The 45,387-nt window shown below is 70.7% G+C and carries 42 protein-coding genes and 2 tRNA genes; 23 read left to right on the top strand and 21 right to left on the bottom strand.

Annotated elements, in window-relative coordinates; genetic code table 11:
- Positions 1 to 30: 30 nt before the first annotated feature.
- Entirely contained in the window at positions 31 to 1,731 is a 1,701-nt protein-coding gene (locus ABD747_RS21645; protein WP_344808543.1) for a S9 family peptidase, read from the bottom strand.
- Positions 1,732 to 3,106: 1,375 nt separating this feature from the next.
- Positions 3,107 to 3,445, bottom strand: coding sequence for a winged helix-turn-helix domain-containing protein (locus ABD747_RS21650; protein ID WP_344808545.1), 339 nt, complete (start codon positions 3,443 to 3,445; stop codon positions 3,107 to 3,109).
- 91 nt (positions 3,446 to 3,536) lie between these two features.
- On the opposite strand from ABD747_RS21650, the gene ABD747_RS21655 reads away from it, so the two are divergent.
- The 9 genes from ABD747_RS21655 (at position 3,537) to ABD747_RS21695 (ending at position 10,971) form a co-directional block, all read left to right on the top strand.
- Complete coding sequence (locus ABD747_RS21655; RefSeq protein ID WP_344808547.1) at positions 3,537 to 3,740, top strand: hypothetical protein; 204 nt, start codon at positions 3,537 to 3,539, stop codon at positions 3,738 to 3,740.
- Positions 3,740 to 4,234 (top strand): hypothetical protein, encoded by a 495-nt coding sequence (locus ABD747_RS21660; protein WP_344808549.1) that lies wholly within the window; start codon positions 3,740 to 3,742, stop codon positions 4,232 to 4,234. Before ABD747_RS21655 ends, ABD747_RS21660 begins: the two co-directional genes overlap by 1 nt.
- Positions 4,231 to 5,373: a hypothetical protein gene (locus tag ABD747_RS21665; protein ID WP_344808551.1), complete on the top strand. Its 1,143-nt coding sequence runs from the start codon at positions 4,231 to 4,233 to the stop codon at positions 5,371 to 5,373. The genes ABD747_RS21660 and ABD747_RS21665 overlap by 4 nt, the downstream gene beginning before the upstream one ends.
- Positions 5,361 to 6,512, top strand: coding sequence for a hypothetical protein (locus ABD747_RS21670; RefSeq protein ID WP_344808553.1), 1,152 nt, complete (start codon positions 5,361 to 5,363; stop codon positions 6,510 to 6,512). Before ABD747_RS21665 ends, ABD747_RS21670 begins: the two co-directional genes overlap by 13 nt.
- A gap of 173 nt (positions 6,513 to 6,685) precedes the next feature.
- Positions 6,686 to 7,087: a hypothetical protein gene (locus ABD747_RS21675; protein ID WP_344808555.1), complete on the top strand. Its 402-nt coding sequence runs from the start codon at positions 6,686 to 6,688 to the stop codon at positions 7,085 to 7,087.
- Positions 7,084 to 8,082 (top strand): bifunctional DNA primase/polymerase, encoded by a 999-nt coding sequence (locus ABD747_RS21680; RefSeq protein ID WP_344808557.1) that lies wholly within the window; start codon positions 7,084 to 7,086, stop codon positions 8,080 to 8,082. Before ABD747_RS21675 ends, ABD747_RS21680 begins: the two co-directional genes overlap by 4 nt.
- A gap of 66 nt (positions 8,083 to 8,148) precedes the next feature.
- Complete coding sequence (locus ABD747_RS21685; RefSeq protein WP_344808559.1) at positions 8,149 to 9,507, top strand: DUF3631 domain-containing protein; 1,359 nt, start codon at positions 8,149 to 8,151, stop codon at positions 9,505 to 9,507.
- Position 9,508: 1 nt separating this feature from the next.
- Positions 9,509 to 9,757: an excisionase family DNA-binding protein gene (locus tag ABD747_RS21690; RefSeq protein ID WP_344808561.1), complete on the top strand. Its 249-nt coding sequence runs from the start codon at positions 9,509 to 9,511 to the stop codon at positions 9,755 to 9,757.
- Positions 9,754 to 10,971: a tyrosine-type recombinase/integrase gene (locus tag ABD747_RS21695; RefSeq protein WP_344808563.1), complete on the top strand. Its 1,218-nt coding sequence runs from the start codon at positions 9,754 to 9,756 to the stop codon at positions 10,969 to 10,971. The genes ABD747_RS21690 and ABD747_RS21695 overlap by 4 nt, the downstream gene beginning before the upstream one ends.
- Before the next feature lie 83 nt (positions 10,972 to 11,054).
- On the opposite strand, the gene ABD747_RS21700 is transcribed toward ABD747_RS21695, so the two are convergent.
- Positions 11,055 to 11,148 (bottom strand) — tRNA-Ser (locus ABD747_RS21700).
- A gap of 234 nt (positions 11,149 to 11,382) precedes the next feature.
- Here ABD747_RS21700 and ABD747_RS21705 point away from each other — a divergent pair.
- Positions 11,383 to 13,041, top strand: a complete 1,659-nt coding sequence (locus ABD747_RS21705) for an LCP family glycopolymer transferase (RefSeq protein WP_344808565.1) — start codon at positions 11,383 to 11,385, stop codon at positions 13,039 to 13,041.
- Between the two features lie 3 nt (positions 13,042 to 13,044).
- Here ABD747_RS21705 and ABD747_RS21710 read toward each other — a convergent pair whose 3' ends face one another.
- A complete protein-coding gene (locus ABD747_RS21710; RefSeq protein WP_344808567.1) occupies positions 13,045 to 13,578 on the bottom strand; it encodes a hypothetical protein in 534 nt (177 codons plus the stop codon).
- A 41-nt stretch (positions 13,579 to 13,619) separates the two neighbouring features.
- Positions 13,620 to 13,708 (bottom strand) — tRNA-Ser (locus tag ABD747_RS21715).
- An 83-nt stretch (positions 13,709 to 13,791) separates the two neighbouring features.
- On the opposite strand from ABD747_RS21715, the gene ABD747_RS21720 reads away from it, so the two are divergent.
- On the top strand, positions 13,792 to 14,763 hold the full coding sequence (locus ABD747_RS21720) for an NAD(P)H-quinone oxidoreductase (RefSeq protein WP_344808569.1): 972 nt from the start codon (positions 13,792 to 13,794) through the stop codon (positions 14,761 to 14,763).
- A gap of 62 nt (positions 14,764 to 14,825) precedes the next feature.
- Here ABD747_RS21720 and ABD747_RS21725 read toward each other — a convergent pair whose 3' ends face one another.
- Genes ABD747_RS21725 through ABD747_RS21735 form a run of 3 tightly spaced genes read right to left on the bottom strand, consistent with a single transcriptional unit; the run spans position 14,826 to position 19,125 of the window.
- Positions 14,826 to 15,329, bottom strand: coding sequence for a GNAT family N-acetyltransferase (locus tag ABD747_RS21725; RefSeq protein ID WP_344808571.1), 504 nt, complete (start codon positions 15,327 to 15,329; stop codon positions 14,826 to 14,828).
- On the bottom strand, positions 15,317 to 17,245 hold the full coding sequence (locus ABD747_RS21730; RefSeq protein ID WP_344808573.1) for an ABC transporter ATP-binding protein: 1,929 nt from the start codon (positions 17,243 to 17,245) through the stop codon (positions 15,317 to 15,319). Before ABD747_RS21730 ends, ABD747_RS21725 begins: the two co-directional genes overlap by 13 nt.
- A complete protein-coding gene (locus ABD747_RS21735) occupies positions 17,242 to 19,125 on the bottom strand; it encodes an ABC transporter ATP-binding protein (protein WP_344808575.1) in 1,884 nt (627 codons plus the stop codon). The genes ABD747_RS21730 and ABD747_RS21735 overlap by 4 nt, the downstream gene beginning before the upstream one ends.
- 177 nt (positions 19,126 to 19,302) lie before the next feature.
- Here ABD747_RS21735 and ABD747_RS21740 point away from each other — a divergent pair, with 177 nt between their 5' ends.
- Positions 19,303 to 19,881 (top strand): bacterial proteasome activator family protein, encoded by a 579-nt coding sequence (locus ABD747_RS21740; protein ID WP_344808577.1) that lies wholly within the window; start codon positions 19,303 to 19,305, stop codon positions 19,879 to 19,881.
- A 114-nt stretch (positions 19,882 to 19,995) separates the two neighbouring features.
- Positions 19,996 to 20,589 carry a WhiB family transcriptional regulator gene (locus ABD747_RS21745; protein ID WP_344808579.1) on the top strand — a complete coding sequence of 198 codons (594 nt, stop codon included), beginning with the start codon at positions 19,996 to 19,998 and terminating at the stop codon, positions 20,587 to 20,589.
- Positions 20,590 to 20,736: 147 nt separating this feature from the next.
- On the opposite strand, the gene ABD747_RS21750 is transcribed toward ABD747_RS21745, so the two are convergent.
- Both ABD747_RS21750 and serS read right to left on the bottom strand, forming a co-directional pair.
- The gene (locus tag ABD747_RS21750; protein ID WP_344808581.1) at positions 20,737 to 21,543 is read right to left on the bottom strand and encodes an HAD family hydrolase; all 807 of its coding nucleotides are present in this window, start codon (positions 21,541 to 21,543) and stop codon (positions 20,737 to 20,739) included.
- Complete coding sequence (gene serS, locus ABD747_RS21755; RefSeq protein WP_344808583.1) at positions 21,540 to 22,814, bottom strand: serine--tRNA ligase; 1,275 nt, start codon at positions 22,812 to 22,814, stop codon at positions 21,540 to 21,542. The genes ABD747_RS21750 and serS overlap by 4 nt, the downstream gene beginning before the upstream one ends.
- 542 nt (positions 22,815 to 23,356) lie before the next feature.
- Between serS and ABD747_RS21760 the strand changes: the two genes are divergently transcribed.
- Positions 23,357 to 24,979 carry a bifunctional phosphatase PAP2/diacylglycerol kinase family protein gene (locus ABD747_RS21760; RefSeq protein WP_344808585.1) on the top strand — a complete coding sequence of 541 codons (1,623 nt, stop codon included), beginning with the start codon at positions 23,357 to 23,359 and terminating at the stop codon, positions 24,977 to 24,979.
- 6 nt (positions 24,980 to 24,985) lie between these two features.
- On the opposite strand, the gene ABD747_RS21765 is transcribed toward ABD747_RS21760, so the two are convergent.
- On the bottom strand, positions 24,986 to 25,759 hold the full coding sequence (locus tag ABD747_RS21765) for a hypothetical protein (protein WP_344808587.1): 774 nt from the start codon (positions 25,757 to 25,759) through the stop codon (positions 24,986 to 24,988).
- An 80-nt stretch (positions 25,760 to 25,839) separates the two neighbouring features.
- Positions 25,840 to 26,349, bottom strand: coding sequence for a DUF4188 domain-containing protein (locus ABD747_RS21770; RefSeq protein WP_344808589.1), 510 nt, complete (start codon positions 26,347 to 26,349; stop codon positions 25,840 to 25,842).
- A 102-nt stretch (positions 26,350 to 26,451) separates the two neighbouring features.
- On the opposite strand from ABD747_RS21770, the gene ABD747_RS21775 reads away from it, so the two are divergent.
- The 3 genes from ABD747_RS21775 (at position 26,452) to ABD747_RS21785 (ending at position 29,148) form a co-directional block, all read left to right on the top strand.
- Positions 26,452 to 27,102 (top strand): MerR family transcriptional regulator, encoded by a 651-nt coding sequence (locus ABD747_RS21775; protein WP_344808591.1) that lies wholly within the window; start codon positions 26,452 to 26,454, stop codon positions 27,100 to 27,102.
- 260 nt (positions 27,103 to 27,362) lie between these two features.
- The gene (locus tag ABD747_RS21780; RefSeq protein ID WP_344808625.1) at positions 27,363 to 28,109 is read left to right on the top strand and encodes a glycerophosphodiester phosphodiesterase family protein; all 747 of its coding nucleotides are present in this window, start codon (positions 27,363 to 27,365) and stop codon (positions 28,107 to 28,109) included.
- Positions 28,110 to 28,119: 10 nt separating this feature from the next.
- Positions 28,120 to 29,148, top strand: a complete 1,029-nt coding sequence (locus ABD747_RS21785) for an adenosine deaminase (RefSeq protein WP_344808593.1) — start codon at positions 28,120 to 28,122, stop codon at positions 29,146 to 29,148.
- Between the two features lie 60 nt (positions 29,149 to 29,208).
- Here ABD747_RS21785 and mptB read toward each other — a convergent pair whose 3' ends face one another.
- Together mptB and ABD747_RS21795 are read right to left on the bottom strand one after the other, a co-directional pair.
- A complete protein-coding gene (gene mptB / locus ABD747_RS21790) occupies positions 29,209 to 30,822 on the bottom strand; it encodes a polyprenol phosphomannose-dependent alpha 1,6 mannosyltransferase MptB (RefSeq protein ID WP_344808595.1) in 1,614 nt (537 codons plus the stop codon).
- 10 nt (positions 30,823 to 30,832) lie between these two features.
- Positions 30,833 to 31,624 carry a glycosyltransferase family 2 protein gene (locus tag ABD747_RS21795; protein ID WP_344808597.1) on the bottom strand — a complete coding sequence of 264 codons (792 nt, stop codon included), beginning with the start codon at positions 31,622 to 31,624 and terminating at the stop codon, positions 30,833 to 30,835.
- A 172-nt stretch (positions 31,625 to 31,796) separates the two neighbouring features.
- Here ABD747_RS21795 and ABD747_RS21800 point away from each other — a divergent pair, with 172 nt between their 5' ends.
- Positions 31,797 to 32,993: an arginine deiminase gene (locus ABD747_RS21800; protein ID WP_344808599.1), complete on the top strand. Its 1,197-nt coding sequence runs from the start codon at positions 31,797 to 31,799 to the stop codon at positions 32,991 to 32,993.
- 81 nt (positions 32,994 to 33,074) lie between these two features.
- Here ABD747_RS21800 and ABD747_RS21805 read toward each other — a convergent pair whose 3' ends face one another.
- Positions 33,075 to 33,854: a glycerophosphodiester phosphodiesterase gene (locus ABD747_RS21805; RefSeq protein WP_344808601.1), complete on the bottom strand. Its 780-nt coding sequence runs from the start codon at positions 33,852 to 33,854 to the stop codon at positions 33,075 to 33,077.
- Between the two features lie 10 nt (positions 33,855 to 33,864).
- Entirely contained in the window at positions 33,865 to 35,223 is a 1,359-nt protein-coding gene (locus ABD747_RS21810; protein WP_344808603.1) for a purine-cytosine permease family protein, read from the bottom strand.
- Between the two features lie 232 nt (positions 35,224 to 35,455).
- Between ABD747_RS21810 and ABD747_RS21815 the strand changes: the two genes are divergently transcribed.
- A complete protein-coding gene (locus tag ABD747_RS21815; RefSeq protein ID WP_344808605.1) occupies positions 35,456 to 36,211 on the top strand; it encodes a L,D-transpeptidase family protein in 756 nt (251 codons plus the stop codon).
- Between the two features lie 220 nt (positions 36,212 to 36,431).
- On the opposite strand, the gene ABD747_RS21820 is transcribed toward ABD747_RS21815, so the two are convergent.
- Together ABD747_RS21820 and aat are read right to left on the bottom strand one after the other, a co-directional pair.
- Positions 36,432 to 37,295, bottom strand: a complete 864-nt coding sequence (locus tag ABD747_RS21820; protein ID WP_344808607.1) for an Fpg/Nei family DNA glycosylase — start codon at positions 37,293 to 37,295, stop codon at positions 36,432 to 36,434.
- 120 nt (positions 37,296 to 37,415) lie between these two features.
- Positions 37,416 to 38,081: a leucyl/phenylalanyl-tRNA--protein transferase gene (gene aat, locus ABD747_RS21825; RefSeq protein ID WP_344808609.1), complete on the bottom strand. Its 666-nt coding sequence runs from the start codon at positions 38,079 to 38,081 to the stop codon at positions 37,416 to 37,418.
- A gap of 152 nt (positions 38,082 to 38,233) precedes the next feature.
- Here aat and ABD747_RS21830 point away from each other — a divergent pair, with 152 nt between their 5' ends.
- Positions 38,234 to 38,935 carry a hypothetical protein gene (locus ABD747_RS21830; RefSeq protein WP_344808611.1) on the top strand — a complete coding sequence of 234 codons (702 nt, stop codon included), beginning with the start codon at positions 38,234 to 38,236 and terminating at the stop codon, positions 38,933 to 38,935.
- On the opposite strand, the gene ABD747_RS21835 is transcribed toward ABD747_RS21830, so the two are convergent.
- A complete protein-coding gene (locus ABD747_RS21835; protein ID WP_344808613.1) occupies positions 38,926 to 39,633 on the bottom strand; it encodes a DUF3592 domain-containing protein in 708 nt (235 codons plus the stop codon). The two genes, ABD747_RS21830 and ABD747_RS21835, sit on opposite strands and share 10 nt — an antisense overlap.
- 174 nt (positions 39,634 to 39,807) lie before the next feature.
- Between ABD747_RS21835 and ABD747_RS21840 the strand changes: the two genes are divergently transcribed.
- The 3 genes from ABD747_RS21840 to ABD747_RS21850 all read left to right on the top strand — a co-directional run bounded on the left by ABD747_RS21840 (position 39,808) and on the right by ABD747_RS21850 (position 43,173).
- Complete coding sequence (locus ABD747_RS21840; protein WP_344808615.1) at positions 39,808 to 41,811, top strand: glycoside hydrolase family 15 protein; 2,004 nt, start codon at positions 39,808 to 39,810, stop codon at positions 41,809 to 41,811.
- A 112-nt stretch (positions 41,812 to 41,923) separates the two neighbouring features.
- Complete coding sequence (locus tag ABD747_RS21845; protein ID WP_344808617.1) at positions 41,924 to 42,568, top strand: ClpP family protease; 645 nt, start codon at positions 41,924 to 41,926, stop codon at positions 42,566 to 42,568.
- 2 nt (positions 42,569 to 42,570) lie between these two features.
- A complete protein-coding gene (locus tag ABD747_RS21850; RefSeq protein ID WP_344808619.1) occupies positions 42,571 to 43,173 on the top strand; it encodes a ClpP family protease in 603 nt (200 codons plus the stop codon).
- Positions 43,174 to 43,523: 350 nt separating this feature from the next.
- Here the strand turns inward: ABD747_RS21850 and ABD747_RS21855 are convergent, their stop codons facing one another.
- Together ABD747_RS21855 and ABD747_RS21860 are read right to left on the bottom strand one after the other, a co-directional pair.
- Positions 43,524 to 43,907, bottom strand: a complete 384-nt coding sequence (locus tag ABD747_RS21855) for a helix-turn-helix domain-containing protein (RefSeq protein ID WP_344808621.1) — start codon at positions 43,905 to 43,907, stop codon at positions 43,524 to 43,526.
- A gap of 210 nt (positions 43,908 to 44,117) precedes the next feature.
- Positions 44,118 to 45,140, bottom strand: coding sequence for an NAD(P)-dependent oxidoreductase (locus ABD747_RS21860; RefSeq protein WP_344808623.1), 1,023 nt, complete (start codon positions 45,138 to 45,140; stop codon positions 44,118 to 44,120).
- Positions 45,141 to 45,387 lie beyond the last annotated feature (247 nt).

Consider the following 45,387-nt stretch of genomic DNA (forward strand, 5'->3'; position numbering starts at 1 on the left):
ACCATCAACAACCAAATCCCGGAACCAAGATCAACAACGGCCTCGACGAAACATCGAGGCTAGGCCGTGGGCCAGGAACACGGGCCGGTCGACGTATTCGACAAGATTGAGAGGGGAGCGACTCTCGTAGCTCGACAGACTCTCGGGGAGAGGACCGACAAGGCGGTCGAGTTCATGGCGCTGGAACTTGTGGGTGCACCGGCGGAATTCTAGAAGGTCAACGATGCCGGACACGCAACTGCCAGCTACGAAGGCGTCGCTGAGGATCAAGGCTCTTAGCGCTGTGAAGCCGCCAGCGCTGGCGCCGGAGATGACCGTACGCGCGGGGTCGGCGTGCCCTGTGCCAGCGAGCCAACGGGCAACGCTGATGCAGTCCTCGGCGTCGGCGATCCCCCATAGCTCGGTCAACGCTTCTCGGTATACCCGGCCATAGCCAGTGCTGCCGCGGTAATCGACGTCGGCGACAGCGAACCCGCGGGAGATGAAGAACTGGGTCTCCGGGTCGGGACGCGGCCGGGTTTGGCTGGTTGGACCTGCATGAGGGCGCACGATGAAAGGCGGCGGGCTCTCGGGCGGCACCGGTGGCAGGTGAAGCCAGATTGGCACTGGAAACCGTCGCTCGGCGGGCACCCAGTGTCGCTCTGGCCCGCGTCCGTTCCCCGGCCGTGGGACGCTCGGGACGTCTGAAACTCGCCGTTCGTTGGCGCCGGCCGCATAGCGGAGAACGACAGCCGGAAGCCGACTCGGAGTGCTGGCAATGTAGGCAATGTGGCCGTCATCGGCTGCGAGGTAAGCCTTGATCGAGGTTGCTTCCGTCGGAAGCTGCTCTGGGCGGCCGCTAGAGACATCGACCAAGACGAGCCTGTCGTCGCCGCGATCGCGGCATAGGACGAGGATCCGGCTGCGGTCCAGAAAGGCGTACGTGGAGTACCCGAACTCCCATTGGGGCTCACCACACTCCGCGTCAATCGGGAAAATTGGCTGGAACTCGTCGTCGTCTTGGAGTCGGTAGAGGTTCCACCAGCCAGTTCGATCAGCCATCACGTACAGCTGACCGTCCGGGCTCCACTCGGGCTGGAACAGGGATTCGTCCGGCCCGCCCGCTACCCGGCGTGCCGCGTTGAGTGAGCCATCGGCGTCAAGGTCGGCAAGCCAAAGTTCCGTCCCGTCCCACGGCATTTGAGGGGCATCCCAGCAGGTGAAAGCAAGCCGATTGCCCGACGGGTCGGGTCGCGGAAACGAGTAGAAGTCTCGTCCTGACGCCACGACTACCGCCACCGTCGAGCCGTCGGCCGGTAGCACGACGAGTTCGTTGACGACCTCGCCGTCGGCTTCGTGCCGCTCCCGGACGCAAATCAGCCGGCCACCGGGCAGTGTGCGCAGGTCCGCGTGCCGGTGGGTGGGAGGTGATCCGGACGATGGCGTGATGGGCCGTGGGCCATCCTCGTCAAGCCGATAGATGCGCTGGTCGGGATCGTTGACGACGAAGACGGCATCGTCCTCGGCGACCCAGTACGCGCCGCCGCCGTACTCGTGCACCCGCGAACCAACGTCGATCTTGTCCGTTGTCACGGGCTGTGGAATGTGCCGGCCCGTAGTTGGCACCCGGACGAGGACGGTCCGACCTGTCGCTGGTCGCTTCTCAAGCCAATACACATACCCGTTGCGAATCGACACGGCGTCGACTGCGACGTGGGCCGCAGCGGCCTGCTCGGCGGTCAACTTCTCCATGACAACTTGGCTACGCGAGTGCCAGGCGCCTGTCGAGCGCGGCCACTGCGTCCGAGTCGTGCCAGCGGTCGAGTTCCCGGCGGAGTTGCCGGACTCGACCGAAGCCAAGCTCCGAGCCTGAGGCCGCGACGTCGAGCGATTGCATACCCAGACGACATGCCTCCTCGACCTCTCCCTGTCGAGCTGTCGCCCTGGCGAGCCCGGTGAGCAGCTCGACCTCGAACCGCCCGCCCTGTGCGTGATCTCGCTGAGCGCCGCCTTGAAAGCATTCTCGGCGTGCTGGGGCCGGTCGAGCCGGAGCATGCAGTCACCCCGTACAGCAGTCAGCCGTGTGGTCGAACTCGTACATCCACGCCGGTTCGTCCGCAGTGCCGCGGTTGAGAGCCGTCTCGGCCGCGGCGAGCGCGAGCACGGTTCCGCGCTCGTCCTTAACCTCCGCAAGCGCGACGGCTGAAGACTCCTCAGAAGCGCAGGCACGCCGCCCACCCGGCCGGCGCCGGCCGTATCGACGGCTTGCTCGGCCAACGCCAGAGCGGCGCGCGGCCGCCCTTCGAACTGCCGAACCTGACTGCGGAATCCCCGCACGTACGCGTCCAGCGCCGGGTCGCCGCCTTCGGCAGTCAGCGACAGTGCGATGTCATGCGACCTCTCGCGGCCGCGCTCGTCGCCCAGATCGAGAGCAAGCCATGCCAACAGTCCAGCAGCCTCGCCTCCAAGCGCGGCGAGTTGCCGGCGAACCTGCTCGGCCTGGGGCGCTCGGATCAGATCGACGAGCATCCGCAGATGCCCCGCTACCGAAGCCCACATCGAGCGAGCGGGCACCAAGTGGTACAGCCGGCGCTGCACCTCAGTAACCGCCTCCAGCTCGTGGACGTTAGCCACGCTTAGTGCAGGTGTCCGTCTGGAGCTGGCGAGTCCAGGCAATGCGACCGCCGTCAGGGCCGCGGCTGAACTGCGCAAGAACTGCCGTCGGAGCATGTCCTCATCGTCGCCCAGGTGGTCACCCAAGTCTGTGAGGTGGGGTATTGGAGGGTCTGGGGGAGTCGCTTGATCCTCTGCGAGCAATCGAACAAACCGTTCCTGAACATCGCTTGTGGCGTTGCGCAGCACCGTGTCCAGCATGCCGCTGGTGAAATGCCGCAGCTCTACGTCAGGGTTTTCTTGCCATCTCGCAACCGTGCGCACGTTGACGCTGAGCTGGCGCGCGAACCACTCCTGCGATCCCCGGCAAGCCTTCCGCAGGGCGGCCGCCTTCGCCCCCGTCCACGTTGAGACGACCGGCTCAACGGCTGGGCTATGCCGGTGCTGTGCCGGTGCTGTGCCATGGTCCACGGGACCTTGGCTCGGTTGACTTCCTGACATGAGAATCAGCCGCTCAGTACGTCGACTCGGAGCGGCTCGCCGCTTCCAGGCTGGCGAGCCGGCGGTCGATATCGCCAAGCCGATCATTGATCTGGCGAAGCGTCTGTCGCAGCTCACCCCCGCTCAGCTCGGAGCGTTGGATCACTTGTGCGCCGGCGCCGGCGACGAACTGGACCAGGCCGAGGTCGGCGAGGGACTGGACGGCAGCGCGCGCCGTCGAGCGTCCCACAGCATGCGTCTCGGCCAGTTGGCGCTCGGAAGGCAGCCACGAGCCGGCGGGCAGATCTCCGGACTCGATCTGTGCGGTCAGCTGCGCCGCGAGTTCCTGCGCTCGCACCGGTGGTTTGCTCATTGGTCCTTGACGGTCCTGTCTTGGTCGGCTTATGGTCCGTTTATGGCCGGTTCTCGGTTCCTCACACTAACCCTCACCCAAGGAGAAGACGATGGTCACGTTGCCACTCGTGTTGGTGCTCGGTTTGCTGGCCTTAGGGCTGGTGAAGTGGGGCAAGCAGAAGGTTTCGGGGGTGCTGGTCGGGATCGTGTTCGGTCTCGCGCTGGCGACGACGGCGGTGGGTCCGCCGATCCTGCACGCGGTCACGGCCGCGTCGAAGACCGTGGTCTCGGCGATCAGTTCGGCGGTGCCGTAATGGGCCCCGCACGCGACGCCTGGCTGAGCGAGAAGCGGATGATCTGCGCTGGCCTCCGCGAAGGGCTGGCCGTGGTGGAGGGTCCGGAGGCGGATCTGACCGCGGCCGCGGTGGAGTTGGTAATCGCCGCGTTCGACGGCAGCCTTGCTGATCCGGGCTGGCCGTGGGTCCGTGAGGGCGACGAGCTGGGCGTGTTCTGGCTCGACCCGGAACCGATGCGTGAGTTCGACGGCTGCCCCGGCCAGCTCACCCTCTTGCCGGTCGTCGAGGCCCTGTTGGGTGGTCGCCGGGTGCCGGATCTGGTCCAACTGATGCAGCGCCTCGACCGCGCCACGGTCGAGCTGGTCCTGGCAGCCTTCACCCGAGCCTCCCGCTGGCATCGTGACGTCGCCCTATACGCGTTCAACGGCGACCCGTGGGCCGTGTCCGGTTGGATCGCCGCCCAGCGCTCCCGCTACACCGCGACCTTCGTGCCGGATCGGTGGGTGTCGTGACCGGCCGAGACGACGACGGCAACGACGAGCGGCGAGACGAGCCGGACTTGGTCGACTCGGTCGAGGTCGAGCCCTCAGCGGTGATCGTGCCGCTGGACCAGCGCAGGGCAGCCCGTCAGCGCGAACAGTCAGCCAGCGACCAGCTCAACGCCGAAGAACAGGCCGACGACGACCGGCCAGCGAGGCTGGCACTAGTCGACGGTCAGGTCGACGCGTCGCCGGCTCCGAGGCCACCGGCCGCACCGCGGCCGGTACTCCCAAGCTGGGTGAAGTCCTGGCCGACGTTCCTGGACGCCGCGTCGTGGTGGGCGCGGCATGCGTGGCATGTGACCGCGTTCCACGGGATCCGGCTCCCGCTGTACTGGCTCCGCCTGGTCGGCCGTTCACCGTTCGGGGTGGCCCGGCTGTTGGGGGTCGTGTGGCGGTGGTCGACTGACCCGGACGGGCGGCAGATGCGGTCGGCGATGAACACCGCCGGCGCCGACCCCGCCGTGTTCGTCCGGCTGACCGAGCAGCACCGGACCATGGTGCGGGGCCGCCTCCTCGTCACCGCCATCGTCGCCACGCTCGCCACGTTCGTGGGCTGGTCGGTGATCACGTCGACTTCCCCCGGCGTGATCACCGGAACCACCATCGCTCTCCTCGGGATCTTGGGCGGGATCGGACGGTCAGCGGACCGTCCGGTCACGTCACGGTCGGTCGACTCCGAAGCCGTCCCGAGGCTGACCGCGGACCTGATCGTGACCGCCCTCCGATCGCTCGGCATCGCGGAGCTCAACAAGTCACTCAAACCCGGCGTCGAGCTGGGCGTGCGGTTCCCGTCACCGATCATGCGCGACGGGCCCGGGTTCCGCGCCGAGGTCGACCTCCCCCCAGGTGTGACCGCTGGCGACGTGATCGAACGCCGCGACCGCCTCGCCTCCGGACTCCGACGGCCCCTCTCCAGCGTCTGGCCGTCCGCCGATCACGACACCCACGCCGGCCGGCTGCACATCTGGTGCGGCGACAAGCCCATGAGCAAGGCGAAGCCAGTCGCGTGGCCGCTGGCCAAGACAGGCAAGGTCGACCTGTTCGAGGCGTTCCCGATCGGCACCGACCCCAGGGCCGGCCCGTCACCGTCACCCTCATGTTCGCGCTGATGATCATCGGCGCCCTCCCCCGGATGGGTAAGACGTTCCTGCTCCGCCTCCTCGCGTTGGCCGCGGCGTTGGATCCGTCGGCGGAGCTGCACGTGTACGACCTCCGCGGCGGCGCCGACCTGCTCCCGCTGGAACCCGTCGCCCACCGGTTCCGCACCGGCGACGACACAGACGACCTCGCCTACCTCAAGGCCGACATCCGCGCCCTCAAGGCGGAGATGGCCCGCCGCTACAAGACGATCCGCAGCCTGCCCCGCGACGTCTGCCCCGAAGGAAAGGTCACCCGCGAACTCGCCGACAAACGCTCGCTCGGCTTGTGGCCGATCGTGGTGGTGATCGACGAGGTCCAGGTCGCGTTCGACAACGACCCGGAACTCGTCGAGATCGTCACCGACCTCGGCAAACGTGGCCCCGCCGCCGGGATCATGTTCCTGCTCGCCACCCAACGCGTCGACGCCAAGTCCCTGCCCACCGGCTTCTCCTCGAACCCGGTCCTCCGGTTCTGTTTGAAAGTGACCGGGCAGACCGAGAACGACATGGTGCTCGGTACCTCGATGTACAAGGTCGGCATCCGGGCCACCATGTTCGCCCGCACCGACCGCGGTGTCGGGTATCTCGCCGGCGAAGGCGACGAACCGGTCATCGTCCGCACCGCCTACCTCGACGCACCCGCGGCCGAAGCCGTCGCCGCCCGAGCGAGAGCGGCGAGGCTGGCGGCCGGTCTGTTGACCGGGCACGCGGCCGGAATCGACCCCGACCCCGACACCAGCTCGGCGAGCATTCTGGACCACCTCGCCGCCGTCTGGCCGGTCGGTGAGGAGAAGGTCTGGTGGGACGACCTCGCCGAACGCCTCGCCGCCAGCTACCCCGGCCTCTACGGCGCCTGGTCCGGTGAGCAGGTCACCGCCGCCGTCCGACCCCACGGCCTGCGCTCGATCCAGATCAAACGCACCGTCGACGGCCGACAGCTCAACCGCCGCGGCCTCGCCCGCACCGCCCTCGCCGCCGTCCTCGACGACCGCACCAGCGACGGTGACTACGCCTGGCCCACCTACACCCCACCCCCAGCAGCACCGCCGGCCCACGATGCCAGCCCGAGTTCGCCCGCTACTCCCGACCCGGATCCGGGCTACCAGTAGCAGGACCGCTACCGGCCCGACTACCAGCCCCACCAGGGCGGTAGCCCGGTAGCACCCCCAGCCGGCGCCGACGGCGCCGCGCTCACCCCATCCCCCACCCGTGCAGGTTCTCGACCGCCGCTACCGAGCCGCGGCCGCCGATCGGCACACCCTCCGAAAGGTCATCCCCCGCCATGAACGCCCACACCGCCGGCCCCGGACCGGCCACTCCGAACCAGGTCGCCCGCCTCCTCATCCAGGCCACCGCAGCCGCCGACAACATGCGCGGCATCGTCCACGACACCCACGCCAGGAATGCCATCCCCGCCGCCGAGCTAGACCCGATCCTGGTCCCACTCGAGGACCTGGCCAACGGCCTGGACCAAGCGCTACGCCAGCTCGCCGGCTCCCTCACCAACTCCCTCGCCATCTGGGACCTCCGCGACGACGCCTGGGACACCCACCCCGCCACCTCCGTCTCCCAGGCGTGCGACCAGCTCGACGACGCCGCCACCCACGCCTGGCACGCCAGCCGCAACCTCGCCGCCGCCCGCGCCATCACCGCCGGCACAGCCGGGGCGGAGGCTGGCCGATGATCACCGCACTGGCCTACCTCGACGAGCTACTCACCGCCGCCCTGGACTACGCCGACCGGGGCTGGCCCGTGTTCCCGCTCGTCCCCTACACCAAGCAGCCGGCCTGCCCCGCCCACAACGCCGCCAGCTGCAACCGATCAGACCCCCACTGCCGGGGCGGGCACACCACCTGGGAACAACGCGCCACCCGCGACCCGGGCCGGATCCGCCGGGCCTGGTCGACCCGCCCGTACGGGATCGGCATCGCCTGCGGACCGGCGGGCCTACTCGTTGTCGACACCGACCACCGCAAGCCCGGCCGGCCGGTCCCGGCACCCTGGGACAAGACCAGCGTCCGCACCGGTGACACCGTCCTCGTCCGCCTGGCGGCCGGCCGGCCGCTACCTCCCACCTGGACCGTCGCCACCCCGTCCGGCGGGTTCCACCGCTACTACCAAGCCCCGGCCGGCGTGCAGCTCAGCAACAGCGCCGGCAAGCTCGGCTGGCTGATCGACACCCGCGGCCACGGCGGCTACGTCGTCGCCCCACCCACCAGGCTCACCCAACACCGCTACACCCTGCTCGACGGCTACCCCGACCCCGCCCCGCTACCCGACTGGATCACCGCCCAGCTGTCCGGCAACACCCCGGCGACCGCTAGGGGGCAGGCGCCCGACGCCGGCTCCGACGACGCCCGGCGGCCGGCGGCCTACCGGGTTCGTCGGCCAGCCCGGTACGTGATCGCCGCCATCTCCGGCGAGTGCGGCCACGTCCGCGCCGCCCCACGAGGGCAGCGGAACCACACCCTGTTCTGCGCCGCCGTCGCACTCGGCCAACTCGTCGGCGCCGACCTGGTCGACGAGCACACCGTCAAAGACCTGCTGCTGGCCGCCTGCACGGGCCACCTCGGCGTCGACGGCTTCACCATCGCCGAAGCCACCACAACAATCACCAGCGACCTCGCCCGTGGCAAGAACCAACCTCGAAACCACCGCTCCGGAAGGAACGTCGAATGACCACCACCACGATGCCCCGAGCCACCCGACGACGACCCGGCCGACCCGCCTGTCGAAGGTGCCGAGTTGCTGGCCGAGCTGCTGGACCAGATCGAGGCCGCCCTGTGCTCCTACGTCGTCCTCCCGACCGACCACGCCGCGGCCGCGGTCGTGCTCTGGATCGCCGCCACCCACGCCATGCCGGCCTGGAACACCGCCCCGAGGCTCGTGATCAAAGCCCCCGAGAAGCGGTGCGGCAAGTCCAGGCTCCTGGACCTGATCGAAGCCATGAGCCACCGCCCGATCCTCACCGCCAACGCCTCACCGTCCGCGGTGTACCGGTGCATCGGGGAAGACGCCACCGACCCACCCACACTGCTGATCGACGAGTCCGACACCATCTTCGGACCCCGCGCCGGCGACGCCAACGAAGACCTCCGCGGCCTCCTCAACGCCGGCCACCAACTCGGCCGGCCCGCCCTCCGCTGGGATGCCGGCAGCCGCCGGCTCGACCGGATCGCCACCTTCGCCATGGCCGCCCTCGCCGGCATCGGGAACATGCCCGACACCATCGAAGACCGGGCCGTCATCATCGCCATGCGCCGCCGCGCACCCGACGAAACCGTGCTGCCCTACCGGGCCCGCCGAGATGGTCCAGCCCTCACCCAACTCAAGACCCAGCTGCACGCCTGGGTCATGGGCCGGCTCGACCAGCTCGAGCGAGCTGCACCCGTGCTGCCCGTCGAGGACCGGGCCGCCGACACCTGGGAACCGTTGGTGGCGATCGCCGACGCCGCCGGCGGGCACTGGCCGGCCGACGCCAGAGCCGCCGTCCTAGCCCTCACCGTCGACGACGTCGACGCCTCTACGGTGTCCCTCCGGGTCCGACTCCTGATCGACGTCCGGACCGCGTTCGCCGACGCCGACGGACTGCGATCGGAGGTCCTGGTCGCCCGGCTCCGGGAGGACGCCGAAGCCCCGTGGGACACCCTCGGAAAGAACGGGCTGAACCCCAAGTCGCTGGCCGCGCTGCTCCGCGACTTCGAGATCCACTCCGTCCAGTACCGGTGGGACGACGGCACCCAGTCCAAGGGCTTCAAACGGGACCAGTTCGACGACGCCTGGCGCCGCTACTGCCCCGAACCAAGTTCCAGGCGCCCTGCCGTCCCAGCCGTCCCACCGTCCCACGAGCGTGAAAACGGGACGGCACAGCATCCGTGGGACGGCTCAGCCGTCCCAACCGCCCCAACCCGGGCCTGGGACGGCTCAGCCGTCCCAAACAACCCTTCCCGTCCCAAATCCACGCTCGTGGGACGGCGGGACGGCTGGGACGGGAAGGCGCAGCCAACCGAAACAGCCACCTGCATCAGCTGCCGCCAACCCCTCAGCTACGACGACGGCACCCACACCCACCCCACCTGCACCACCTCGACAAAGGAGTCCTGACATGACCGACGACGACCTCAACCAGCTGTTCCCCGCCCGGCGCGACCAGCTCGCCCAGCCGGTGCCGCTCGTGCTGACCGTCGAGCAGGCCGCCGAACGGCTTGGCATCGGCCGCACGATCATGTACGCGCTCGTCAGCTCCGGCGCCGTCGAGTCGGTCCGCATCGGCCGACTTCGTCGTGTTCCCGCTGACGCGCTCGTCACCTTCCTCGACGACCTCCGCGCCGGCCGTACTGGCGGTGCGGGATGACCAGACCGAAGAAGCCGCACGGCGAGTCAACGGTCTACCTCGGCTCCGACGGCCGCTGGCACGGGAGGGTGACCGTCGGCGTCCGAGACGACAGTTCAGCAGACCGCCGCCACGTCGCGCGCAAGTCCGAGGCTGCTGTTCGGCGGGCGGTCCGCGAGCTGGAGCGCAAGCGAGCCGACGGCATCCTGCCTGCGGCCGGCGTGCGCTGGACCGTTGCCAGCTGGCTCGAACACTGGCTGGAGAACATCGCGCGGCCGTCGATCCGATGGTCTTCCTACGACGCCTACCGGATCGCCGTGCATAACCACCTCGTCCCGAATCTTGGGCGCCACCGCCTCGAACGTCTGGAGCCCGAGCACCTCGAACGGCTCTACCGAAAGATGATCGACTCCGGCCTGAAGCCCGCCACGGCACATCAGGTCCACAGGACGATCCGCACCGCCCTGGGCGAAGCCCACCGCCGCCGCCAGGTCGCCCAGAACGTCGCCACGCTGGCGCGCGCGCCCAAGGTCGAGCAGCAGGAGGTTGAGCCCTATTCGATCGAGGAGGTGCGGCGCATCCTCAAGGCCGCGAGCGAGGGGAGAAACGCCGCCCGCTGGGCGATCGCGCTCGCCCTCGGCTTGCGTCAGGGCGAAGTGCTCGGCCTTCACTGGCCCGACGTCGAACTCGACGCCGGCATTCTCAAGATCACCACCAGCCGAGCCCGTCCGGTGTATGAGCACGGCTGCCGATCCGCGTGCGGCAAGACGCCCGGCCGCTGCCCGTCTCGGATCCAGCTGAACGCCGACGACGGGCCGACGAAATCAAGCGCAGGCAAGCGGCGCGTAGGGCTGCCGGCCGCGCTGGTCGAGCTGCTGCGCGAGCATCGGCGGGAGCAGGAGAGCGAGCGCGCCATCGCCGCCCAGCTGTGGGTCGACACGGGACGGGTATTCACCGACCCATTCGGACAAGCGATCAAGCCCAACAGTGATTACCACGCATGGAAAGCACTACTAAAGCGCGCCGGCGTTCGGGATGGCCGGCTGCACGATGCCCGGCACACGGCCGCCACCGTGCTGCTGGTGCTCGGCGTGCCGGAGCGGACCGTCATGGGTGTCATGGGCTGGTCGACGACCGGCATGGCAGCCCGCTACCAGCATGTCACCGACCCCATCCGGCGCGAGGTCGCCGGCCTGGTCGACGGGCTGATCTGGGCGCCCGACGAGACGGATTGAGACCAAGATTGAGACCATCGCCTGGTCCAGCACTCCGGAGCGCCATACCGTCGGCTCAGGCCAGACAGCGTTTGCCCTGGTGGTGGCGGAGGCGGCGGGATTTGAACCCGCGAGAGGGTTTGTGCCCTCAACCCGCTTAGCAGGCGGGCGCCATAGACCGGACTAGGCGACGCCTCCCGACCAACCATGGTGTGCACCGCCCGGCCCGGAGGGCAGGCGGCACGGTGGGCCAGCCTACCGACCCAGGTCGTCGGCAGGCAAAACCGAATCCGGCGTGACTGGCGTCACCCCTGGTGAGGGCGGGATCGCGTCGAAATCGGCCGGATCGCGGGCGCGGACGTACAGTAGGCGGAGCCAACCGCGGCGCGGCGTTCGGACCGCCCGTGATAACGACGTGATCAGGAGACGCCGGTGCCGGACGAGCCGCAGGAGTGGAGCGCGCCGTCCGACGGCTCGCACGACTCGTCCCCGGGTGACTCTCCCGACGCCGCCGGGGGTCCGGAGCGGCCCGATCAGACGGCGTCGTGGACCGTGGAGGACCAGCAGCAGCCACGCCGGGCGAGGTCGGACAACGACTTCGGACGTACGGTCGCCTTCACGATCGCCGGCACGGCCGTGCCGGGGCTGGGCCTGATCGCGGCGAAGCGGCGCCTGGTCGGCGGCGTCATCCTCGGCGTCTTCGTCACGCTGCTGCTGATCGTCGGGCTCTGGGCGGCCGTCGACCTCAAGGGTCTGCTCTCGGTCGCGGTCCGGCCGGCGGTGCTCAACACGCTGGCGGTCGGGCTGATCGTGCTCGCGCTGATCTGGGTCGGGGTGATCGTGGCGACGCACCTGGCGCTGCGCCGCCGGCCGACCGGGACCCAGCGCGCGATCGGGGCCGTGCTGGTCGGCGTGCTCGCGTTCGCGGTCGCGGCGCCGATGGCGGTCGGCGCTCGGTACAGCTACGACCAGGCGAGCCTGGTCAACACGGTGTTCAAGTCCGACAAGAACACCAAGAGCGCGACCCGGCCGACGCTGGAGGCTCCGCAGACGGCCAAGGGCGAGGCCCCGGACCCGTGGAAGGACACGCCGCGGGTCAACATCCTGCTGCTCGGTGGCGACGCCGGTCCCGACCGCACCGGAACGCGGACCGACACCGTGATCCTGGCCAGCGTCGACACCCAGACCGGCGACACGACCCTGTTCAGCCTGCCCCGCAACACCGGCCGGATGCCGTTCCCGACCGACTCGCCGCTGCACAAGTACTACCCGAACGGCTTCACCAACGGTGACGGCAACAACGCCGAGTTCTTCCTCAACGCGATGTACGACAACGTGCCGAACTCGGTGCCGAAGGACGTCATCGGCGAGACCGACAACCTGGGCGCGGACGCGCTGAAGCTGTCGGTCGGCACGGCGCTCGGGCTGAAGGTCGACTACTACGTGCTGATCAACCTGCAGGGCTTCGCGCAGATGGTGAACGCGCTGGGCGGGATCACGGTGAACATCAACACCTACATCCCGATGGGTGGCAACACCGATCTCCACATCCCGCCGAAGAAGTACCTCAAGCCGGGACCGGACCAGCACCTGAACGGAAACCAGGCTTTGTGGTACGCCCGCGGCCGCTACGGCTCCGACGACTTCGCCCGGATGGACCGCCAGCGGTGCGTGATCAACGCGATCATCAAGCAGGCCAACCCGACCAACATGCTGGCCCGTTACGAGCAGATCGCCAAGGCCAGCAAGGACATCATCCGGACCGACATCCCGCAGGAGGCGCTGCCGCTGTTCGTCGACCTGAGCCTTCGGGTCAAGGACGGCAACGTCCGCAGCATTGTCTTCAAGCACGGGGTTGACGGCTTCTCGAGCCCCGACCCCGACTTCCCGCTGATGCGCCAGCGGGTGAAGGCGGCGCTGAAGGAGACCGCGGCGACGGACGGCACCTCGACCGGCACAGCGAGCCCGAGCGGTTCGAGCTCGTCCGGCTCGAAGCCGAGCAAGCCGAAGAAGAAGCCCGAGAGCGAGGACGTGGACAAGACCTGCGCCTTCCAGCCCGATGTGGCGGCGACCGCGCAGCCGGCGCGCTGAGGGTCAGCCGGTCGAGGTGCCGTAACCCCGGCTGGCATCCAGCCGGACCCGCAGAGATTCCACCAGGGCGGCGTACGTCGCCCCGCGCCGGGCGGGCACGACGATCACGAGGTCGCGCTTTCCCTCCCGAGCGAGCGCGACCAGCCGATGGTCGTGCTGCTCGACCCGCTCGATATCGCCCCAGTCCAGCCGGGCACGGTTCCGCCCTCGGGCGACCGCGATGCCGTCCGCCGTCAAGGTGACGGTGCTACGCAACCGGGCGGTGAGCAGCAGGGCAGCGCCCGCCAGCAGCACCCCGAACGCCAGCACCACCGCGCCGACCGCCGTCGTAGCGGGGTGGCCGGACAGCGCGATCACCACGGCGCCGGCGATTGCCGCGGCCGAGGCGATGGCCAGCGCACGAATCGGTGGCGCCGCCCGGAGCTGGAACGCCTGATCCTCCATCGGCTCCGGGTCCACGGTTGCGGGGCCCGGTGCGGTGTCCTCGGCCGCGCCTGTGCCGGCGTCGTCGCCGCGGCTGGTGGCGGAATCGGTCACGGAATGGGTCTCCCTTCGGCGCTGGCCGATCGATATCGGTGCGGCGAGGGTGGGATTCGAACCCACGGAACGGTTTGAGCCGCTCGGCCGCTTTCAAGGCGGCTGCACTAGTCCACTATGCGACCTCGCCGGTCCGGGCCCCGCGATCGGTTGCGCCGGCCGGGCCCGAGGCAGCACAACCCTAGCCGAACCCGGTATGGCACGCTGGCGGTCATGAAGGCGGTGACGCGGAGCGGAGCCGGCGGGCCCGACGTGCTCTCCCTCGGTGAGGCGCCGGACCCGGTGCCCGGCGACGGCGAGGTGCTGATCGCGGTAGTGGCGGCCGGGGTCAACCGCGCCGACCTGCTCCAGCGACAGGGCAATTACCCGCCACCCAAGGGCGCCAGCGAGCTGCTCGGTCTGGAGGTGTCCGGCACGATCGCCGGTGTCGGATTCGGGGTGGACCACTGGAGCGTCGGCGATCCGTGCGTGGCGCTGCTGGCGGGCGGTGGCTATGCCGAGCTGGTGGCGGTACCCGCGGGCCAGGTCGTCGCGCCGCCGCGCGGCGTGGATCTGGTCACCGCAGCCGGGCTGATCGAGGTCTCCGCCACCGTGGTGTCGAACTTCGACGCCACCTCGGTACGTCGGGGCGAGACCGTGCTCGTGCACGGGGGTGCCGGCGGGATCGGGTCCTTCGCGATCCAGTACGCCCACTCGATCGGGGCCCGGGTGATCGCCACGGCGGGATCGACCGACAAGGTGACCTACTGTCTCGAGCTCGGCGCCGACGCCGCGATGAGCTATCGCGAGGACTGGGTCGGGGAAGTGTCGCGGCTGACCGAGAACCACGGGGTTGACGTGATCCTCGACGTGATGGGCGCGTCCTATCTCGAACCGAACGTCGCCTCCCTCGCCGTCGGCGGGCGGTTGATCGTGATCGGCCTCCAGGGTGGCCGCAAGGGCACGCTCGACCTGGGTCGGCTGATGACCATCCGGGGATCGGTGCTGTCCACCACGCTGCGCTCGCGGCCGGTGGCCGAGAAGTCCGCGATCTGCTGCCGGGTGACCGAGGTGGTCTGGCCGCTGATCGGCTCGGGTGCGATCCGGCCGGCGCCGCAGACCGCGTTCCCGCTGGCGGAGGTGGCCGCCGCCCACCGGCGGCTGGAGTCCGGCGACAACATCGGCAAGGTGGTTCTGACCGTCTGATCGTGCGCGCGGTGCCGCCGGTCCGGATCGGAGCAGATCGTCCGGGTCAGTCGACCGAGGATCTACTCCGATGTCCCGGCCGACAGCCAGAGTTCCGTCGGATCGTCGGGATTCGGGCCCATGACGGCGAAGCCGAGGCGGTCGTAGAGCCCGCGGGCGGCGGTGTTGTCGATCTTGACCATCAGCTCGACCCGCCGAGCACCCGACTCGCCGGCCCAGGCCCGCACCCGGCGTACGGCCTCGCCGGCGACGCCCAGGCCTCGGGCCTCCGGCGCCACCCAGAGCGAGATCAGCTCGACCGCGCCGTCGCGCGGGGCGGTCCCGCTGACCAGGCCGATCGGCTCCCCGTCGAGGAACAGCACCAGGTTCAGCGGGACGTCCGTCAGCCGCGCCTGCCAGCGCTCCGGGCCGGCGTGCACCCAGTCCTCGTAGCGCGAGCCGAACGCCTCCGGCGCCTGCGCCAGGGCGGCCAGCCGGACCCGACGGAACAACTCCCAGTCGTCGGGCCCGACCCGCTGCGCCGCCACTGCCGGCGGCTCGCCGACCAACCGGCTCAGGAGGTCCACCGCCGCCACAGGCTCGCATACTCCCCGCCGGTCGCCACCAGCTCCTCGTGGCTGCCCAGCTCGGCGATCCGGCCGTCGATCAGCACCGCAATCCGGTCCGCGTCGTGTGCGGTGTGCAGCCGGTGGGCGATCGCGACCACCGTCCGGTCCGCCAGCAGCGCCGCCATCGAGCCCTCCAGGTGCCGGGCCGTCCGCGGGTCGATCAGCGACGTCGCCTCGTCCAGCACCAGCGTGTGCGGATCCGCCACAACCAGCCGGGCGAGCGCGATCTGCTGAGCCTGCGCCGGAGTCGGGGTCAGGTTGCCGCCGCCCAGCATCGTGTCCAGACCGTCCGGCAGCCGGTCCACCCAGTTCAGCGCGTCGACCACGCCCAGCGCCCGGCGTACGACCTCGTCGGGAGAGTCCTCCCGGGCCAGCACGATGTTGTCCCGGATCGTGCCGACGAACACGTGGTGCTCCTGGGTCACCAGGGCGACCTCGGTCCGCAGCAGGTCGAGCGGCAGCGCGGTCACCGGCACCGAGCCCACCGTGACCGACCCAGTGCGCGGCGCGTTGATCCCGGCGAGCAGCCGGCCCAGGGTGGACTTGCCCGACCCGCTCGGCCCGACGATCGCGAGCCGCTCGCCCGGCACCAGATCCAGGTCGATGCCGTGCAGCACGTCGTGGTCGTCGCGATAGGAGAACCGCAGGTCCGACCCGACCAGCTCGGTGCCGGCCGGCCGCTCGGTCCCGGGCATGCGATCGGGCGGCACCGCCGCGATGCCCAGCAGCCGGCTGGTCGAGGCGACGCCGACCTGCAGCCGGTCGATGGTCTCGATCAGCCGGTCCAGCGGCTCGACCAGCTGCTGGATGTACAGCGTCGCGGCCGTGATCTGACCCAGCGTGACCAGGCCTTCCGCATAGCCGACGGCGCCGAGCAGCAGCACCATCACGATCGGGGTGTCGAAGCAGAACCCGAACACGCTGAACAAGATGTTGCGCAGGCTCATCGTGTAGCGCTCGGCCTGAGCCGACTCCGCGATGTCGTCGTCGATCCGGGCGACCCGCTCATCGCCGAGGCCGAGCGCCTCCACCGTCCGGGCGCCCTCGACGGTCTCGGTCAGCGTGGTGTTGATCCGCGAGTAGGTCCCACCCTCGGTGATGTAGCCCATCGGCGCGCGCCGCAGGTAGCGACGGACCGCGACGCCCAGCACCGGCAGGGTGAGCAGCAACGGCAGTGTCAGCAGCCACGAGTTGAACACCATCGCCACGATGGTCAGCAGCGTCGTCACGGCCGCGATGACGGCGTCGGGCAGGCCCCAGCGGACGCTCTCGCTCATCGTGCTCACGTCCCGGGTGACCCGGGTGATGAGATCACCCGAGCTGGCCGACTCCACCCGGCCGAGCGGCAGCCCGAGAACGGTCCGGACGACGTACTCGCGGGCCTTGGCCAGCAGGTCCTGGCCGAAGACGGTGGACACCGCCAGCGCGAGGAAGGTGAGCAGCGCCTGTCCGACGACGATGGCCGCGACGGTCAGCGCCAGTCGGGAGACCGTCGACGACCCGGTGCCGGGAGCGGTCACCGCGTCCACCAGCCGGCCGAGGATGAACGGCACCAGCAGTCCGGCAACCGCGGCCAGCGCATGCAGCACGACCAGGGCGATCGCCAGCAACGGGCGGTCGGCGATCAGGCCTCGGACGAAGCCGAGCACCGCCGAGCTGTCGGCCACCGGCAGACCGCGTTCCGGCTGCCGCGACGACGCGTAGAACTCGGCCGCTCGCCGGGCGCGCAGTTGGTGGCGGCGGCGCCAGGCGCTCAGCCGGTCGCCTGGCGAGCCCGTCCGTGGCGGGATCAGCCCGGGCGGCACCCGCGGCGGCGGCGGATCGGCCCGCCAGGTCTCCGCCGAGCCACGCAGCTCGAACGTCGTCTCGTTCATCGATCCACCTCCTCTCGGTGCGGTTCCGTCGGCGCGGCAGCGGCCGGCCCGTCGTCGTCCAGGCTGCGCACCACGACCCGCCGGTACGCGGCGCTGCGGCCGAGCAGTTCCTCGTGCGTTCCTTCCTCGGCGACCTGCCCGTCCACCAGCAGCGCCACCCGGTCGGCGTGGTGCAGCAGCAGCGGGGAGACGCTCATCGCGATGGTGGTCCGGCCCCGCCGGTGCTCGGCCAGCCGGGCCGCGATCAGCGCCTCGGTATGCGCGTCGACCGCCGAGGTCGGCTCGACCAGCACCAGGATCTCGGGATCCAGGCCGAGCGCCCGGGCCAGCACGAGCCGCTGCCGCTGGCCGCCGGACAGACCGCGGCCGCGCTCGTCGATCCGGCCCTGCCAGCCGCCCGGCAGCGCCTCGAACACGTCCTCCGCCGCCGCCGTGTGCAGCGCCCGCTCGGCCTGCTCGCGGCTGAGCCGGCGATGCGGGTCGATCAGCTCCTGCAGGGTGCCGGCGAAGGTGACCGCGCTCGCGTCGCTGACCAGCACCTGCCGGCGGACGTCCGCCAGCCGGGCGTCGGCCAGGTCGACCGACCCGATGCTCACGCCCCACTGACCGCCGGCAAGCTCGGCGTCGCGGGCTGCCTGGCTGGAGCGCTCCTGCCGGCGACGGGCCCGGGCTGCGCGTGCGGCCCGGCCCTTCGCCCCCGCCTCGATGTCCAGGTCGGCGGGCTTGCCCACCGCGGCCGGCAGATAGCGGCCGAGCCGGTCGGCGAGCGCCGCGGAGTCGTCCGGCACGGCGGACACGACGACGGTCAGCTGACCGGTCCGGCCGACGAAGCCGGAGCGCCGGTCGGCGATGTCGGCGTCGCGCGGCAGCGTGAGCGCGGTGGCCGGCTCCCGCCAGGGGATCGGTTCGCCGAGCAGGGCGATCGCCTTGCGCGCCGACACCGCGGCCCGGACCCACTTCTGCACCAGCTCGAAGAAGGTCTGGATCGGCCAGACCATGAACACGGCGTAACCGAAGAAGCTGACCAGCTGGCCGACCTCGAGGTTGCCGGCCAGCACCTCGTCGGCGCCGAGCCAGGTCAGCACGACCAGGAACAGCCCGGCGAACAGCACCGCGACGCCGTCCAGCGCCGACTGCCACAGCCCGGCCGCGACCCCGGCCTGCCGGGTGGCCTGGGACTGGCGGTCGTAGTTGCGCGAGAACGTACGCTCCCCGCCGATGCCGCGCAGGATCCGCAGCCCGGCGACGATGTCGGTGGCCAGCGAGGTCAGGTCCGCGGTGCGGTTGCGCTCGACTTCCTGCCGGCGCTGCATGGGACGCAGCAGCGGCATCGCCGAGATGACCAGCAACGGCGCCGCGACCAGCACGACGAGCCCGAGCTTCGGCGAGGTCGACAACACGATGCCGGCGATGATCAGGTAGGCCGCGAATGCACCGGCCGCCCGCGAGGTGACCTCGGTCAGCGCCCCGAACTCGTTGGAGTCACCGCTGGCGACGCTGAGCACCTCACCCGCCGGCGTCCGCCGGGTCAGCACGTGGCCGAGCCGCACCGTGGTCCGGTTGACGAGCTTGCCGGTGCCGTACATCGCGACCAGCCAGGTGCGCACGACGAACGTATGCCGGCCGATGCCGGCGGCCGCGCCGACCAGGGCGAGCACGAGCAGCAGCGCCGACCAGCGCAGCACCACGGCGGGATCACCGGCGAGGATGCCGCGATCGATGATCGTCCCGACGATGAACGGACCGACCGAGCCCGGGATGAACGAGATCACCGCGAAGAGCGAGGACACCGCCAGCGCCGGCGCCTGTTGCCAGCTCAGCCAGAACAGGAATCGCATCGGCCCGCGGACGTCGGGCGCGCCGAAGTCCCGCGCCGGCACCCGTGAATCACGCGGCCGAGCGGTCGACGACGGGCCGGGAATGACCGGCGGGAAATCGTGCATGGCCTGTCCAACTTAGGCAACGGCACCGACACTCTTCCACCGGTTTTCGGCCGCGTCCGGGGGGTCGAACACGGTCCGAGCGCAGTGTCGGAATCCGTGTCTAGGATCGAACCCATGACCTCTCCGCAGCCCGAGGACGCCGGCCAGCAGCAAGGCATTGCCGGCCAGACCGACGACGGTCGGGTGTTCGTCGTCACCCCCGACTCGATGGCGGTCGAGGGGCCGCCGGCCGAGGTGGAGACGGCCGAGGACGACGCGCAGCGGTCGATCACCGACATGGTCGAGCGACCGGACAAGGTGATGCGGATCGGCAACATGATCCGGCAGCTGCTGGAGGAGGTGAAGGCGGCGCCGCTCGACGACGCCAGCCGGCAGCGGCTGCGCGCGATCCACGCCGCGTCGATCGCCGAGCTGAAGGAGGGGTTGGCACCCGAGCTGGTCGAGGAGCTGGAGCGGATCGCGCTGCCGTTCAGCGAGGACGCCACGCCGAGCGACGCAGAGCTGCGGATCGCCCAGGCGCAGCTGGTCGGATGGCTGGAAGGGTTGTTCCACGGCATCCAGACCGCCCTGTTCGCCCAGCAGATGGCCGCCCGGGCCCAGCTCGAGCAGATGCGCCGGGCGCTGCCCGCCGGCCGTCCGGGCGGTGAGCCCGGCGAGGGCACCGAGCAGCGGAGCGGGGGGATGTATCTCTAACCCTGCACCGTTGCTCAAGATCTCCGGGACTTCCCTGCCCTGACACGGAACCCGATCGACATCATCGGCGTCCCATCCCTGGCCAATCACCAGACGACCAGATGGAGAAGCCGAATGACCTCCCGACCCCTGAGCATTCTCGACGTCCGCAGCGCCGGGCCCGCCGGCCGCGCGCTGTGTGTCGAAGAGACGGCGGTGTTCCAGCACCCGCTGCTGGAGGACCCGCCCGCCTCGGCGGCCAGCGCCGAGGATCGCCGCCGCTACGCGATCCTGCAGCGGCGGGCCGAGCAGACCTGCCTCGCCTGTCCGTTGCTCGCCGGCTGCCTGTACGACGCCGTGGTCCGGCACGACGTGGCCGGCTATGTCGGCGGCACCACTGCGCGCGAACGGGCCCGGATCCGGACGCTGCTCGGGATCACCGTGGAGCCGGAGAATCTGGACACGCTGGCCGGGGTGATCGGCGGCAATCGGCCGGTCGACCACGACGAGGTCGTCCGGCTCAGGGCCGCGCACCCCGACGAGAGTCTGGAGCGGCTCGCCCACCGCCTCGGTTGTTCGTTGTCGACGGTCAAGCGTCACCTGCGGCGCGACCGCAACGGCGGACGTACGCGCGAGCAGGAGCCGCGATCCCGGCCCTCCGTGCGCGCCGTGCTGGCCACCGCCAGGACCGTGCTCGACCCCGCGCGCGGCAGCCGGCGAGCAGCCTGAGAGCAGTCAGCAGATTCCTCAGAAAGGCGATATCTTCCGTGGTGGACGCCCACTCAGGAGCCCTGAGGCCCTGGGTGGGTGCTCCCAGACTCTTCGCTCCGGCACTCCGGTGCCGATCGAGTTTCGCCCGCCGCGGACGGGTCGGGCTCAGCCGAACCAGCGGCGCAGCTCGGCCACCGGTCCACCGTCGGCGAACCGGTCTGTGCTGAGGTCGGCAACCGCGTGCACCTCGGGCGGCGCATCGCCGATCGCCACGCCGCGGCCGGCCCAGGTCAGCATCTCGATGTCGTTACGACCGTCGCCGAAGGCGAGCACCCGGTCGGCGCTCACCCCGAGCAGGTCGGCGGCCTCGGCGACGCCGGTCGCCTTGTTGACCCCGTACGGTGCGATGTCCAGCCAGGCGCTCCACCCGACGAAGTACGTCACGCCGTGCAGACCGAGATGCTCGGCCAGACGGATGAAGTCGGCGTCGGAGGAGTTCGGGTCGCGCAGGATCACGCGGGTCACCGGTCGTGAGCCCAGCTGCTCCGGCGCCTCGACGATCATCTCCCCGGTCAGATCTCCGCTGGGAAAGTCCCCGGACACCCGGTAGCCGCGACCTATCTCCTCCACCGCGATCAACGTTCCCGGCGCGAAGGCGACCACCCGCTCGATCACGTGCCGGGGGTCGAAGGTGACCGCCTTAACGATCTCCTGCGGCGGATACCGAACCACCACGGCGCCGTTGGACGACACCGCCGGGCCCGGCGGCAGCCCCAGCTCCTCGAACACCGGCTGGGTGCCGTGCCAGGCCCGGCCGGTCGCCAGCACGACCGGTACGCCGGCGGCCAGCACCAGACCGACCGCCTCGTGCACGGCCGGCGGCATGGACCCGTCGTGGTCGACCAGCGTGCCGTCGATGTCGAGGGCGACCAGACTGGGTCGCCAGTCCGGGGTCGGCAGGGGTGCGCTCACGGCTTCGGCGTGAGTTCCGTACGCCCGCCGAGATACGGCTGCAGGGCCGCCGGCACCCGCACGCTGCCGTCGGCCTGCTGGTGGTTCTCCAGCAGCATCACGATCATCCGGGTCAGCGCACAGAGGGTGCCGTTGAGGGTCGCGACCGGGCCGGTGCCGTCGGGGAACCGGGCCCGGATGTTCAGCCGCCGGGCCTGGAACTCGGTGCAGTTCGAGGTCGAGGTGATCTCCCGGTAGCGCTGCTGGGTGGGCACCCAGGCACAGCAATCGTACTTGCGGGCGGCGCTCAGCCCGAGGTCCGCACTGGCCAGCTCCTGCACCTGATAGGGGATCTCGAGGGAGTCGATGAACTGCTTCTCCCAACCGAGCAGCCGCTGGTGCTCCGCGTGCGCGTCCGCAGGATCGCAGAAGACGAACATCTCGACCTTGTCGAACCAGTGCACCCGGAAGATGCCCCGGGTGTCCTTGCCGTGTGAGCCGGCCTCGCGCCGATAGCACGGGCTGTAGCCGACGTAGCGCAGCGGCAGGGCGTCCGCATCCAGGATCTCGTCGGAGTGGTATGCCGCCAGCGGAACCTCCGACGTACCCACCAGGTAGAGGTCGTCGGCCTCGAGCCGGTAGACGTCCGAAGCCGCCTGGCCGAGGAATCCGGTGCCCTCCATCGCCCTCGGTTTGACCAGGGCCGGCGGGATCACTGGCGTGAAGCCGTTCTCGGTCGCCAGGTTCATCGCCAGATTGACCAGGGCGAGCTCGAGCTGCGCGCCGACGCCGGTCAGGTAGTAGAACCGGCTGCCGCTGACCTTCGCTCCCCGCTCGATGTCGATCGCGCCGAGCAGCTGGCCCAGCTCGACGTGGTCGCGCGGGGTGAACCCTTCGGCCGCGAAGTCGCGAGGGGTGCGCCTGGTCTCCAGCACCACGAAGTCGTCCTCGCCCCCGGTCGGCACCCCGTCGCCGAGCAGGTTCGCGACCTCCTTCAGCTGCTCGTCGAAGGCGGCATCCACCTCGTTCCTGGACGCGTCGGCCTTCTTCACCAGGTCGGCCAGCTCCTTGGTGCGCGACAGCAACGCCGCCCGCTCCTCCGGAGACGCCTTGGCCACCTGCCGGCCCAGGTCCTTCTGAGCCGCCCGGAGCTCCTCGAACCGGGCGATCGCGTCGCGGCGAGTCTGGTCGGCAAGGAGAAGGTCGTCGACCAGCGACTCCGAGGCGCCCCGGGCGCGCTGGGATGCGCGGACGCGGTCGGGGTCGCTGCGCAGGACCTTGACGTCGATCACGGCCGCAAGCCTAACCGGCACGCGGTGAGGTCTCCGACCGGTTTCCCGGCCGCTCGCCGCGCGAGCGAGACCGGGACGTCTCGTACGGCCTTGCTCATGACGCTGCCCAGGTCGCCGGCCCGGAGCGGACACGGACCGCCGACGCGGACCGCCGGGCACGCTCCGTCGCCCCGCCGTACCGCCGTACGCCCCGGAATCCCGCCGCGGCCGGAAATGGGCACCAGAGCGCCGCTCACGGCCCCGAAAGTCCGCCACGGCCGGAAAGTGCGGCATCAGACCGGCGCTCTCGCCGCCAAAACCCCGCCGCGGCGGGAGAATCGGGCAGCAGAGCGCTCCTCACGGCCCCAAAATCCCGCCACGGATGGAAATGCGGCAGCAGGTCACCGGGGCTCGACGCCACGCCAGCCCGGGCGACGCCGTACGGTCACCGGAGTCCGATTGGACGGGAGCTCACCAGGCGGGTGACAGGATGGGGTCTCCACGTCCAGCACGTACGTCCGAGAGCAGGAATGGTTCGCAAGCCACCGTCACGATCCTCTGTGGTGATCGCCGTTGCTCTGCTGGTCGGCTTCGTCGGCTGGACCCTGCTGGTCGCGTACTGGCCGCCGATCCAGGCGCTGGACCAGCGATTGGTGGCCAAACCGCTGACCCACGGCTCGGTAGTGGCCCAGATCGCGTCGGCGTTCGCGCTGCTCACCTGGCCGGGGTTGGAGTACCTGACGCTGCTGGCCATCTCGATCTGGGCCTTCCGTCGCCGGCTCCGCCAGCTCGCCGTCTCGCTGGTGCTGATCGTGCTGCTGGCCTGGGGCGGCGGGTTTCTGCTGCGGCTGGCATTCGCGCGGCCGCGGCCGGAGAACGCGCTGGACCTGATCACCTCGCTGGGGTACGCGTACCCGTCCGGTCACCTGGTCAGCGCGGTCGCGTTCTGCATCGGGATCGGGGCGACCCTCAACGTGACCCGGCAGACCGTGCGGGCCCGGTCGATCTGGCTGGCCAGCAGCTTCGCCATCGTCACTGCGGTCGCGGTGGATCGCTGGATCCTCGGCGCCCACTGGGTGAGCGACATCGTCGGCGGCATCCTGTACGGCTCGCTGGCGGCCTGCACCGCGCTGCTGATCGCCGGCATCGCGGTTCCGGTGCCGCACGAACTGGTCACCGAGCTGCTGACCACGCCGGAACCGACCCGCAAGCGGTGCGCGGTGATCTACAACCCGGCCAAGGTGACGGACTGGGTGACATTCCGCCGGCACGTGGACTACGAGCTGTCCAGCCGCGGCTGGGAACGGGCGCTCTGGCTGGAGACCACGATCGACGACCCGGGCCGGGCGATGGCCGACCGGGCGGTCAGCGAGCGGGTCGATCTGGTGCTCGGCGCCGGTGGGGACGGCACGGTCCGGGTGATCTGCGACCGGCTGGCCGGCAGCGGGATCCCGTTCGGCCTGATCCCGGCCGGCACCGGAAACCTGCTGGCCAAGAACATCGGCATTCCGCTCGACGAGGCCGCCGCCCTGGACGTCGCGTTCGACGGCGTCGACAAGCCGATCGACCTGGTCCGGATCAGCGTCGACGACGGACCGCCCGAGCACTTCGCGGTGATGGCCGGGATCGGCATCGACGCGGTGATCATGGAGGGCACCAACCCCGACCTGAAGCGTGCGGTCGGGCCGGCGGCGTACTTCGTCTCGGCCGCCAAGCACGCCAACCACCCGGCCCTGCACGCGACCATCCGGGTCGACCGCGAGCCGCCGCTGCGGCGGCGGGCCCACGTGCTGGTGATCGGGAACGTCGGCGTGGTCACCGGGAACATCGCGCTGATGCCGCAGGCGCGACCCGACGACGCGACCCTGGACGTGCTCGTCGCCTCGCCGCGCGGACCGCGGGACTGGGCCCGGCTGATCACCAAGGTGGTCGCCCGGCAGAACCGCGAGGACGACCAGCTCGACCGGCTGACCGGCGCCCGGGTCAGGATCAGCGTGGACCCGCCGGACAGCTACCAGCTGGACGGCGACACGATCGGCGTCTGCAGCTCGATGACCGCCGAGGTCGCGCCGGGTGCGCTGGTGCTGCGGGTGCCGCGGGCGATCCGCCGAGCCATCGAGCAGGGCGCCAGCACGCTGGAACTGGCCGAGATCGCCGAGCAGGAGGCCGCCACCGAGAGCCGATGAGGCGGCTCAACCGGTCCTGGCGAGCGTCTTGGCCGACTCCTGGAGGACGCTGAGTGTCTGGTCGCCGGCGTCGTTCGGCTTGAACGAGTAGAACGCGACCTGCTGGTCGTCCTTCGCGGTCAGCACGACGATTACCACGGCGTCGTACGTCGTCGGCAGCTTGGGCACCGAGACGTTCACCCGCGCACTGAGAACGGCGGTGTCGTCCTGCCCGGCGTACGGTTCGACGGTCAGCTTCGACACCCGAGCGTCGGCCGGGTACATCGCCTTCAGGCTGTGCTCGAAGATCGTGCGCGCGCTGCCCTGCGGGTCGCCGGGCCTTGCCAGCGCGGTCGGGATCAGGGCGAGACCGGTGTTCGCGACCCACGAGCTCGTCTCGGAGTAGGAGCGATGGACGACGTAGCTGCAGGGCAGCGCGTCGGAGAACGGATCCGCGGGCTCGGGCTTCGACGCGCACTGGTACGGCGCGTCGGCCAGGGTCACGGTGACGTTCTCGTACGACGCCTGCCGGGTGGTCGAGTCGTACTGCAGGCCGACCGGGGTCGGCGACGGCGGTGCGAGCGGCGGACCGGTCGGCAGGCTGTCCGGGTCGAGCCGGACGGCCGCGCCGACCACCACCACCCCGAGGACGGCCGCCGCCGCGATGATCGCCGCCGCCACCGTGCGCCGGACTCGCGGCTCGTCGGCAGACAGTTCCGGCGGAGTGGGTCCGGGCGGGGGCGGCGGCGCGGGCGGAGCAGAACGGGCCGGCGCACCGGTCGTCGGGGACGGGCTCGACATCTGCCTCCCCTCGCGGCTGCGGACCGGTGACGTCACCCGGGATGGAGCCCTCAGCGTACGTCGGGTCCGCTGCGCGGTGGTCAGGTGCGGGTGGCCGGCTCCCCGACGGCGACGGCGACCTCGCCGGCCGCCAGCCGGGCGGCGGCGCGGTCGCCTCGAGGTTGGACCGGCACGACCTCGGTCGCCTTGGCCAGGCCCATCGTCGGGGCGCCCGCGTAGATGCTCTCGGCGCGGGCCACCTGATAGGTCTCGTGCCAGATCCCGACCACTCCGGGACGCTTCCTGGCCCGTTGGTTGAACCGGGTCCAGGCCGGACGGTGCTGGGCGTCGCGGGCGCTCGCGTAGTCGTACAACTTCTCATGCGAGTTCCAGTACTGCACCACCAGCGGCCCGCCCGCGCCGAACGTCAGCCGGTAGCCGAGCAGGCCGGAGCCGGGGTCCCTGGACAGCTCGGCCAACATGCCGGGCATCGCCGCAAAGACCGGCCACCACTGGTCGACACGCCACCAGCGGTTGATGGTCATCCCGATCAGGAAGACGACGAGTTCGCCGTCGTAGCGGTGCGTCATCCTGCCGCGGTTGATGGTCATCGTTCCTCGCTTCAACTGGATACTGTCACTCTCTAATACTGGAGAGTAATGGTATCTAATAGGCAGCGCAAGTCACCGTCGAAGGGCAGGGAGGATGTCGGTGTGCGGATCTCGGAGCTGTCGCGGCGCAGCGGCGTGCCGCTGGCGACGATCAAGTTCTATCTGCGGGAGCGGCTGCTGCACGAGGGTCGGCTGACCTCGGCGACCCAGGCACGCTACGACGAGTCGCACCTGGCCCGACTGCGGCTGATCCAGGCGCTGACCGGACCGGCCGGGTTGTCGGTCGCCAAGACCCGCCGAGTGCTGACGCTGATCGACGAGCCGACGGCTCCGACGCTCGACCTGCTCGGCTCCGCGCACGAGGTCGTCTCGCACCCGCCGGCGGAGGAACCGCCGCTGGAGCAGGTCGACGCGGCGCTGCGGCGCCTCGGCTGGGAGGTCAGTGAGGAGAACCAGGCCCACCGGGCGGAGGTAGCGGCGGCCGTCGCTGCGATCGGAGTCGCCGACTTCGCGCTGCCCGAGCGTGCGTTCGAGGGCTATGCCACAGCGATGTTGGAGGTCGCCGCGATGGAGATCGCCGCGATGCCGACCGAATCGGCCGAGGCGGCGGTCCGCTACGTGGTGCTCGGCACCGTGCTGGTCGAGCCGCTCCTGCTGGCGCTGCGCCGGCTGGCCCAGCAGGAAGCGTCCAAGCGCCGGTTCGGTCCGCCGTCGGAGGCAGCCCGGACGCCGGGGCAGCACGTCCAGCCCTGACTTCGGATCCCCTGGATCACTTCGGATCCGTTGCAGGGGATCCGGCGACCCATAGAGGATCCGAGACGCTGGATGGGATCCGAGAATCCGATGGGGGCCCGGTCCACGCCTCCCGTCGACCCCCGGATCCTCCCGCAGACTTCGGATCCCCTGGATCGCTTCGGATCCGTTGCAGGGGATCCGGCGCGGCACAGGGGATCCGACGTTCATGCCGGGGGTTGCCGGGAGATGAGGGAGGATACGGCGGTGCGGTGGGATCGATGACCCGGATCACCGGGCACCGCGGGGCGCGCGGGTTGTGGCCGGAGAACTCGCTGACCGGGTTCCGCGAGGTGCTGGGACTGGACGTCGACGCGGTCGAGTTCGACGTCCATCTGACCGGGGCCGGCGAGCTGGTCGTGATCCACGACGCGGTGCTGGACCGGACGACCGACGCGTCCGGCTCTGTCGTGGACCTGACCCCGGCGACGCGGGCCGCCCTCCGGCTGCAGGGCTCGACCGAGCCGATCCCGACCCTGGACCAGGTGCTCGCGGTGCTGTCCGCCGGCGGAGGCGACCAACACCGACCCGACCTGCATGTCGAGCTCAAGCCGAGCGGGGGCGCGGGTCAGGTCGCGGCGATCGTGCAGCGGGTCGTCGCCGAGCTGCAGCGATTCGGTGTCAGATCGCGCTGCCACCTGTCGTCCTTCGACGTCTCGCTGCTGGCGGCGTGCCAACAGATCGCGCCGGACATCCCGCGATTGGTCTCGGTGAACCGGTCCTGGGCCGAGGCCCAGGGCGGCCTGGCCACGTTCGCGCAGGGAGTGCGGGGCCTGGCTCGGATCATCGCGGTCGAACGTCGGTTGCTGGCCGAGCAGTGGGACGCGATCGCCCGGATCGTGCCTGCGGAGCGGCTCTGCGTCTGGACCGTCAACGACCCCGCCGAGATCGCGCGCTGGCTCGACCGCGGGATCGGGCACCTGACCACCGACCGACCCGACCTGGCTCTGGCCGTACGGGACGGGTGAGGATGAGGCCGTGACCGATCTGTCCGCGTTCATCGCCGGGCTGCCGAAGGCTGAGTTGCACGTGCACCAGGTGGGCTCGGCCTCACCGAGGATCGTGGCCGACCTGGCCGCCCGGCACCCCGCCGCCGGGGTGCCGACCGATCCCGGCGAGCTGGCGGAGTTCTTCCGCTTCGCCGACTTCGCCGAGTTCATCAGGACCTATCTCCGCGTCGTCGACCTGGTCCGGACCGGCGAGGACGTCCGGCTGCTGACGTACGGGGTGGCGGAGGAGATGGCCGGCCAGAACATCCGGTACGCCGAGCTGACGGTCACGCCGTACATGTCGGTCGTCGGGGGCATTCCTGCGGAGGAGTTCTGTGCCGCGATCGAGGACGCCAGGATCGGCGCCGAGCGTGATCTCGGCGTGGTGCTGCGCTGGATCTTCGACATCCCGGCCGACTTCGGCGTGCCGGCCGGCGAGCTGACCGCCTCGGTCGCGCTGGACGTCGCTCCGGAGGGTCTGGTCGGCTTCGGCATCGGAGGCAACGAGGTCGGTTTCCCGCGCGCGATGTTCACCGACCAGTTCGACCGGGCCCGCGCCGCCGGGCTGCACAGCGTTCCGCACGCCGGCGAGACCACCGGTCCGGAGACGATCTGGGAGGCGGTGCGGGCGTTGAAGGCCGAGCGGATCGGACACGGGACGTCCTGTCCACGCGACCCGGAGCTGATGGACCATCTGCGGGAGCACGAGATCACCGTCGAGGTCTCCCCCACGTCGAACGTGTGCACCGGCGTCGTCGCCGACCTCGCGGCACACCCGGTCCGGGAGATGGTTGCCGCGGGCGTCCCGGTGACGATCAACACCGACGACCCGCCGATGTTCGGTACCACCCTCAACCGGGAGTACGCGATCGCCGCCGACCTGCTCGACCTGGACGAGGCCGGTCTGGCGGAGCTGTCCCGCCGGGCGGTCCGTGCCTCGTTCGCGCCCGACGACGTGAAGCGCCGGGTGCTCGGGGAGATCGACGCGTATGCCCTTCGACAGGCTCAGGGCACGTAACGAGCGCCCTGGGATCGGGGTGGCCCTTCGACAGGCTCAGGGCACATAGCGGGCGCGCAGTCAGCGCGCGTGGGGCGGGTGGTCGGTGGCCAGGGAGTCGGCGACGGGGCGCGACTCCTTGCGGAACGGGAACAGCTCGGGCCGGTCCGGCTTCTTCCACCACAGCACGATGGCGAGCAGCACCAGCATCTGGATGATCGGCGAGATGGTGTCTCGGATCCGGACCGACGTGAACTCCAGCGCGGCGCCGTAGTCGATGGCGCGCCCGGGGACGTACGCCAGGGACAGCGGCGCGATCCGCATCAGCATGATCTTGTCCAGCTTGGAGGCGGCGAGCACCGACAGCGGGATCCAGGCGATCAGGTCGTACCAGGACAGGGTGTACATCGACGTGACCAGCCAGGCCACCGACAGCACCAGCGACGTCCGGACGGCGATGGTCAGCGGGTCCAGCCGGAGGTCCGCGCCGTCAGGCAGTCCCGGAACCGCCGTCCACGGCACGATCTTGGACAGCATCCAGGCGATCACCACCAGGCCGACGTACGCGATCACGCCGACCACGATTTTCGCCGCCGTGCCGTCCATGAACACGTCGAGGAAGCGGAACACCGGGTTCGCCCACGACCCGACCGAGACGTACGAGCCGTTGCGCAGCACCTGGAAGAACGCCGTCGGCGCCCAGAGGACGTATGCCAGTCCCATCGGGATCGCCGTTCCCAGACACAGCAGCAGCGCCTTCTTCGGCTCGCGCCGGTAGGCCCACAGCATGGCCAGCCCCCAGATGCCGATGCTGAGCTTCGCGCAGCCCGCGAGCCCGATCCCGATCCCGGCCAGGAACGGGTTCTTGCGCATCATCAGCAGGCCGCAGACCGCGAACATCACCGACAGCGCCTCGTTGTGCGCGCCGGCGAGCACGGCCCAGATCAGGCACGGGTTCGCGATCGTCAGCAGCGTCGCCCTGGCCTGACGCGCCGGGTCGCCGTGGGTCAGCGCGACCGCTCCGGCGCAGGCGATGACGAACGGGATCAGCGCGAACATCTGCAACCAGAAGACGATGTCGTGCATGTTCTCCCCGCCGAGGGTGTTGGCGGCGAGCTGGGTCCAGGAGGTGATCGGGCCGTACACGCTGGGGGTGTCGGTCCAGGGGAACTCGACCCACTTCATCACCGGGTCGAACTGACCGCGGATCACCTCGGCCGGGGTGATCTCGTACGGGTCGCGGCCGAGCGCCTGCAACCGGCCGTAGGCGGCGTACATCAAGACGTCCGCCGAGGTCAGCGGCGGCACCAGGATGGTCGCCACGCTCAGCCCGCTGCCGAGGGAGAACAGCCGTTTCCAGCTGGGCAGCCAGCCGTCGGCGAGCGCGAACAGGCAGACCAGCAGCCCGAGCGCGCCGAGGATCACGGCGACCCAGATCATTGCGGTGACCAGCCACTCGTTGGGGTGCAGGACTCCGGCGGGCAGATACCAGGGCGGCAGGAAGGTCTTGCGTGGGCCGAGCGTCAGGGTCACCGCGGACGGGCCGAGGAACCCGGTCAGCACGGTCAGGAAGGTCGCGCCGACGATGCCGGCCAGCCCGACCCGGTGATGGCGGTACCACAGCGTGGGTGTGTAGGTCCGAGTCGACCTGCCCTTGGTGGTGGGCTTCGGCGACCGGCCGCTGACCGCCGTCACGCGTCCCGCCTCATCGGGAGATCCGTTTCAGCAGGCCGGAGACACCACCGGACTCCTTGAAGTCCGCGATCCGGCTGGCCACCAGGCCGCGCGCGGTGAGCGCCCGAGTGACGTCGCGCAGCTGCTTCGCTCGGTGCAGCTGGGCGCCGAGGTCGGTCCCGGTCGCCCGGTGCCGCAGGTCGATCTCGATCTCTTCCACCCGGAGCCCGGCCCGCAGCACGTCGATGGTCATCCCCACCTCGACCCCCCAGCCGGCGGCCAGCGGGCTGGCCAGCTCGAACGCCCGCCGGGTCAGACAGCGCTGACCCGAGAGTGGTGCCCGCGGGGTCCAGCCGGTGAGCTCGGCGATACCGCGGCTCGCGGTGCCGGTGACCAGGCCGAAGCCGCCCGGGTCGGCGCCGTCGTCGGTCTTCTGGGCGGGCAGTACGGCGATGGTCAGGTCCGCCGCACCGGCGACCACCGGCTCGATCAGCGGAGCGCAGTTGGCGGCCGACTCACCGAGGTCGGCGTCGAGCAGCAGCAGCACCCGGGCCTCGGGCAGGTTGTCCCGCTGCTCCAGCACGCCGAGCGCGTTCACCGCCGACTCGATCGCGGCCGCCTTGCCCCTGTTGCGCTTGTGGCTGACCACGATCGCTCCGGCGCCGTGAGCGTACCGGCCGGTCTCGTCGCTGCTCCCGTCGTCACAGACGAAGACGACATCGACGTAGGGCAGAGCGCGGGCCGCGGTCACGGTGGCGACGATCCGGTCCTGCTCGTCCTTCGCGGGAATGATGCACGCGACGGGGGGACCGGCTGAACTCACCGCCCAAGGCTAACGCCTGCCGGATGCGCGTCGAGCCGGTCGAACGGCGGCCCGAACCCGAGAATCCGCACCTCGTCGCGACCCGGGACCGCCGGTCACGCTCAGCCACGGCGGGCCGTCGACGACCAGGTGCGGATTCTCGGGGTCGATCGAGCCCGCTACGGTCGGTTCCATGGCGACCCACGGGATCGGCGTGCGCTCGGAGGTCGGCCGGCTGCGCACCGTCATGCTGCACCGGCCCGGGCCGGAACTCAGCCGGCTCACCCCCCGCAATAACGACGCGCTGCTGTTCGACGGGATTCCCTGGGTCGAGCGCGCCCAGGCCGAGCACGACGGGTTCGCCGGCGCGCTCCGCTCCCGCGGCGTCGAGGTGCTCTATCTCAGCGAGCTGCTGGCGCAGGCACTGGCGCTGCCGGACGCCCGCGCGCAGGTGATCGAGCAGACCGCATCCGATCTCCGGCTGGGTGACATCCTGCGCGGCTGGCTCACCGAGTGGCTCGGGGCCCTCGAGCCGGACCGGCTGGCCCGGGTGTTGATGGCGGGACTCCGCAACGACGAGGTGGAGGCCCCCGGGCTGGTCACCGCGCTGCTCGCTGCGCACGACTTCCTGATCGATCCGCTGCCCAACCTGCTGTTCACCCGCGACTCCAGCGTCTGGGTCGGCGACCGGGTGATGATCACCTCGCTGGCCATGCAGGCGCGCCGGCGGGAGACTCAGCTGACCGAGCTGATCTATCAGTTCCATCCCCGCTTCACCGGCGTCGAGCGGATCCACGGCTGGCAGCGCGAGCATCTCGAGGGCGGCGACGTGCTGGCGCTCTGCGACGGCGTGCTGGCGGTCGGGGTCGGGGAGCGGACCACACCGGCCGGTGCGGAGCGACTCGCGCACACGGTCTTCGGCCTCGGTCTGGCGCATACCGTACTCGCGGTGCCGATCGACCAGGACCGAGCCACGATGCACCTGGACACCATCTGCACCATGGTCGACGTCGACGCGATCCTGATGTATCCCAACGTCGCCCACCGGCTCAGTGCCTATCCGGTGCGGCCCGGGGCCAACGGCCGGCTGTGGATCGGGCCGCGGGAACACTTCCTGGACGTCGCCGCCGCGGCGATGGGGATCGAGCGGCTCCGGCTGATCGACACCGGCCTCGACCCGGTGACCGCCGAGCGCGAGCAGTGGGACGACGGCAACAACACCTTGTGCGTGGCACCCAAGGTCGCCATCGCGTACGAGCGGAACGAGGTCACCAACGCCCGGCTCGGCGAGGCCGGGATCGAAGTCGTCCCGATCGCCGGCTCCGAGCTCGGCTCCGGGCGTGGCGGCCCCAGGTGCATGTCCTGCCCGATCAGCCGGGATCCGCTCTGAGCGTCCGAGTCTCTCGCACTGCGCCCGGTCACGGGTCGCGCTAGGGGCGTGCAGGGTCAGGGGACGCCGGGCACCGCGGGGTCAGTCGACGAGGTCCAGCGCGTTCAGCACCTTGGCGGGGTCGTCGGTGGTGATGCCGTCGACGCCGAGTTCCAGGCAGAGCCGGATGTCCTCGTCGGTGTTGACGGTCCACGGGCGCACCTCATGCCCGCGGGCGTGGGCGCGCGCTACGTAGTCCGGGTCTTCGGCGAGCAGGCGCAGGTCGGGCCCGGCGACCCGGACCCCGTCCGGCAGGTGCCCGTCGGCCCACGGTCCGAGCTCGTACTGGATCAGGAAGGTCCGCTCCAGGTTCGGCAGCAGCAGCCCGAATGCCTCCATCGCGGGCTCGCTGAACGAGATCAGCCGGACGCCCGATCCGGGCTGATCCCAGCCGTACGCCGTCAGCTGCTGGGCCACCCGCCGCTCCACATCGAGCCCGCGCGGGTTGGGGTGCTTGGTCTCGATCACGAGGTCGACCTGCGCGCCGCGGCCGCGAGCGGCGGACACCATCGCGAGCAGATCGGCCAGGGTCACCATCGACTTCTGGTCACAGGTCGGGTCCGGAACCCGGCCGTGGGAGAAGTCGAGCCGGCGCAGCTCGGCGACGGTGAGGTCGTACGCCCGTCCGGTCGCGTCCGACGTCCGGTCCACGGTCAGGTCGTGCAGGCAGATCAGCTCGTCGTCGGCGCTGAAGTGCACGTCGCACTCGAGCCCGAGCGGCAGCTGGGCCGACTCGGCCCAGCGGATGGCCTCGACATACGCCGCTCGGGTCATCTCGGGCTGGCGCGCGGTGAAGCCGCGGTGCGCGAAGATCGGAATCATCGCGGACACCCTACGTGCGCGTCGAAACTCCCTTGCCGCGGGCCACCACCTTGCCGAGCAGCAGCATCGTCACCCCGCCGACCACGATCGCCGCCACCGACGAGCCCAGCCAGGTGGGTGCGGTGAAGCCGATCGCGGTGTCGACCGCGGTCCAGAAGTCGGCCCAGCCCGCGACGGTGCCCGGGTAGACCAGCTGGTAGGCGACGAACCCGGCAGCCCAGGCGATCACCGGCACCAGCCGGAACCGCGACGTCTCCGAGACGTCCCAGCGCTGCTTGCTGACCCAGAAGAAGTCCACCGCCGCGACCGCGAACAGCGGCACGAAGACCGAGCCGATCAGGAACAGGAACGCCTGGTACTTGCCGAAGTCGAGGAAGCCGGCGATCACGGTCGCGATCACGCCGATCGCCACCGCGACCACCCGGCGGTCCAGCCGGCCGAACAGGTTCTGGACCGACATCGTGGTCGAGTAGATGTTCGCGAACGCCTCGTCCACCTCGTCGACGAGCAGGATCGCCAACGCGATGCCGCCGGCCGGCAGCGCCACCAGCGCTCCGATCACGTCCGTCCCGCCCAGGTGCGCGACGGCGAAGACGCCGAGAATGTAGTACGCGATCGCGGCCGCGCCATAGCCCAGCGCGGCCCCGAGGAAGGCATCGCGCCGGGTCCGGGAGTGCCGCGAGTAGTCCGCGGCGAGCGGTGCGAACGAGACCACGCCGGCCACCGCCAGGTCCACCGCCGGCCAGAAGCCGAGCACGCCCTCGGTCGGGATCGGTTGGCGCGGCCGGAGCAGCACCTCGACGAACAAGAACACCGAGGCGGCCAGCACCAGCCAGACCATGATCTTGCGGAGCAGCCGGACGCTGCCGAGGGGCCGGACGGCCATCAGGGTGGCCACGGCACCGGCCAGGATGACGAACGGCCAGCGCCACTGGGCGCCGACCACGGCCACCGCGGCGGTGGAGATGACGATGATCTCCATCGTGGCCCAGCCGATGTTCTGGGCGATGTTGAGGATGGTCGGCGCGACCGACCCGCGCCGGCCGAGCAGACCGCGCAGCGACACCATCGCCGGCGCGCCGGTGGTCACCCCGAACATGGCGGACGCCCCGAGCAGCAGGGCGCCGAGGCCACATCCGACCACGATCGCGACGACGGCGAGCCCGACCGAGCCGGTGGTCGCCACGATCAGGGCGCCGGTCAGCGGGCCAAAGAGGCTGATTCCGAGGTTGCCCCACATCGCCAGCTGGTCGAGCAGACCGAGCGGGCGGGGCGGGTCGGTGGTCAGCGTCAGCGGCGCCTCGGGACGCTTGTGCTGGCCCACGACGGGCGCGGACGTACCGGTGCCGGTGGATGAATCGACGGACATGATCGCTCCCTACGCCGGCATTACCCGGTCAGGTTCGGTCGGTCGGCGGACCCGCCTGCACCTCGCCGAGGTGCCGCACTCCGCCCTCTCAGCCCACCACCTGGTGTGAGCTCCCGATATCGGACGCGGACCAAGCTACACCGCCGCCGCTCGCACCGGGTCGCGCGACCGGTCCGCGGGTTACGCTGATCCGGACCGCGGGGGGCCGATCGCCGATGAAAGGGTCGATCCGATGCCGCTCGCCCGACTGCTCGCTCGCTGCTCCCTCGCGCTCGCCGTCTCGGCCGGTCTGGTGGCATCCGCCGGCGTCCCGGCGGCCGCGTCCACGACCCTGCCGCGCACCTCGGCCACGTGGCGGGCGTGCGATCGGACCCTCGACTACGTGCGTACGTCCATCGCGGCCGGCCAGCGCACCGTCACGATCGTCAACCAGACCAGCAAGACCCACGCCCGGGTGTCCTTCTACGTCCGGATGGTCGGGCACTGCAAGCTGAAGCGGATGTTCCTCACCAAGACCGCACGGCTCGGCTACGGCGGCACGGTGGCCGGGACGCAGCGCAGGCAAGGCACGGGCACCACGCCACTGGGGACGTACACGATGACGGAGACGTTCGGCAACGGCGCGGCACCCAACACGTCGATGCCCTATCACCGGGTCGTCTCCGGGGACTACTGGGTGCAGGACCGCACGAGCGCGTACTACAACACGCTGCGGAACAAGGCGGCCGGTGGCTTCCGCTGGTCGCTGCCGTCGTCGAGCAAGGACTCGTCGGAGAAGCTGAGCTCGTACACGAAGCAGTACCGCTATGCCGTCGTGATCAACTTCAACCGGGCTCCGGACACCATGGTCGTCGGCCGCGGCAGCGGGATCTTCCTGCACGTCAAAGGATCCGGCGCGACCGGCGGCTGCGTCGGAGTGACGAAGGGGCAGATGAAGACGGTGATGGCCTACCTGCGTCCGGGCGATCGGATCACGATCGCCCGCTGATCGTCCGCGGGCTTCCGCGGCCTGCGCGCCGGCCCGACCCTGCCCCTCCCCCGCCGACCCTGCCCCTCCCCCGCGAAACTGTGCAGTACTGGCAGTTTGATCCGTTTCAACCCTGCCAGAGCTGCACAGTTTCGCGGGACGTGGAGGTGGTGGGGAGGGGTGCGCCGCGGGGCGGGCGGGCGGCAGCTGAGAGCGGCCGCGGAGGGCGGCGGCGGAGGCGCTACTTCAGCAGCTTGGACAGGCGCCGATCGGCGAGCTTCTTGCCGCCGGTCTGGCAGGTCGGGCAGTACTGCAGCGAGGAGTCGGCGAAGGAGACCTCTGCGATGGTGTCGCCGCAGACGTCACACGTCTCGCCCTTGCGACCGTGCACCCGCAGGCCCGACTTCTTCTCCGCCTTCAGGTCTTTCGCCGCGAGCCCCTCCGCCCGCGCGATCGCGCCGGTCAGCTCGGACTGCATCGCCGCATAGAGGGTGGACACCTCCTCGGTGGTGAGCCCGCTGGCCGGCTTGAACGGCGACAGCTTCGCGGCGTGCAGGATCTCGTCGGAATAGGCGTTGCCGATCCCGGCGATGGTCCGCTGGTCCTTGAGCACCCCCTTGAGCTGCGCCCGGCCGGCCTTGGCCAGGATCGCCGCGAACCGGGCCTGGTCGAAGTCGGCCGCCAGCGGATCGGGTCCGAGGGTGGCGACCATCGGGATCGCCTGCGGGTCATCGACCACGTACACGGCCAGCTTGCGCTGCGTACCGGCCTCGGTCAGCTCGAAGCCGGAGTCGTCGTCGAGCCGCACCCGCAGCGCGAGCGGCCCCTTGCCCGGCCGGGCCGGGGCGTCGGGGAGCTTGTCCCGCCAGCGCAGCCAGCCCGCTCGGGCCAGGTGGAACACCAGATGCAGGCCGCCCGCGGAGATGTCGATGAACTTGCCGCGTCGGGTGACGCTCTCGATCTCGAGACCGGCAAGCGCGGACAGCGGCGGGTCGTAGGTCTTCAGCGCGCTGAACGCCGCCAGCTCGACCCGGGCGAACACCCGGCCGACGCACTTCTCGGTGAGGAAGCGCGCCAGCGACTCGACCTCCGGCATCTCGGGCATGCACGCGATTATTGCGCGGCGCTCACACCCGGGCGCGGCGCACGTTGTCGCATTTCCGTCACTCGATCCCCCGATCCGCCCCGAAACGGCCTCCGGTGGCGTTCGAGCGCCCGAAATGCGTCACCACTCGGGCGGAGGCATCGCCAGCGCCTGCTCGAGCCGGCGGAGGTAGTCGGCGCGGGGCACCTCGATCGCCCCGAGCGACTCCAGGTGCGGGGTCTGCCACTGGACGTCGAGCAGCCGCCTGTGGCCACCCTCCGACAGCCGCTCGACCAGGACGATCAGGGCGACCTTGGACGCGTCCCGGCCGATGTCGGGGCGGTGGAACATCGACTCGCCCGCGAACAGCCCTGCGATGCCGACCCCGTACAGGCCGCCGGCCAGCTCGCCGTCGGCGGTCCACGCCTCCACCGAGTGCACGATGCCCGCCCGATGGAGCTCGCGATACACCCGGCGGATGTCGCCGTCGATCCAGCCGTGCGGCCGGGCCGGGTCGCCGCACGCCGCGAGCACCGCGTCGAACGCGGTGTCGATCCGGATCTCGAACCGCCGAGCCGACGTCCGCAGCGAGCGGGTGACCCGCAGCCGGTCCAGCGGCAGGATGCCCCGCTCCATCGGCGAGTACCAGCCCATGGCCCCACCGGTCGGCATCGGGAACACGCCGTGCCGGTATGCGGTCAGCACCAGGTCGGCGTCGAACGCCTGCGACATCGCGATCAGATCCGAGGCGCGCCATCGACGCGGCGACCCGAACGGCCCGCCGTCGACCGTCGGACGCCCCTCCATGCCTCTCATTGTGACGACCGCCGTCCTCGCGGTCAGGGGTGGATCGGGGGAACTCCGGTCGGTAGGACCCTGAGTGACAACTACCCTGGTATCCAGTCAGATCGGCCACCGCCTCGCCCGAGCGCGGGCCCGTTGTCGAGTTTGGAGCCCAGATGCCCGCAGCTGAGAGCGTCGGCCGGATGATCGGTCGCGGTCTGGGCCCCGTGGTCCGATCCACCCCGCAGGCTGCCGGTGGTGTGCTCCGCCGGTTGCTCGAGGTCGCGATCGACGGCTCCGGCCGGCTGCCGAGCGCGAAGACCTCCGCCGCCAAGCAGCTGGAGCGCCACACCGGATCGGTCGACGACGCCATCCAGGGCATCATCGATCTGCACGTCCGGCTGGCCTCCGCCCAGGGATTCGCGACGAATCTGGGCGGGATCGCCGCGCTGCCGATCATGCTGCCCGCCAACCTGACCGGCGTCGCCGTGCTGCAGACCCGGATGGTGGCGGCCATTGCGCACCTGCGCGGCTACGACCTGAACGACAACCGGGTCCGGACCGCTCTCATCATGTGCCTGCTCGGCGGCGAGCAGATGGCCCGGCGGATCGTCGACGGCACCCTGCCGACGTCACCGCTCGCCGTGGCGACCGCGCCGATGTTCGATCCGCGGCTCGACGCCGAGGTCGCACAGCTCGTCCTGCACGACCTGACCGCGCGGGTCGGCGGCAAGAACGTCGCGCTCGCGATCATCCGCCGGGTGCCACTGCTGGGCGGCGGCGTCGGCGCGGCGATGGACGGCATCGCCACCCACCAGATCGGGGCGTACGCGAAGAGCGAGCTGGTCACCCGCCGGTTCGGCCTGACCTATCGCTGATCACTGCTGGGGGGATACTGCGCCGGCGGCGCCGGATACTGCTGCGGCGGGGTCGGGGCGCTCGGCGTGCCGGGCGGGGTCGGGTAGCCGCCGGGCGCGCCCTGCGACGGGTACGCACCCGGACCCTGGGGCGGGTACTGGTTGCCGCCCGGCTGAGCCGGATAGCCGACGGGTCCGTTCTGCGCCGGATAGCCCGCCGGGGCACCGGACCCGGGGTACGCGGCCGCGTACGGCTGCCCGGGCACCGGCTTCGGGGTCTTCTTGCCGAGCACGAAGCCGAGGATGCCGGCCACCAGCAGCAACCCGCCGACCACCAGCGTGACGATCCCGGCGGTCGTCAGCGTTCCGGCCACGCCGCTGAGCGCGTTGACCGGCGCATCGGTGATCGCGGCCACGCTCGGGTCGTCGGCCTTGTAGAAGATCGACACCGTGTCGCCGACCTTGGGCGGGGTGGACAGGGTGGAGACGGCCGTCGCGGTATGGGACGTGCCGTCCTCCGCGGTGAACGTCACGGTGTACGTCGAGTTCTCCTCGCTCACCACCGTCGCGTCGACGGGACCCTTCAGCCCCTGTTTCGCGATCTCCTGCTGGACGCTGTCCTGACCCTTCTCGGCGGCCGCGGCTCCCAGCAGCAGGCCTCCCCCGGTGAGCAGCAGCAGGATGCCGAAGACCAGTCCCAAAACCCGCAGGACCTTCATGAGTAGCTCCTTCGTCGTCCGGGTGCGTTCGCGATGGCACCGACTGCTGATGAGCGGTTCGCGTCCATTTTCGTACGCCCCGGGGCCGCCCGCACGAGATTTGCCCGTCTTCACCCTCGGCTCGGGTCGCGCTACCCCTTGATCATCCGGGGGTAATCCGAGAATGCTGACGCCATGGCGAACACGAAGTCGAAGCAGTCGGCCGGCCGGGGCGCATCCAGCACGCACGCCGGGTCGACTCACCATGCGGCGCCGGCCCACCACACCCGCGCCGTGCCGATCGGCGACTACGGGTTCCTCAGCGACGGCGAGGTCAGCGCGCTGGTCTCCCCCGGCGGTTCGGTGGACTGGATGTGCGTTCCCCGATTCGACTCCCCGAGCGTGTTCGGCCGGCTGCTCGGCCGACACGCGGGCGCGTTCCGGGTCGGGCCGGTCGACATCGCCGTCCCCGCCGACGTCCGCTACCTGCCCGGCACCATGATCTTGGAGACCAGCTGGGGCACCCCGAGCGGCTGGATCATCGTCCGCGACGCGCTGCTGATCGGACCGTGGCACCACGACGCGGACCGCTCGCGGACGTACCGGCGGACGCCGAACGACTACGAGGCAGAACACATCCTGCTCCGCACGATCCGCTGCGCGTCCGGCGAGGTGCAGACGATCATGGACTGCGAGCCGGTGCTGGAGTACGGCCGCAAGCATGTCCTGTGGGAGTACACCGGCGACAGTTACTACCAGGCGATCTGCTCCGGCGACGGCACCGACCTCCGGCTGACCCTGACCAGTGATCTCCGGCTCGGCTTCGAGGGCGGGCAGGCCAGCGCTCGGACCCTGCTCAAAGAGGGCGACGTCCGCTTCGTGGCGCTGTCCTGGGGCGGCGCGCCGCCGCCCCAGGACTATTCCGACGCGTACCGTCGGCAGGTCTGGACCGCCCACCACTGGCAGCACTGGCTGGCCCGCGGGCAGTTCCCGGACCATCCGTGGCGCAACTACCTGCAGCGCAGCGCGCTGACCCTGAAGGGTCTGACCTACGCTCCGAGCGGCGCGGTGACCGCCGCCGGCACGACCTCGCTGCCGGAGACACCCGGCGGTGGCCGCAACTACGACTACCGGTTCAGCTGGATCCGGGACGCGACGTTCGCGCTCTGGGCGCAGTACTCGCTCGGCTTCGACTGGGAGGCGGTGGACTTCTTCTCCTTCATCGCCGATCTGGTGGCCGGCGAGGACGACATCCAGATCATGTACGGCATCGGCGGCGAGAAGGAGCTCACCGAGGTCGAACTCGATCACCTGCCGGGGTATGCCAACTCGCGACCGGTGCGGATCGGCAACGCCGCGTACGCCCAGAAGCAGCACGACGTCTGGGGCGCCCTGCTGGACTCGGTCTATCTGCACTTCAAGTCCGCCAACCACCTGGACAACCGGATCTGGCCGATCCTGGACCGGCAGGTCGCGGAGGCGCTGAAGTACTGGCGCGAGCCGGACGCCGGGATCTGGGAGGTGCGCGGCGAGCACAAGCACTTCACCTCGTCCAAGATCATGTGCTGGGTCGCGGTGGACCGCGGCGCCAAGATCGCCAGGATGACCGGCGAGGACGGCAAAGCGGCCGAGTGGGAGCTCGCCGCACAGGAAATCAAGGACGACATCTTGGCCAACGGGCTGGACGAGCGCGGCGTGTTCACCCAGTACTACGGCTCGAAGGCGTTGGACGCGTCGCTGTTGATGGCCCCCCTGGTTCGCTTCCTACCGGCCGACGACGAGCGGATCCGCAAGACGGTGCTCGCCATCGCCGACGAGCTGACCGTGCACGACCTGGTGCTGCGCTACAAGGTGGACGAGACCGACGACGGCTTCGAGGGCGAGGAGGGCAGCTTCACCATCTGTTCGTTCTGGCTGGTGTCCGCCCTGTGCGAGATCGGCGAGTACCACCGGGCCCGCAGGCTCTGCGCGAAGCTGCTGTCCTTCGCCGGACCGCTGCAGCTGTACGCCGAGGAGATCGATCCGCACACGGGACAGCACCTCGGCAACTTCCCGCAGGCATTCACCCACCTCGCGTTGATCAACGCGGTGCTGCACGTGATCAAGCTCGAGGCTCAGCAGCACGGTGGCGACCCCGACGCCTGGGCCGGCTCGATCGACGGTCACGGCGACACCGACGAGTCCGGCGCCCCGATCTGAGCGCGGCCAACGTGCTCTGAGCCTGTCGCAGGCGCGTCTGCTCTGCTGAGGGCAGATCTGCCGGCGGACGTACGCCCTGGGCCGGGCGGCCCGCAACGTCCAGGCTGAACGCATGACACCACGCGAGATGATCATGCGAGACGAGGGACCCACCGTCGGTCCGCTCGACGAACAGCTGGCCGCCCGGCTGCTGCACCAGCGAATCGTCATCCTCGGCACCGAGGTGGACGACGCGGTGGCGAACCGGATCTGCGCCCAGCTGCTGCTGCTGTCGGCCGAGGACAGCCGGCGCGACATCAGCCTGTACATCAACTCCCCCGGCGGCTCGGTCTCGGCCGGGCTGGCGATCATGGACACGATGCGGCTGATCCCCAACGACGTCAGCACGTTGGCGATGGGGCTGGCCGCCAGCATGGGCCAGTTCCTCCTGTCGGCGGGCACGAAGGGCAAGCGGTACGCCCTCCCGCACTCCCGGATCCTGATGCACCAAGGCTCTGCCGGCATCGGCGGGACGGCGGTCGACATCGAGATCCAGGCCGAGAACCTGGAGCACACCCGCGACGTCGTGCTCGGGTTGATCGCGGAGCACACCGGCCAGCCGCGCGAGCGGATCGAGGCCGACTCGCTGCGCGACCGTTGGTACACCGCCGACGAGGCCCTAGCGTACGGCTTCGTCGATCACGTCGTCGCCACCCTCGACGACATCCGCCCGGCCGCGCAGGCCACGATCGGGCTCGGCGCCCGGGTCTGGAACTGATCATGAGCTCCTACACCATTCCCAGCGTGGTCGAGAAGCGACCGACCGGCGAGCGGGCGCTGGACATCTACAGCCGGTTGCTGTCGGACCGGATCGTCTATCTCGGCACCGAGATCGACGACGGCGTGGCGAACGTGATCGTCGCCCAGCTGCTGCACCTGGAGTCCGCCAACAGCGACCTGCCGATCGATCTCTACCTGAACTCCCCGGGCGGTTCGATGACCGCGATGCTGGCGATCTACGACACGATGCAGTTCATCCGGGCCGAGGTGACCACCACCTGCGTCGGTCAGGCGGCGTCGGCGGCCGCCGTGCTGCTGGCGGCGGGCGAGCCGGGCAAGCGGTTCATCCTGCCGCATGGCCGGGTGCTGCTGCACCAGCCGTCGGCCCAGGGTCAGGGCACCCTGCCGGACCTGGTGCTGCACGCCCGGGAGGTGGTCCGGATCCGGGCCCAGCTGGAGGAGGTGCTGAGCCGGCACACCGGGCAGACCCAGCAGCAGCTCCGGGCCGACACCGACCGGGACAAGATCTTCACCGCGGAGGAGGCGCGGGCGTACGGGCTGGTGGACGAGATCATCGCCAGCCGCAAGCTGCTCGCCGCCTGACCACGGCGTCGCCCCGGGGCGGCCGATGCTCAATCGCGCCAGGGAAAGCGGAGGTTGCCCGCGGGCTGGTGCCGGGCGGCCAGCTGGGGGAAGTGCGCGCGGCGCTCCCGGCGGTTCCGGCCGACGTCGGGCCCGGCCGGCTCTCCGTCCGGGAAGTCGGCCGAGGGCCGGTCCGGGAACGCGTCCTAGATCTCGGTCCCGGTGCGTTCGGCATAGACGGCGGAGCTCGGTCCGCAACAGCTCGGTCTGCTCCTCGAGGTCACCGGCCCGGGCCGCGGTCGCGTCGACGAGCTGCCAGAACCGGTCGGAGTCCATGCTCGTGACCTCCGTCATGGGTCGGGCTCGCGGGATCAGGCGGCGAGCGCCACCGGGCCGGTCGGGCGGCCGGCAGAGATCCGCTGGGAGTGGAGGTCGCGGGCGACGCCGACGGTCAGGTCCAGCAGGGTCAGGTCCAGCGCGCGGGCGACGGCGGCGAGCACCTCCGAGGATGGCTCCTTGCGACCCCGCTCCAGCTCGGAGAGGTATTGCACCGAGATGCCGGCCCGGGCCGCGACGGCCGCGAGCGTCTCGGCCCGGCGGGCCCGCTCCTCCCGCAGCTGCGATCCGACCAGGGTGCGCCACAGCTGCTCGCGCGGCGGACGCCGCGTCGACGGCCGGGCCGGCCCGGTCGGCGCGCTGCGCTCGGCCTGGCGCTCGTCGCGGCTGCGCCGAGGGAACGGGATCACATCGCCCATGCGCCAACCGTAGGCTCGGCGGCCCACTCGCGCCTCCGAATTCTGCTGTCAGCAGACGGGGCCCGGCCTCGCCGCCGACCCTTCCCCCGCCTCTCGCCCCCGGCGATCCTCAGGAAGCTGTGCAGATCCGGCGGGTTTGAAACGTCACAAACTGCCAGAGCCGCACAGTTTCCGAGGAGGGGGTGGGGGTCGCGGGGGGCGGGGAGCGGGTCAGGTGACGGGGCGGTTGCGGTAGCGGGTGACCAGCTCGCGGGCGGCGACCTGCATCCGCACCGGGGGAAGGCCGGCGGCGATCTGGCGGAGATCGTCGACCACCAGCTCGCCGATCCGGGTGAAGGCGGCCGGAATGCCACCGGCCCGGTGACCGGAGAACACCAGGTTGTCGAGGTCGCGGAAGGGCGAGTCCGGCGGCATCGGCTCACTGGGCCAGACGTCGACGGCGGCGAGGAACCGGCCCGCGGCGAGCCGCGAGAGCAGCGCGTCGAAGTCCACCACTGCCGCCCGGCTGACCAGCACGAGCCTCGAGCCCGGACGCAGCAGGTCCAGTTCCGCGGCGCCCAGCAGGTGCTCGCTCTCCGCCGTCACGGTCGCCAGCACGAAGACGAACGTGCTGGCCGCGAGCACCTCGGCCAGCGTCCCCGGCTCCAGCCCCTGCTCGCGCAGCACGCTGTCGGGGAGCCACGGGTCGAACACCCGGATGGTCGGCGCGAACGCCTGCAACAGCGGCAGCAGGGCACGGCCCAGATTGCCGAAGCCGATCAGGCCGATGTCGGCGCCGCGGAGCAGGATCGCGTCCGCGTTGCCGTCGGCGACGTATCGCTCGGAACCGGTCCGGAACGCGCGGTCCTCGCGGCTGATCCCGCGGGCGAGGTCGATCGCGAGGCCGAGGGAGTGCTCGGCGACCGCCTGGGCGTACGCGGGCCCGCAGCCGAGGACGTACACCCCGAGCTCGGCGCAGGTCGCGTAGTCGACGTTGGGGAAGAAGTTGCCCTCCACGTTGCAGATCGCGCGCAGCCTCGCCGCCCGGAGCAACCGCTCCCGCGGCAGGTCCGGCTGGCCGATGATCGCGACCGCCTCGGGCAGGACGTCGTCGAACCGATCCGGGTCCGCGACGTCCTCCAGGTCCACGACGCGGAACGACTCGCGCAGCGCGGCGAGACTCGCCGGCCCGAAGATCCGCGCCGTCCGCTGCGGCGCCGGCTGGAGGATCACCACGGGTCGCGTCTCGCTCATGTCGCCACTCTGGCCCATCGCTCCCGGCTCGGATCGACCGGCCGAAACGAGACGTTCGCCACATTCGCCGTCCGGTAGAGCCGTTGGTCCCTTGCGCCAGATCCGGGCCCGACTTAAGTTAGGCGAGGCTCACCTGTCTGAGGTAAGCCTGAGAACCGACCGCAGACGGGCACGACGCATGATCGCGAACTTCCTGATCGGCCTGCGCGAAGGCCTCGAGGCCGCGCTGGTGGTCAGCATCCTCATC

This window comes from Microlunatus ginsengisoli (assembly GCF_039537205.1).
GTDB classification, from domain to species: domain Bacteria; phylum Actinomycetota; class Actinomycetes; order Propionibacteriales; family Propionibacteriaceae; genus Microlunatus; species Microlunatus ginsengisoli.

Coding starts and splice junctions, on each gene's coding strand:
- ABD747_RS21660 (WP_344808549.1), top strand. CDS start 3,740: ATGGGCCCCGCACGCGACGCCTGGCTGAGCGAGAAGCGGATGATCTGC.
- aat (WP_344808609.1), bottom strand. CDS start 38,081: ATGGAGGGGCGTCCGACGGTCGACGGCGGGCCGTTCGGGTCGCCGCGT.
- ABD747_RS21845 (WP_344808617.1), top strand. CDS start 41,924: ATGACACCACGCGAGATGATCATGCGAGACGAGGGACCCACCGTCGGT.
- ABD747_RS21780 (WP_344808625.1), top strand. CDS start 27,363: ATGACCCGGATCACCGGGCACCGCGGGGCGCGCGGGTTGTGGCCGGAG.
- ABD747_RS21720 (WP_344808569.1), top strand. CDS start 13,792: ATGAAGGCGGTGACGCGGAGCGGAGCCGGCGGGCCCGACGTGCTCTCC.
- ABD747_RS21805 (WP_344808601.1), bottom strand. CDS start 33,854: ATGATTCCGATCTTCGCGCACCGCGGCTTCACCGCGCGCCAGCCCGAG.
- ABD747_RS21830 (WP_344808611.1), top strand. CDS start 38,234: ATGCCCGCAGCTGAGAGCGTCGGCCGGATGATCGGTCGCGGTCTGGGC.
- ABD747_RS21655 (WP_344808547.1), top strand. CDS start 3,537: ATGGTCACGTTGCCACTCGTGTTGGTGCTCGGTTTGCTGGCCTTAGGG.
- ABD747_RS21815 (WP_344808605.1), top strand. CDS start 35,456: ATGCCGCTCGCCCGACTGCTCGCTCGCTGCTCCCTCGCGCTCGCCGTC.
- ABD747_RS21840 (WP_344808615.1), top strand. CDS start 39,808: ATGGCGAACACGAAGTCGAAGCAGTCGGCCGGCCGGGGCGCATCCAGC.
- ABD747_RS21770 (WP_344808589.1), bottom strand. CDS start 26,349: ATGACCATCAACCGCGGCAGGATGACGCACCGCTACGACGGCGAACTC.
- ABD747_RS21800 (WP_344808599.1), top strand. CDS start 31,797: ATGGCGACCCACGGGATCGGCGTGCGCTCGGAGGTCGGCCGGCTGCGC.
- ABD747_RS21680 (WP_344808557.1), top strand. CDS start 7,084: ATGATCACCGCACTGGCCTACCTCGACGAGCTACTCACCGCCGCCCTG.
- ABD747_RS21850 (WP_344808619.1), top strand. CDS start 42,571: ATGAGCTCCTACACCATTCCCAGCGTGGTCGAGAAGCGACCGACCGGC.
- ABD747_RS21740 (WP_344808577.1), top strand. CDS start 19,303: ATGACCTCTCCGCAGCCCGAGGACGCCGGCCAGCAGCAAGGCATTGCC.
- ABD747_RS21730 (WP_344808573.1), bottom strand. CDS start 17,245: ATGAACGAGACGACGTTCGAGCTGCGTGGCTCGGCGGAGACCTGGCGG.
- ABD747_RS21745 (WP_344808579.1), top strand. CDS start 19,996: ATGACCTCCCGACCCCTGAGCATTCTCGACGTCCGCAGCGCCGGGCCC.
- ABD747_RS21835 (WP_344808613.1), bottom strand. CDS start 39,633: ATGAAGGTCCTGCGGGTTTTGGGACTGGTCTTCGGCATCCTGCTGCTG.
- ABD747_RS21675 (WP_344808555.1), top strand. CDS start 6,686: ATGAACGCCCACACCGCCGGCCCCGGACCGGCCACTCCGAACCAGGTC.
- ABD747_RS21855 (WP_344808621.1), bottom strand. CDS start 43,907: ATGGGCGATGTGATCCCGTTCCCTCGGCGCAGCCGCGACGAGCGCCAG.
- ABD747_RS21645 (WP_344808543.1), bottom strand. CDS start 1,731: ATGGAGAAGTTGACCGCCGAGCAGGCCGCTGCGGCCCACGTCGCAGTC.
- ABD747_RS21670 (WP_344808553.1), top strand. CDS start 5,361: ATGTTCGCGCTGATGATCATCGGCGCCCTCCCCCGGATGGGTAAGACG.
- ABD747_RS21820 (WP_344808607.1), bottom strand. CDS start 37,295: ATGCCCGAGATGCCGGAGGTCGAGTCGCTGGCGCGCTTCCTCACCGAG.
- ABD747_RS21690 (WP_344808561.1), top strand. CDS start 9,509: ATGACCGACGACGACCTCAACCAGCTGTTCCCCGCCCGGCGCGACCAG.
- ABD747_RS21650 (WP_344808545.1), bottom strand. CDS start 3,445: ATGAGCAAACCACCGGTGCGAGCGCAGGAACTCGCGGCGCAGCTGACC.
- ABD747_RS21860 (WP_344808623.1), bottom strand. CDS start 45,140: ATGAGCGAGACGCGACCCGTGGTGATCCTCCAGCCGGCGCCGCAGCGG.
- ABD747_RS21695 (WP_344808563.1), top strand. CDS start 9,754: ATGACCAGACCGAAGAAGCCGCACGGCGAGTCAACGGTCTACCTCGGC.
- ABD747_RS21810 (WP_344808603.1), bottom strand. CDS start 35,223: ATGTCCGTCGATTCATCCACCGGCACCGGTACGTCCGCGCCCGTCGTG.
- ABD747_RS21765 (WP_344808587.1), bottom strand. CDS start 25,759: ATGTCGAGCCCGTCCCCGACGACCGGTGCGCCGGCCCGTTCTGCTCCG.